The 55,326-nt window shown below is 66.4% G+C and carries 58 protein-coding genes and 1 pseudogene (2 of these 59 running past the window's edge); 30 read left to right on the forward strand and 29 right to left on the reverse strand.

Annotated elements, in window-relative coordinates:
* Together ACFQO4_RS09120 and ACFQO4_RS09125 are read left to right on the forward strand one after the other, a co-directional pair.
* Nucleotides 1-970, forward strand: partial view of a CARDB domain-containing protein gene (locus tag ACFQO4_RS09120; RefSeq protein ID WP_500260622.1) — the final stretch only. 1,889 nt of this gene lie to the left of the window's left edge; only the last 970 of its 2,859 coding nucleotides appear in the window; the start codon falls outside the window, past its left edge; its stop codon occupies nt 968-970.
* A 110-nt stretch (nt 971-1,080) separates the two neighbouring features.
* Nucleotides 1,081-1,467: a hypothetical protein gene (locus tag ACFQO4_RS09125; RefSeq protein ID WP_500260623.1), complete on the forward strand. Its 387-nt coding sequence runs from the start codon at nt 1,081-1,083 to the stop codon at nt 1,465-1,467.
* Nucleotides 1,468-1,524: 57 nt separating this feature from the next.
* Here the strand turns inward: ACFQO4_RS09125 and citZ are convergent, their stop codons facing one another.
* The 6 genes from citZ to ACFQO4_RS09155 all read right to left on the reverse strand — a co-directional run bounded on the left by citZ (nt 1,525) and on the right by ACFQO4_RS09155 (nt 5,508).
* On the reverse strand, nt 1,525-2,673 hold the full coding sequence (gene citZ, locus ACFQO4_RS09130) for a citrate synthase (protein WP_500260624.1): 1,149 nt from the start codon (nt 2,671-2,673) through the stop codon (nt 1,525-1,527).
* A 159-nt stretch (nt 2,674-2,832) separates the two neighbouring features.
* Nucleotides 2,833-3,111, reverse strand: coding sequence for a DUF7536 family protein (locus tag ACFQO4_RS09135; RefSeq protein WP_500260625.1), 279 nt, complete (start codon nt 3,109-3,111; stop codon nt 2,833-2,835).
* A 49-nt stretch (nt 3,112-3,160) separates the two neighbouring features.
* Nucleotides 3,161-3,745: a magnesium transporter gene (locus tag ACFQO4_RS09140; RefSeq protein WP_500260626.1), complete on the reverse strand. Its 585-nt coding sequence runs from the start codon at nt 3,743-3,745 to the stop codon at nt 3,161-3,163.
* Complete coding sequence (locus ACFQO4_RS09145) at nt 3,745-4,314, reverse strand: magnesium transporter (RefSeq protein ID WP_500260627.1); 570 nt, start codon at nt 4,312-4,314, stop codon at nt 3,745-3,747. Before ACFQO4_RS09145 ends, ACFQO4_RS09140 begins: the two co-directional genes overlap by 1 nt.
* Before the next feature lie 406 nt (nt 4,315-4,720).
* Complete coding sequence (gene crcB, locus ACFQO4_RS09150; RefSeq protein ID WP_500260628.1) at nt 4,721-5,125, reverse strand: fluoride efflux transporter CrcB; 405 nt, start codon at nt 5,123-5,125, stop codon at nt 4,721-4,723.
* Nucleotides 5,122-5,508 (reverse strand): fluoride efflux transporter FluC, encoded by a 387-nt coding sequence (locus tag ACFQO4_RS09155; RefSeq protein WP_500260629.1) that lies wholly within the window; start codon nt 5,506-5,508, stop codon nt 5,122-5,124. The genes crcB and ACFQO4_RS09155 overlap by 4 nt, the downstream gene beginning before the upstream one ends.
* Nucleotides 5,509-5,707: 199 nt before the next feature.
* Here ACFQO4_RS09155 and ACFQO4_RS09160 point away from each other — a divergent pair, with 199 nt between their 5' ends.
* The 3 genes from ACFQO4_RS09160 (at nt 5,708) to ACFQO4_RS09170 (ending at nt 8,712) form a co-directional block, all read left to right on the forward strand.
* Nucleotides 5,708-6,613, forward strand: coding sequence for a cation diffusion facilitator family transporter (locus tag ACFQO4_RS09160; RefSeq protein WP_500260630.1), 906 nt, complete (start codon nt 5,708-5,710; stop codon nt 6,611-6,613).
* A gap of 176 nt (nt 6,614-6,789) precedes the next feature.
* Complete coding sequence (locus ACFQO4_RS09165; protein WP_500260631.1) at nt 6,790-8,058, forward strand: M24 family metallopeptidase; 1,269 nt, start codon at nt 6,790-6,792, stop codon at nt 8,056-8,058.
* Nucleotides 8,059-8,205: 147 nt separating this feature from the next.
* Nucleotides 8,206-8,712, forward strand: coding sequence for a macro domain-containing protein (locus ACFQO4_RS09170; RefSeq protein WP_500260632.1), 507 nt, complete (start codon nt 8,206-8,208; stop codon nt 8,710-8,712).
* A 52-nt stretch (nt 8,713-8,764) separates the two neighbouring features.
* Here the strand turns inward: ACFQO4_RS09170 and ACFQO4_RS09175 are convergent, their stop codons facing one another.
* From ACFQO4_RS09175 to purL, 3 genes are all read right to left on the reverse strand, one after another.
* On the reverse strand, nt 8,765-9,217 hold the full coding sequence (locus tag ACFQO4_RS09175; RefSeq protein ID WP_500260633.1) for a chemotaxis protein CheW: 453 nt from the start codon (nt 9,215-9,217) through the stop codon (nt 8,765-8,767).
* Between the two features lie 75 nt (nt 9,218-9,292).
* Nucleotides 9,293-9,877, reverse strand: a complete 585-nt coding sequence (locus ACFQO4_RS09180) for a response regulator transcription factor (protein ID WP_500260634.1) — start codon at nt 9,875-9,877, stop codon at nt 9,293-9,295.
* 134 nt (nt 9,878-10,011) lie between these two features.
* Nucleotides 10,012-12,186, reverse strand: coding sequence for a phosphoribosylformylglycinamidine synthase subunit PurL (gene purL / locus ACFQO4_RS09185; protein ID WP_500260635.1), 2,175 nt, complete (start codon nt 12,184-12,186; stop codon nt 10,012-10,014).
* Nucleotides 12,187-12,326: 140 nt separating this feature from the next.
* Here purL and ACFQO4_RS09190 point away from each other — a divergent pair, with 140 nt between their 5' ends.
* The 3 genes from ACFQO4_RS09190 to ACFQO4_RS09200 all read left to right on the forward strand — a co-directional run bounded on the left by ACFQO4_RS09190 (nt 12,327) and on the right by ACFQO4_RS09200 (nt 15,005).
* Nucleotides 12,327-12,539, forward strand: a complete 213-nt coding sequence (locus tag ACFQO4_RS09190; protein ID WP_500260636.1) for a hypothetical protein — start codon at nt 12,327-12,329, stop codon at nt 12,537-12,539.
* 48 nt (nt 12,540-12,587) lie between these two features.
* Nucleotides 12,588-13,814: an HD domain-containing protein gene (locus ACFQO4_RS09195; protein WP_500260637.1), complete on the forward strand. Its 1,227-nt coding sequence runs from the start codon at nt 12,588-12,590 to the stop codon at nt 13,812-13,814.
* A gap of 168 nt (nt 13,815-13,982) precedes the next feature.
* The gene (locus ACFQO4_RS09200) at nt 13,983-15,005 is read left to right on the forward strand and encodes an amidohydrolase family protein (RefSeq protein ID WP_500260638.1); all 1,023 of its coding nucleotides are present in this window, start codon (nt 13,983-13,985) and stop codon (nt 15,003-15,005) included.
* Nucleotides 15,006-15,146: 141 nt separating this feature from the next.
* On the opposite strand, the gene ACFQO4_RS09205 is transcribed toward ACFQO4_RS09200, so the two are convergent.
* Entirely contained in the window at nt 15,147-15,290 is a 144-nt protein-coding gene (locus ACFQO4_RS09205) for a rubrerythrin-like domain-containing protein (RefSeq protein WP_253430349.1), read from the reverse strand.
* Between the two features lie 106 nt (nt 15,291-15,396).
* Nucleotides 15,397-18,330 carry a bacterio-opsin activator domain-containing protein gene (locus ACFQO4_RS09210; protein WP_500260639.1) on the reverse strand — a complete coding sequence of 978 codons (2,934 nt, stop codon included), beginning with the start codon at nt 18,328-18,330 and terminating at the stop codon, nt 15,397-15,399.
* Nucleotides 18,331-18,432: 102 nt separating this feature from the next.
* Here ACFQO4_RS09210 and ACFQO4_RS09215 point away from each other — a divergent pair, with 102 nt between their 5' ends.
* Nucleotides 18,433-19,389, forward strand: coding sequence for an MBL fold metallo-hydrolase (locus ACFQO4_RS09215; protein WP_500260640.1), 957 nt, complete (start codon nt 18,433-18,435; stop codon nt 19,387-19,389).
* A gap of 446 nt (nt 19,390-19,835) precedes the next feature.
* Here ACFQO4_RS09215 and minD read toward each other — a convergent pair whose 3' ends face one another.
* On the reverse strand, nt 19,836-20,729 hold the full coding sequence (minD, locus tag ACFQO4_RS09220; RefSeq protein WP_500260641.1) for a cell division ATPase MinD: 894 nt from the start codon (nt 20,727-20,729) through the stop codon (nt 19,836-19,838).
* Nucleotides 20,730-20,915: 186 nt separating this feature from the next.
* Complete coding sequence (locus tag ACFQO4_RS09225) at nt 20,916-22,241, reverse strand: helix-turn-helix transcriptional regulator (protein WP_500260642.1); 1,326 nt, start codon at nt 22,239-22,241, stop codon at nt 20,916-20,918.
* A 182-nt stretch (nt 22,242-22,423) separates the two neighbouring features.
* Between ACFQO4_RS09225 and ACFQO4_RS09230 the strand changes: the two genes are divergently transcribed.
* From ACFQO4_RS09230 to ACFQO4_RS09255, 6 genes are all read left to right on the forward strand, one after another.
* On the forward strand, nt 22,424-23,650 hold the full coding sequence (locus ACFQO4_RS09230) for a DUF7096 domain-containing protein (RefSeq protein WP_500260643.1): 1,227 nt from the start codon (nt 22,424-22,426) through the stop codon (nt 23,648-23,650).
* 216 nt (nt 23,651-23,866) lie between these two features.
* Entirely contained in the window at nt 23,867-24,394 is a 528-nt protein-coding gene (locus ACFQO4_RS09235; RefSeq protein WP_500260644.1) for an archaellin/type IV pilin N-terminal domain-containing protein, read from the forward strand.
* A 158-nt stretch (nt 24,395-24,552) separates the two neighbouring features.
* The gene (gene hisI, locus ACFQO4_RS09240) at nt 24,553-24,978 is read left to right on the forward strand and encodes a phosphoribosyl-AMP cyclohydrolase (RefSeq protein WP_500261169.1); all 426 of its coding nucleotides are present in this window, start codon (nt 24,553-24,555) and stop codon (nt 24,976-24,978) included.
* A 6-nt stretch (nt 24,979-24,984) separates the two neighbouring features.
* A complete protein-coding gene (locus ACFQO4_RS09245) occupies nt 24,985-26,154 on the forward strand; it encodes a DUF7118 family protein (protein WP_500260645.1) in 1,170 nt (389 codons plus the stop codon).
* A 116-nt stretch (nt 26,155-26,270) separates the two neighbouring features.
* Nucleotides 26,271-26,675: a universal stress protein gene (locus ACFQO4_RS09250; RefSeq protein ID WP_500260646.1), complete on the forward strand. Its 405-nt coding sequence runs from the start codon at nt 26,271-26,273 to the stop codon at nt 26,673-26,675.
* A gap of 155 nt (nt 26,676-26,830) precedes the next feature.
* Nucleotides 26,831-27,307, forward strand: a complete 477-nt coding sequence (locus ACFQO4_RS09255; protein ID WP_500260647.1) for an HPP family protein — start codon at nt 26,831-26,833, stop codon at nt 27,305-27,307.
* Nucleotides 27,308-27,339: 32 nt separating this feature from the next.
* On the opposite strand, the gene ACFQO4_RS09260 is transcribed toward ACFQO4_RS09255, so the two are convergent.
* Nucleotides 27,340-27,987, reverse strand: a complete 648-nt coding sequence (locus ACFQO4_RS09260; protein WP_500260648.1) for a helix-turn-helix domain-containing protein — start codon at nt 27,985-27,987, stop codon at nt 27,340-27,342.
* A gap of 84 nt (nt 27,988-28,071) precedes the next feature.
* Between ACFQO4_RS09260 and ACFQO4_RS09265 the strand changes: the two genes are divergently transcribed.
* The gene (locus ACFQO4_RS09265; protein WP_500260649.1) at nt 28,072-29,370 is read left to right on the forward strand and encodes a cytochrome P450; all 1,299 of its coding nucleotides are present in this window, start codon (nt 28,072-28,074) and stop codon (nt 29,368-29,370) included.
* 31 nt (nt 29,371-29,401) lie between these two features.
* On the opposite strand, the gene ACFQO4_RS09270 is transcribed toward ACFQO4_RS09265, so the two are convergent.
* Complete coding sequence (locus tag ACFQO4_RS09270; RefSeq protein WP_500260650.1) at nt 29,402-30,334, reverse strand: metallophosphoesterase family protein; 933 nt, start codon at nt 30,332-30,334, stop codon at nt 29,402-29,404.
* A 145-nt stretch (nt 30,335-30,479) separates the two neighbouring features.
* Between ACFQO4_RS09270 and ACFQO4_RS09275 the strand changes: the two genes are divergently transcribed.
* Nucleotides 30,480-31,586 carry an outer membrane protein assembly factor BamB family protein gene (locus ACFQO4_RS09275; protein ID WP_500260651.1) on the forward strand — a complete coding sequence of 369 codons (1,107 nt, stop codon included), beginning with the start codon at nt 30,480-30,482 and terminating at the stop codon, nt 31,584-31,586.
* A gap of 151 nt (nt 31,587-31,737) precedes the next feature.
* The gene (gene radA / locus ACFQO4_RS09280) at nt 31,738-32,769 is read left to right on the forward strand and encodes a DNA repair and recombination protein RadA (protein ID WP_500194814.1); all 1,032 of its coding nucleotides are present in this window, start codon (nt 31,738-31,740) and stop codon (nt 32,767-32,769) included.
* 330 nt (nt 32,770-33,099) lie between these two features.
* On the opposite strand, the gene ACFQO4_RS09285 is transcribed toward radA, so the two are convergent.
* The 7 genes and pseudogenes from ACFQO4_RS09285 to ACFQO4_RS09315 all read right to left on the reverse strand — a co-directional run bounded on the left by ACFQO4_RS09285 (nt 33,100) and on the right by ACFQO4_RS09315 (nt 39,357).
* Entirely contained in the window at nt 33,100-33,519 is a 420-nt protein-coding gene (locus ACFQO4_RS09285) for an iron-sulfur cluster assembly scaffold protein (protein ID WP_500260652.1), read from the reverse strand.
* A 149-nt stretch (nt 33,520-33,668) separates the two neighbouring features.
* Nucleotides 33,669-33,896 (reverse strand): annotated as a pseudogene (locus ACFQO4_RS09290) (DUF8015 family protein); the annotation flags it as partial.
* 164 nt (nt 33,897-34,060) lie between these two features.
* Nucleotides 34,061-35,317: a cysteine desulfurase gene (locus ACFQO4_RS09295; RefSeq protein WP_500260653.1), complete on the reverse strand. Its 1,257-nt coding sequence runs from the start codon at nt 35,315-35,317 to the stop codon at nt 34,061-34,063.
* A 100-nt stretch (nt 35,318-35,417) separates the two neighbouring features.
* On the reverse strand, nt 35,418-36,281 hold the full coding sequence (locus tag ACFQO4_RS09300) for a DUF8054 domain-containing protein (protein WP_500260654.1): 864 nt from the start codon (nt 36,279-36,281) through the stop codon (nt 35,418-35,420).
* A gap of 91 nt (nt 36,282-36,372) precedes the next feature.
* Entirely contained in the window at nt 36,373-36,993 is a 621-nt protein-coding gene (locus ACFQO4_RS09305) for a DUF309 domain-containing protein (protein WP_500260655.1), read from the reverse strand.
* A 414-nt stretch (nt 36,994-37,407) separates the two neighbouring features.
* The gene (locus tag ACFQO4_RS09310) at nt 37,408-38,499 is read right to left on the reverse strand and encodes an aminopeptidase (RefSeq protein ID WP_500260656.1); all 1,092 of its coding nucleotides are present in this window, start codon (nt 38,497-38,499) and stop codon (nt 37,408-37,410) included.
* 138 nt (nt 38,500-38,637) lie between these two features.
* Nucleotides 38,638-39,357 carry a queuosine precursor transporter gene (locus ACFQO4_RS09315; protein ID WP_500260657.1) on the reverse strand — a complete coding sequence of 240 codons (720 nt, stop codon included), beginning with the start codon at nt 39,355-39,357 and terminating at the stop codon, nt 38,638-38,640.
* 270 nt (nt 39,358-39,627) lie between these two features.
* On the opposite strand from ACFQO4_RS09315, the gene ACFQO4_RS09320 reads away from it, so the two are divergent.
* The 4 genes from ACFQO4_RS09320 (at nt 39,628) to engB (ending at nt 42,212) form a co-directional block, all read left to right on the forward strand.
* Nucleotides 39,628-39,822, forward strand: a complete 195-nt coding sequence (locus tag ACFQO4_RS09320; protein WP_006087767.1) for a cold-shock protein — start codon at nt 39,628-39,630, stop codon at nt 39,820-39,822.
* A 277-nt stretch (nt 39,823-40,099) separates the two neighbouring features.
* Nucleotides 40,100-41,221 carry a PGF-CTERM sorting domain-containing protein gene (locus ACFQO4_RS09325; RefSeq protein WP_500260658.1) on the forward strand — a complete coding sequence of 374 codons (1,122 nt, stop codon included), beginning with the start codon at nt 40,100-40,102 and terminating at the stop codon, nt 41,219-41,221.
* A 129-nt stretch (nt 41,222-41,350) separates the two neighbouring features.
* On the forward strand, nt 41,351-41,521 hold the full coding sequence (locus tag ACFQO4_RS09330; RefSeq protein WP_312909906.1) for a DUF7576 family protein: 171 nt from the start codon (nt 41,351-41,353) through the stop codon (nt 41,519-41,521).
* 67 nt (nt 41,522-41,588) lie between these two features.
* Nucleotides 41,589-42,212, forward strand: coding sequence for a GTP-binding protein EngB (gene engB / locus ACFQO4_RS09335; RefSeq protein WP_500260659.1), 624 nt, complete (start codon nt 41,589-41,591; stop codon nt 42,210-42,212).
* On the opposite strand, the gene ACFQO4_RS09340 is transcribed toward engB, so the two are convergent.
* The 5 genes from ACFQO4_RS09340 to ACFQO4_RS09360 form a co-directional block, all read right to left on the reverse strand.
* Nucleotides 42,195-42,743 (reverse strand): hypothetical protein, encoded by a 549-nt coding sequence (locus tag ACFQO4_RS09340; RefSeq protein ID WP_500260660.1) that lies wholly within the window; start codon nt 42,741-42,743, stop codon nt 42,195-42,197. The genes engB and ACFQO4_RS09340 overlap by 18 nt on opposite strands.
* 62 nt (nt 42,744-42,805) lie before the next feature.
* Nucleotides 42,806-43,294 (reverse strand): GNAT family N-acetyltransferase, encoded by a 489-nt coding sequence (locus tag ACFQO4_RS09345; RefSeq protein ID WP_500260661.1) that lies wholly within the window; start codon nt 43,292-43,294, stop codon nt 42,806-42,808.
* Between the two features lie 174 nt (nt 43,295-43,468).
* A complete protein-coding gene (gene ddh / locus ACFQO4_RS09350) occupies nt 43,469-44,425 on the reverse strand; it encodes a D-2-hydroxyacid dehydrogenase (RefSeq protein ID WP_500260662.1) in 957 nt (318 codons plus the stop codon).
* 151 nt (nt 44,426-44,576) lie between these two features.
* The gene (locus ACFQO4_RS09355) at nt 44,577-45,989 is read right to left on the reverse strand and encodes an eIF2B alpha/beta/delta subunit family protein (protein WP_500260663.1); all 1,413 of its coding nucleotides are present in this window, start codon (nt 45,987-45,989) and stop codon (nt 44,577-44,579) included.
* A gap of 69 nt (nt 45,990-46,058) precedes the next feature.
* Complete coding sequence (locus ACFQO4_RS09360; protein ID WP_500260664.1) at nt 46,059-46,625, reverse strand: DUF6789 family protein; 567 nt, start codon at nt 46,623-46,625, stop codon at nt 46,059-46,061.
* Nucleotides 46,626-46,792: 167 nt separating this feature from the next.
* Between ACFQO4_RS09360 and ACFQO4_RS09365 the strand changes: the two genes are divergently transcribed.
* Nucleotides 46,793-47,563 carry a coenzyme F420-0:L-glutamate ligase gene (locus ACFQO4_RS09365; protein ID WP_500260665.1) on the forward strand — a complete coding sequence of 257 codons (771 nt, stop codon included), beginning with the start codon at nt 46,793-46,795 and terminating at the stop codon, nt 47,561-47,563.
* Nucleotides 47,563-48,642 (forward strand): 5,10-methylenetetrahydromethanopterin reductase, encoded by a 1,080-nt coding sequence (locus ACFQO4_RS09370; RefSeq protein ID WP_500260666.1) that lies wholly within the window; start codon nt 47,563-47,565, stop codon nt 48,640-48,642. The genes ACFQO4_RS09365 and ACFQO4_RS09370 overlap by 1 nt, the downstream gene beginning before the upstream one ends.
* A 42-nt stretch (nt 48,643-48,684) precedes the next feature.
* Here ACFQO4_RS09370 and ACFQO4_RS09375 read toward each other — a convergent pair whose 3' ends face one another.
* Nucleotides 48,685-48,879, reverse strand: coding sequence for a DUF8024 family protein (locus ACFQO4_RS09375; RefSeq protein WP_500260667.1), 195 nt, complete (start codon nt 48,877-48,879; stop codon nt 48,685-48,687).
* Nucleotides 48,880-49,140: 261 nt separating this feature from the next.
* Between ACFQO4_RS09375 and ACFQO4_RS09380 the strand changes: the two genes are divergently transcribed.
* The 5 genes from ACFQO4_RS09380 to ACFQO4_RS09400 all read left to right on the forward strand — a co-directional run bounded on the left by ACFQO4_RS09380 (nt 49,141) and on the right by ACFQO4_RS09400 (nt 54,546).
* Nucleotides 49,141-49,488, forward strand: a complete 348-nt coding sequence (locus ACFQO4_RS09380; RefSeq protein WP_500260668.1) for a DUF7573 domain-containing protein — start codon at nt 49,141-49,143, stop codon at nt 49,486-49,488.
* 122 nt (nt 49,489-49,610) lie between these two features.
* Nucleotides 49,611-49,805 carry a cold-shock protein gene (locus tag ACFQO4_RS09385; protein ID WP_117362766.1) on the forward strand — a complete coding sequence of 65 codons (195 nt, stop codon included), beginning with the start codon at nt 49,611-49,613 and terminating at the stop codon, nt 49,803-49,805.
* Nucleotides 49,806-50,090: 285 nt separating this feature from the next.
* Nucleotides 50,091-51,080 (forward strand): AAA family ATPase, encoded by a 990-nt coding sequence (locus ACFQO4_RS09390; protein WP_500260669.1) that lies wholly within the window; start codon nt 50,091-50,093, stop codon nt 51,078-51,080.
* Nucleotides 51,077-52,237, forward strand: coding sequence for a DUF58 domain-containing protein (locus ACFQO4_RS09395; protein ID WP_500260670.1), 1,161 nt, complete (start codon nt 51,077-51,079; stop codon nt 52,235-52,237). Before ACFQO4_RS09390 ends, ACFQO4_RS09395 begins: the two co-directional genes overlap by 4 nt.
* A complete protein-coding gene (locus tag ACFQO4_RS09400) occupies nt 52,234-54,546 on the forward strand; it encodes a transglutaminase TgpA family protein (protein ID WP_500260671.1) in 2,313 nt (770 codons plus the stop codon). The genes ACFQO4_RS09395 and ACFQO4_RS09400 overlap by 4 nt, the downstream gene beginning before the upstream one ends.
* A gap of 109 nt (nt 54,547-54,655) precedes the next feature.
* Here the strand turns inward: ACFQO4_RS09400 and ACFQO4_RS09405 are convergent, their stop codons facing one another.
* A complete protein-coding gene (locus ACFQO4_RS09405) occupies nt 54,656-54,814 on the reverse strand; it encodes an HVO_A0556 family zinc finger protein (protein ID WP_500260672.1) in 159 nt (52 codons plus the stop codon).
* A gap of 110 nt (nt 54,815-54,924) precedes the next feature.
* Here ACFQO4_RS09405 and ACFQO4_RS09410 point away from each other — a divergent pair, with 110 nt between their 5' ends.
* On the forward strand, nt 54,925-55,326 hold the start of the coding sequence (locus ACFQO4_RS09410) for an MBL fold metallo-hydrolase (RefSeq protein WP_500260673.1). 642 nt of this gene lie beyond the right edge of the window; the window shows 402 of its 1,044 coding nt (coding positions 1-402); it begins with the start codon at nt 54,925-54,927; its stop codon lies beyond the right edge, outside the window.

Consider the following 55,326-nt stretch of genomic DNA (forward strand, 5'->3'; position numbering starts at 1 on the left):
CGGGGACGGAGACGAGAGTGACGGCGACGACGATGAAGAGGAAGACGGCGACGGCGAAGACGACGAAATCGGGGACCTCGAGGTCACTTTCGTCGACTGCTCGCACGTCGAGGTCACCGGCACCTTCGAGGACGGCGACACGATCATGGTCCACACCGCCTTCAACACCGACCACGGAATCGGAACGACCTCTGGCGAGGACTTCGTCACCATCGGCGAGCACGTCCCCGCCCCCTTCTCGGGCACCGTCGTCTTCGAAATCGGCGACGAGCGCGGCGTCTCCGGCGACGACTCGAGCGCTACCGTCACCGTCCAGGACTACGGCGTCCTGGGGACGGCGATCACCGGAATCGGCGGCCCGAGCGCGATCGGCCCCGAGACGACCCACTCGAATCCCCACGATTGCAGCGGATCGATCGCCCCGGCTCCGCCGGAACTCGAGGTCGCGTCCGTCTCACCTGCGGGGGACGGCTACGACGTGACCTTCGGCTATACGAACGACAACGAGGTCTCGATAATCGTCGAGAGTTCGTTCACCGTGGGGACTGCGAGCAGTCAGCCTCCGAACGAACTCGCGGCCGGCGGCGGGTCGTTCACCACCCGGTGGACGCCCCAGAGCGGGGACGAGCGCCTCGAGTGGACGGTCGACCTCTCGGCGTTCGGGGATCAGGAACCAGTTCGAGTGGCGACGCAGGCGGCGAGTGCGTACGGTGACGGCGAGGAGTCCAGTAGTGACGACGGCGCGGAAACTGACGATGGTGGTGAGACAGCCGACAGAGCGAACACAGACGGCGATGGCGAGACCGATAGCGAAGGTAGTGAAAACGGCGACGCAACCGACGATACAAACGAGACGAGCGACACAGGAGGTGGCCAAACGGATGGCACAGACGCCGAAGGGAGTGGCGACGGCGAGAGTACCGACGATGGAACCGAGGACACAGACGACAACGCCTCGAGCGACAGATAATCCCGACCTCGAGGGAGGCCACCGTGCACTCGAGTACACCGACTCCTCCGAACCGTCCTCGAGGCCACGCCCTCGAAAACGTCAAATAGTCTGAAATGAAACACGATCGCATGGTCTCCCGCGACACTCGCGTCCACCTCGTTGCCATCGCTCTCGCGATTGCCATCTTCGCCGTCGTCTCGAGGTTCGACTTCGCGACCGACGGTCCCGAATACCTCGTCGCCTTTCTCGTGAGCTACGGCATCATCTTCGGCGGCGCGCACCTCTACCTGGCCGCTCGCGGCGACGACGGCATGGTCCCGGCCGAATCCCGCTGGCGGTACGTGGCCGTCGTCGCCATCTTCCTCCTGGTCGGCGGGCTCCTATGGGTCGCTGGCGACGCCGCGCTCGGCCCCGTGACCGTCCGACAGGTCGGCCTCGCGGTGCTCGCGTTCACGGCGCTGGTGTACCTCGCCGTCGAATCCGTATCGGGGTATCGGGCGACGCAACTCGAGTAGCGAGCAACGCAACTCGAGTGAACTCGAGGCAACCGCAGAGAAAGAACCTGACCGGATCTACCGCTCCTCGAGCGGCACGAACGTCTGGTCCTCGGGACCCGTGTAGCGCGCACGCGGGCGGATGAGTCGATTGTCGCGCTGGTACTCGAGCACGTGGGCGATCCAGCCGCCGGCACGGCTCATCGCGAAGATGGGCGTGTACGTGTCGATTGGGATGCCAAGCTGGTAGTAAACCGACCCGGAGTAGAAGTCGACGTTGGGGGCGATTCCCTTCTCGACGAGGCCCTTCTCCTCGGTGAGGTAGTCCTCGATGGTCGTGGTGATCTCGTACCAGGTGTCGTCGCCGGTCTCGGCGAGTTCCTCGCTTCGTCGCTGCAGAATCTTCGCGCGGGGGTCCTTGACGTTGTAGACGCGGTGGCCGAAGCCGGGAATTCGTCGACCCTCGTCGGTCGCCTGCTCGACCCAGTCGCGGGGATCGAGGTGGCTCTCCTCGATCTCGAAGAGGACCTCCATGACGTCCTGGTTGGCGCCGCCGTGAAGCGGCCCCGAGAGCGCCCCGATACCGCCGGTCAGCGAACTGTAGACGTCGGCCATCGTCGAACCGATGACCATCGCGGTGAACGTCGAGGCGTTCAGGCCGTGGTCCGCGTGGAGGATGAGCGCCTGGTCGAACGTCTCGGCGGCGACGTCGTCGGGTTCCTCGCCCGTGAACATGTAGAGGAAGTTCGCCGCGTGTCCGAGTTCCGGGTCGGGGTCGACCGGCTCCTCTCCTTGACGAAAGCGCTCGAAGGCGGCCAGGACGGTCGGGATCTTGGCGGTGATCCGGCGTCCCTTTCGTAGCGAGGCCTCGAAATCCTCGGCACCGGCGTCGCTCTCGGATTCCATCGCCGAGAGCATCGACGTCGCGGTCCGAAGTGCGGCCATCGGCGTTTCGTCGGCCTCGGCCAGGCTGCGAACGGCCTCGAGGATGGCGTCGTCGACGGCCCGCTCGGCAACCATCGCGTCAGTGAACGACTCGAGTTCGCCCGCGTCGGGGAGCTCGCCGTGCCAGAGCAAGTAGAGTACCTCCTCGTAGCTGGCCCCCTCCGCGAGGTCCTCGATCGGGTATCCACGGTAGATCAGTCGACCGGCGTCACCGTCGATCGAGCTGAGCTGGGATTCGGCAACCAACACACCCTCGAGCCCTTTCTTCAGATCGTCAGCCATAGCAGGAACTTTCGTGCGGGATTGGAAAAGTATTGCCGTTTGCCCGTTGGCACCACGCCACTCGTCCCGGCGCCTGCATCGGCATATCCATCGGATCAGAATATCGAAGGGTCGGGCTCGGGTCGGCTCTCGCTCGGCCGACGATCGATTCGATATAGACTATTCGCCCGCTGAGAGTTCCCGTGAGAGACCGACGGCGGCGTACACCGTTAACGCGATCCAGACGGTACCGGCGCTGGTCGTCGCGAGGACGAACGCCAGCGCGAGCAGGTACCCCGACTGCTGGCTCGAGCCGGGGATGACGACGAAGAAGGCGAAGACCGCAGCGGTAAACGCGACCCCGACGAACAGCGAGATGACGGCGTTTCGCTTGACGTCGAGGGCTTCGACTAGAGCCGCTGTCGGCGGGCGCTCCGGGCGGTCCGGTGACGATGACACGTTTCGATCTTTCGGCCGGGCGTACAAAGCCGCGTCGGATTCGGCGAGGTCAGAACCCCAGCACGACCCACGAGACCCCGACGAAGATGAGCATGCCGAAGACGTCAACGACATTCGTCACGATCGGGATCGTCAGGTCGTCGGGATCGACGCCGAGCCGATATGAGGCGTACGTCGCGCCGAAACTGCAGACGATGGCGATGACGGCGGTCGAGATGCCGCTGACTAGGGCGATGAACAGCAGCGCCGGGAGCGCGACGGCGATACCGAGCACGAGACCGAGCAGATACGACCCAATAGCGAGCACCGTAAAGACTGTCACCGCCAGCGCGAGGACGGCGGCAATATTCGCCCAGAGACCCGTGTCTCGCACGTCGAACGTCGCGACGCCCAGGTGGAGGCGACTCGAGAGCCGCGAACTCAAGATTGCGCCGAGATTACCGCCGAGTCCGACCATGGTGGGAACCATGATCGCGAGCACGCGATATTCCTCGAGGAGCGCCTCGGCCCGGTCCAGAGTGATCCCGGCCGCGAGGACGATGATCGAGAGCACGATCAACAGGGGGAACATCGTGGTAACGATCGATCGAGCGCTCCAGGAGCCCAGCGAGCGATCCGTAGAGAGAATCGACATCAGGGGATCACCCCGACGAGCGTGACGGCGAAGACGAGAAAGAGCATGCCGAAGATGTCACCCAGCGTCGTCACGATGGGGCCAACGAGGTTGTCGGGGTCGTAGCCCGCCTTGTATCCGCCGAAGAGCACCAGGAGCAGGCCGAAGATCAACACAGTCGAGGTGAGCACGCCCGAAATGAGCATGATGGCGAGAAACTCCCAGAGCGCCGCGGACTCCCAGCCCAGCACCGCGAGCGCGAGTCGCGTGATCACGGCAATGACGACCGAGATGCCGATGCCGTTGACGAAGGAGGCCACGACTGCGTTGACCAGCCGTTCGTCCCACGTGAAGCGCGGCTCGATTAGCCCCTGGTGGAGGCCGCTGGCGAGTCGTCCCCCGAGCGCGCCGTAGACGTTTCCGCGGGTAGCGAGGAAGACGGGTACCATCACGAGTAGCCCGGGAAACCGTTCGACGCTCGCGAGGAGGTTCTCGAGGACGACGCCGGACACGAGCCCGCCACCGAGCGCGATCAACAGAACCGGGAGCGTCTCCCGATAGATCGACACGAACTCCTCGCGAGCGCTCATGAGGCGGCCTCCGTACGGTTGCACGGGGTTGCTCGAGCGTCGCGTACGGTACCGGACTCACTCGTTTCGGCCTCGAACGCCCCACGTCGATCCTCACTGGTCGCAATCTCGAACGCCGCTCGCCCGCTCGGTCCCGGTGATCGCCGTTTAGCGGCCCCCATAGACTTCACCCCGGACGTGCGAGCAGCGATGGCGACGCGGGCCGACGCGTCTCTCGTCGACGGAACCGTCCGCCGGTGCGTGGGGACACACCGGATGCGCAGTTCGGTGTCGGTGTCGATCGACGGGAGTGGCGGCCCACGTGAACATGTACGTTCGTTACCGAGACGAGTCTGATAGGCGTTTTCCTCCGCACAGCCCGTGGTAACACCCGACAGTGTACGCTCGACCGTCGTCAATCCGTTGCTCAGAGCGTGACCAGCCACCACGCCAGCCAGATCCCGCCTATCGAGGCGAGCAGATTCGACCCGGCCGCGATGGCTGCCGGGCGACGGTCGCCGCGCTCGAGCAACTGAACGGTCTCCACCGAGAACGTCGAAAACGTCGTGAACGCGCCGCAGATTCCCGTCCCGACGAACTGGGCGGTCGCGAGTCCCGGATCCGCGAACGCGACCACGCCCAGCAGGAAACTTCCCAGCACGTTGACCGCGAGGGTCGCGATCGGGAACGAGTCCCAGGAGAGGCGCTGGTACACCCAGTGACGAGCAAGTGCTCCTACGGCACCACCGACGCCGACGAGGTGGGCTGGCTCGAGGCCGTCCGCAAGTCGAGCCACCGCACTCGCGAACACGAGCGGGAGGTCGGCGTTCACGAGCGATCACCACCCGTCGCTCGAGCCAGCGACCGTCCGACGAGGACGCCGGCGAAGCCGAGCGCGTAGTTGCCGACGACGACGGCGCCGAATAGCAGCGGCCCGTCGGCGGTCCCCGCTTGCAACGCGAAGCCGCTGTAGGTCGTCAGCGACGAGAGGAAGCCCGTCGTCAGAAAGATCCGGGTCGCCGGATCGATCCGTCCCCGGTACTGGGCCTCGTAGACCAGGAAGCCGAGGACGGCACTCCCGACGACGTTGACGGTGAGGAGGGCGAGTTCTTCGGGAAGCGCGCCGAACGCAACGAATCGAAGGTTCGACCCGACGAAGCCACCGATGGCGATCAGGGCGAGCGTCTCGAGTCGGGTGAGTGTGGTGTCGGACATGGCTGACTGATCCAGGGACCGTCAGCCGACCGCCGTCGAGGTGGCGGTCGGCGGTTGGATCAGGCGGGCCCCATCGCCCAACTACGCCGTGATTTGGATGCGGGTCCTATGAGCGTGTCGAAACACGTGGATTCGAACGTATCGGGGCGTCCCGAACTCGAGTGACAACGTTGAAGGATAGACTCACTCTAAACCGGGTATGAGCGAGGACGTACACCGGCACCGGCGCGGCTTCAGGCGAGCAGCCTGGGTGAACGTCCTCGGTAACGCCGCCAAAATCGGGGTCGAGGGGGCCGCAGGTCTCGCCTTTGGCAGTTTCTCGCTGCTCGCCGACGCCGCCCACTCCCTGGCCGACCTCGTCGCCAGCGTCGTCGTCCTCGTCTGGGGGACGAGCAGTTACGACGAACCCGACGACACCCACCCCCACGGCCACGACCGGATCGAACCCCTGACGGCGCTGTTCGTCGGCGCGGTCATCGCCCTGCTGGGCCTCTCCCTGCTCAACCAGTCGGTTCAGGGCCTCCTCTATAGCACCGACGTCAGCTTCAGTCCCCTCCTGCTCGGCGCGCTGGCGTTCGCGATCGCCGACATGTACCTCGTCTACCGATACACGCAGGCGATCAACCGCGAGATCGGGTCGACCGCACTCGACGCCCTCGCGATCGACTGTCTGAACGACATCTACACCTCCCTCGCGGCAGTGATCGGCGTCCTCGGCGTCGTCTTCGGCGTTCCCGAACTTGACGCCGTCGCGGGCGGCCTCGTGAGCCTGATCGTCGTCTCCCAGGGCGTCTCCATCGCCCGCGAGAACGTCGACTACCTCGTCGGGGCCGCCCCCTCGAGCGAGAAGCGCGAGGCCATCTCCAGGACGCTCCGGGATCATCCGGGCGTACAGGGGATCCACGATCTCACCGTCTACTACGACGGGACGGTCCTCGAGGTGGAGGTCCACGTGGAGGTAGACGGCGAGATGCCCCTGCGGGACGCCCACGACCTCGAGACGGCGCTCGTGACGGCCCTGCGCGAACAGGACGACGTCGGGGACGCCCACGTCCATCTCGATCCCTCGGGGATCGGCGAGTGGAAGGATCACGTCGAGTCCTGACCGGGCTCGCCTCCGGAACCTGGCCCGCAACCGCGAATCTCTTTCGTCTCCTCTCGAGGGAAGCGAGAACGACGAGGACGATTTTCGAACGCATCGCCACACTATAGAAAGTATAGTAATCCCCACGCCGTCCGCGTGTCGATAGGTTTCTTAGGGATCGTTCGTGACCTAGGAGTATGTACCAGCGGGACTTCATGGAGGGAACGCGCGGGACCCAGGCCGTCGACTGGGAGGAGCGCATCGACGTCAAGCGGATGCGCCGCGAGCGAAAGGAGCGCGCCCTCGAGCGTCTCCAGGAGACCGAACTCGGCGCCATGCTCCTCGTTTCGGACCCGAACATCCGTTACGTCACCGGCCTGGCGATGACCGGCGGCAGCGGGGCCGACCATTACACCGTTCTCACCGAGGAAGGCGACGTGATCCACTGGGATACCGCCGACCACGCAAGCAACCAGCGCTTCAACTGTCCGTGGCTGCAGGACATCCGCTACGCCTGCCCCGGACTCGGCAACGTCCCCCGCGCCTCCGGGCGAGACTCCGCGCGGGACTTCCTCAAAGCGAAGATGGCCGACACCGTGGCGACCGCCCTCGAGGAGTACGGCGTCGACGACGAGGTGCTGGGCGTCGACGTCGGGAACGCCGGCCTGGTGAGCGCCTTCGAGGACCGCGGAATCGAGGTCGACACCGAGACCGTCCCGAAGGTAATGGAGGACGCCCGCAAAGTCAAGACCCGCGACGAGATCGAGTGTCTGCGCCAGGTCGCCGCCATCTGCGAGGCCGGGTTCCAGCGGATCACTGAGACCGCCCGTCCTGGAGCGAAAGAGACCGAACTCTGGGGGGCCGCCGCGGAGGAACTCTGGAAGCAGGGGGCGTTCGTCGGCGGCGGTTACGTCACCTCCGGGCCGAACACCTGGCCGAAACACCAGGCGAACACCACCGACCGGATGATCCGGCCCGGCGACCTCGTCTACGCCGACTTCTACAACATCGGCTACCTCGGCTACCGGTCGTGTTACTACCGCACCTTCAGCATGGGCGAGCCAACCCAGGCCCAGCAGGACGCCTACGAGATCGCCCGCGACAACCTCTACGACGTCCTCGAGCGCATCGAACCCGGTGCCACGACCGACGAAATCTGCCAGGGGTTCCCGGACATGGAAGGCGAGCACGCCGACTTCTACGACGCCGACGAACACTGGCAAATGACGACCAACCACTGGGGCCATGGCCTCGGACTGCAACTGTACGAGGTGCCGCTGATCTGGCGCGGCCTCTCCCCCGAGCATCCGATCGAGATCGAGGAGGGGATGACGATGGCCGTCGAGACCCAGGAACCCGCGGAGAACCAGGGCGTACGCGTCGAGGAGATGGTCGTCGTCCGCGAGAACGGCGTCGAGATCCTGAGCCAGTGGCCCGTCGAGGAGATTACGCGGATCGACTACTGAGCGCTCGGTTCGAGGGCGGGTCTCGAGGCTCAAGTCTCGACTCTCGACTCTCCGATCTCGAGGCCCGAGAGTCGGCGGTCGTGCAGGCAGAGCGAGCGAGAATCGGTCACTCCGACGATTTTTGTCGATCCCGACCGTACCGCGAGTATGGACTTCGACGTCATCCAGGGCGACATCGCGAACCAGTCCGCAGACGCCCTCGTCAACGCCGCCGGAACGAGCCTCCGGATGGGGTCGGGCGTCGCCGGCGCGCTTCGGCGCGGGGCCGGCCCGGAGATCAACGAGGAGGCGATGGCGAACGGACCGGTCGACCTCGGGGAAGTCGCCGTCACGGACGCCTACGACCTCGAGGCCGAGTACGTCGTCCACGCGGCGGCGATGCCCCACTACGGCGACGGGGAGGCCACCGTGAAGAGCATTCGCGACGCCACCCGGAATAGCCTCGAGCGCGCCGACGGCCTGGGCTGTCAGTCGCTCGTGATCCCCGCCCTCGGCTGTGGCGTCGCCGGCTTCGACCTCGCCGAGGGTGCCGAGATCATCGCTCGAGAGATTCAGGCCTACGAACCGACCACGCTCGAGGAGGTGCGATTCATCGCCTACGACGAGGGGGAGTTCGAGACGATTCGACGAGCCGTACGAAGACGTCAAGATTGAACTGGAGCCAGCGACTTCGTGACTGGTCCGGAGCCATCGACGACGATCTCAACTAGTCGTGAATCGCTCGTTCGTCGAGCCAGCGGTACGTCTCTTCCTCCAGTGAAAGGTGACCCGCAACGAACGCGCCGCCCCGCGGATTGGGATCGATGCGGTCCCGATCCACTCGTCGGGTGATGCCGACGTCGTCGACCAGCCACCCGTAGTAGGCGCCGGCGTCGTCGGTGACGCCGAACACGAGGAGCATGGGATCGGTCGAGCGATCGACCGACGCCGTCGGCGCAGCGAACACGCGAGCGAGGTCGACGACCCGGATTCGCTCGCCGCCGACGGCGATTTCGCCCGCGTTCCAGGGATCCTCGGCGTCGTCGACGACGCCGATGTCACCGACACCCAGCACCGACGAGACTCGGTCGGATTCGACGCAGTAGCCGTCCGTCTGCAGTTCGAACGGCAGTATCGAAACGCGGTCGGTCGGCTCGCTCGAGCCGCCAGTCTCCGTCATTCAGTTCAGAGTGAGATGCCACCAGAAAATAACTGTTCCGACAACCTATCGGGGCACAGTCGCCCGGTTTTTCTACTACTCGGTTGCAATCGGCTGTCTGGAGAGATCTTCACAGAGGCGGCGGTAAACGTCCCGCTCCAATAACTCCATCATAGTATCGTCGACGGTCGCCCGCAACACCGCCAGGCGGTCCTCGAGAACGGCGTACTCCTGGCTGGCCCGTCGTTCAGCAGCGGTTTTCTGCCCGTCCAGGAGCGCCTTTTTCGACGCGAGTGCGAAGAATTGCTGGAGCTGGTCGTCGTAGCTCGAGCGCAACAGCAACTGGTCGATCAACGAGGTGAGTTCGGCCTTCGAGACCGGTTTGACGAGGTAGTCGTCGAATCCCAGTCCGATGATGTCGAAGTCCGGTTCGACCGCCGTCACCATGGCCACGCGACAGTCGAGGCCGCGTTCCCGAATCGTCTCGAGGACGGTGTCGCCCGGGAGACCCGGCATTCGGCGGTCGAGGAGCACGACGTCGATCGTCTCGTCGATGGCGTCGAGGGCGTCCGAACCGTCGTAGGCGGTCTCGACGGTCACTTCGTCCTCGAGCCAGGCGCTGTAGAGCGTCGCCAGGTCGGGTTCGTCTTCGACGATCAGGACGTGGGGTTCAGATGGCATCGGGATAGTCTCCAGTATCGGCTGACAGTTGACAGGCTTCTCACGGAGCCATATGAATATATCGGGCGGATGGATCTGGAAAACGCCGCTGAACTGAATAAACGGTTCGAACGAACCCGAGAACGATCGGGTCGCTACTCGAGTTCCGCCTCGAGCACGGTACGAAGAGCGGCGATGTCGGCCGCCGTTCGCTCGAGGACGGTCGTCTCGTTTCCGCCCTCCGTCGTGACCGTCATCGACAGCGTCCCGTCGGCGGTTGGCGAGCCCAGCTCGACGACGGGCGCGACGCCATCGAACGCCTCGACCACGGCGTCGGGGTCGGTCGTCTGGATCACTGCCCGTCCGGGGAGTTCGTGAAACAGTCCCGCCTCCAGGTCGTCGGTCGGCAGCGCCACCTCGAGGCCGACGTCCGCGGTCACCATCTCCGCGAGCGCCACCGCGAGGCCGCCGTGACTCACGTCGTGGGTGGCGAGCGTCGAGTCGGCGTTCGCGACGGCGGCGAGCGTCTCGAGCCGTTCGGTGGGCGTCTCGGGGAGGACGGGAAACCGGTCGCTCCCCCCGAACTGGGCCAGGAGTTCGGAGCCGCCGAGGGCGAAGGAATCGCGCTCGAGGGCGTCGTCGCCGACCAGGAGGAGCGACGACGCCTCGGAACGCGCCTCGAGGCCCGGCGCGTCGTAGCTCGCCTTCGTGCCGACCATCGCGAGCGTCGGCGTCGGCGGGATGGGGCCGCTCACCGAGTCGTTGTACAGGGAGACGTTACCGCCGACGACCGGCACCGAGAGGTCGGCGCACATTTCGGCCAGGCCGTCGACAATGGCCTTGAACCCGCCGTAGACGTCCGGCTTCTCGGGGTTGCCGCCGTTGAGACAGTCCACGGCCGCGAGGGGGGTCGCCCCCTTGACGGCGAGGTTGGTCGCGTTCTCGAGGGCGACGGCTCGAGCGCCGTCTCTCGGGTTCGCGGCGGTCCAGTTCGGGGCGGCACCGGCGGAGATGGCGAGACCAGTTTCGATGTCCCGGACAGCGAGGATCGCCGCGTCGTCACCCGGCGGAACGCTCGTCCGGACCCCCACCTCGTGGTCGTACTGGCGGTAGACCCACCGCTTGGAGGCGGTATTCGGAGAGCCGACGACGGCGTCGAAGGCGGCCTCGAGATCGGTGTCGGAGAGCTCGGTCTCGGGTTCACTCGGCTCCTCCCACGGCAGGTCGTTCATCGGTGCCCCGTCCCCGAGGAACTCGGCGTCGACGTCGACGACGGTCTCTCCCTGGTAGGTACAGACGTAGTTGCCGTCCGTGACCTTGCCGATGACCGAACAGCCCAGATCGAAGCGTTCGGCGATCTCTCGGACGCGCTCGACGTTTTCGGGATCGACCTCGTAACACATCCGTTCCTGGGACTCGGCGAGCAGGATCTCGAGGGCCGACATGTTCGGTTCGCGCTGGTGGACCGTCTCGAGGGCGATTTCGGCGCCGAGGCCACCCTTGGCGACGAGTTCGCTCGAGGCGCCGCCCAGTCCCGCAGCGCCGAGGTCACGGGCCGACTCGATCAGCCCCTCGTCGATCATGACCTCGTTGGCCTCGATAAGCAGCTTTTCGGCGTAGGGGTCGCCCACCTGCACCGCGGGGCGGTCCTCAGTTTCGGCGTCCTCGGCCAGGTCCTCGCTGGCGAAACTTGCGCCGCCGAGGCCGTCGCGGCCGGTGGCGTTGCCCACGAGCACGAGCTCGTTCCCTGGGTCCTGTGCGACGGCCGTCACGAGTCGGTCCTCGGTGAGGAGGCCGACGCAGGCGACGTTCACCAGCGGGTTCCCCTCGTAGTCGGGGTGGAAGTCGACACTGCCGCCGACGGTGGGGACGCCGATGCAGTTCCCGTAGTGGCTGATTCCTTCGACGACGCCCTCGAGGAGGTATCGGGAGTGTTCGTTCTCGAACGGGCCGAAGTAGAGGCTGTCGGTGAGTGCGATTGGGTAGGCCCCCATCGAGAGGGTGTCCCGGACAATGCCGCCGACACCGGTGGCGGCGCCGTCGAAGGGGTCGACGTAGGAGGGATGGTTGTGGCTTTCGATGCCGAGAGTGATATAGATGTCTTGCTCTCCAGTATTCTCACTAGCAGGCAGCGCCACGACTGCCGCGTCGTCGCCCGGCCCGACGACGACCTGCTCGCCCTCGCTCTCGAACGCCGACAGCAGCGGTCTCGAGGATCGGTAAGCGCAGTGTTCGCTCCAGAGGTTCTCGAACAGCGCCGCCTCCGCTGGTGTGGGTTCCCGGCCCAGTTCGGCGACGATCAGTTCGTGGTCCGAGTCGGCTTCACTCATTCACCTAGGTGGTGAAAGTCGGACAGTAAAGGGGTTTCCATATTCACGTTCATGCATCGTCTCGAGTCGATCGACTTTATATTCGCGTTTGAATGGTTAGAACCAGTATACTTTTGCCGGCCCGTCCTGGAATTCCTCGTATGAGCACCTCCGACACGCAACAGGCGAACCCGTTCGAGAATCCGATGGTCCGCTACGCACTCGGTCTCTCCGGGGCGACGATCATCGCCTTCGTCGCCATCGTCTACCTCGAGGGGCTCGTTCGCTATCTCGCGCTCGGACTCGCCGTCGTCGACGCCGTTCTGATGCCGAAGTTCCTCGAGTACGCGCTCGAGGCGGAGAAGACTGCCTGAGCGACGGGTGTCCGACGGTTTTTGTACGAGACCGCCGAATGCGATGGCATGAAAACCATCAAGGACAGCGTCCACGACCACATCGTGGTCGACGGCGTGGCGCGGGACCTCCTCGACACGCCCGCCGTCCAGCGCCTCCGGAACGTCGCCCAGCTGGGCACCGTCTCGCTCGTCTACCCCTCCGCGAACCACACCCGCTTCGAGCACAGCCTCGGCGTCTACCACCTCGCCTGCGAGGCCCTCGAGCACCTCGGCATCGAGGGTCGCGAGGCCGAGCGCGTCCAGGCCGCCGCGATCCTCCACGACGTCGGCCACGGCCCGTTCAGCCACAACCTCGAGGAGCTGACTCACCGAAAGACGGGTCGGTACCACGACGACGTCCACGACCTGCTGGCCGCGGGCGAGATCGGCGACGTCCTCCGCGAGCACGACCTCGATCCCGACGCCGTCGCGGACCTAGTTGCCGGAAACGGCCGCTTCGGCCAGATTGTCTCCGGAGAACTGGACGTCGACCGGATGGACTACCTCGTGCGCGACGCCCACCACACGGGGGTTCCCTACGGGACAATCGACCACGGACGGCTGGTTCGCGAGCTTCGCTTCGCCGACGGCGAACTCGTCCTCGCGGAGGGGAACGTCCAGACCGCCGAGAGCCTCCTGGTCGCTCGCGCGCTGATGAATCCGACCGTCTACAGCCACAGCGTCGCCCGCATCAGCAAGGCGATGCTCCGTCGCGCGGGCGAACAGTTGCTCGAGGCCGAGGAAACCGACGCCCACACCCTCCAGCGGATGGACGATCACGACCTGATCGTCGCGTTGCGCTCGAGCAGCGCGACCGAAGAATTTTCCCGGCGCCTCGACCACCGTGACCTGTACAAGCGAGCCGTCTGGGCCGAGATCGACGACGTCCCGGGCGGAATCATCGAGGCCGACCACGAGGCTATCCGGGAGTTCGAGCGCGAGATTGCCGACCTCGCGGGCGTCGACCCCGAGACGGTCATCATCGACGTGCCGTCGAGGCCGTCGATGAAGGAGTCCACGACGCGCGTGCTGGTCAATGGCGACGTCCGCCAGCTGGGTCGCCAGTCCCCGCTCGTGGACGCGCTCCGGGCCGCCCAGTACTCCCAGTGGCGACTCGGCGTCTACTCGCCCGACGAGGTGCGCGAGCCCGTCGGTCGGGCCGCCGTCGACGTGCTGGGCCTCGACATCGATGGTCCGCTCGTCACCGAAGTGCGCGACGGGTTGTACGCGACGCTGGATCAGTTCGTAGAGTGAGGTCACCTCGAGCGCCAGCGAATCCGCCGCTCATTTCGAAGCGACCGGGGCCGGACTCGAACGAGCGAGGAGCAGAAACCAGACTCGAGCGAGGGCGGTACAGGAACTGGACTCGAGACCCCCATCGAAACGCGAACTGTTGAAGGGTTCCGGACCGAAACGACCGGTATGGAACTCACCGGAACGATCCTTCGGGGAGCGGACCTCGAGCCAGTCGAGGGCCGACTGATCGTCGGCGACGATGGCCGAATCGAGGCCATCGAGGAGGAAACGGTCGAGAGCGACGACGTCGTGCTCCCGGCGTTTATCAACGCCCACACGCACATCGGCGACTCCATCGCGAAGGAGGCCGGCGGCGGGCTCACCCTCGAGGAATTGGTCGCGCCGCCCGACGGCCTCAAACATCGTCTCCTCCGGGACGCCAGCCGCGAGGAACTCGTCGCGGCCGTCCAAACCTCGCTCGAGTACATGGAACGCGGCGGCACGGCGGCCTGCTTCGACTTTCGAGAGGGCGGCGTCGCGGGGGTCGAGATGCTTCGCGAGGCCGCCTCGGATCGGGCGATCGACGCCTACGCGTTCGCCCGCGAATCGCCCGAGGCGATGGAGGCGGGCGACGGATTCGGAGCCAGTGGGGCCAACGACGACTCCTTCGACCGCGAGCGCGAGGCGACCCAGGAGGCCGGCAAGCCCTTCGCCATCCACGCGGGCGAGGCCGACCCCAGCGACCTCCACCCGGCGATGGACCTCGAGCCGGAGTTCCTGGTCCACGTCGTCCACCCCGAGGACGACCACCTCGAGCGGATCGCACGCGAGGAAATTCCCATCGTGGTCTGTCCGCGCTCGAACCTCGTCACCAGGGTCGGCCTCCCGCCCGTCGAGGAACTGGTCGAGCGAACGACGCTCGCGTTGGGCACCGACAACGTGATGCTCAACTCGCCGTCGATGTTCCGAGAGATGGAGTTTCTCGCCAAACTCTCGGACCTCTCCGCTCGAGAGATCCTGCGGATGGCGACGGTCAACGGGGCCGCGTTGATGGATCTAGAGTACGGCTCGATCGAGGCTGGAAACGTCGCTCGCGTCCTGGTGCTCGACGGCGATTCGCCGAACCTCGCGGGCGTTCGCGACCCCGTCCGGGCGGTGGTCCGGCGAGCAGGGGTCGACGACGTGAAACGAGTCGTCTTCGCCGACTGAGGATCGTCAGAATCGCTCGCGCTCGCACGAACGCACCGCTCGACGGAAACGTCCAGTACGCAGAAAAGAGTCCCGTCTCGAGCGACGAGACGGGGCAGCGGGGACCGTCCCGCACCTACCGTTGCTGTTCGTACCGGCCTCTCACTCGATCGGCATCGCCGTGTTCCGGTAAGCGACCCCGCACGTGGGGCAGGTTCCGGGGTTCGTCGTCGCGGTGACCGTGTCCCCGCACTCGAGGCACTCGTAAGTCGATTCGGCCGCTGGGTCGTATGGAGCGTCCTTCATGGGTAGCCGGCCACGCGACGGTCGGTGGCCACGTGGTGCAATATTTGCCCGACGCCGATGGGCGTGGTGGTTCATTTCTAAACCTCTCGCCGCCATACAGGGTTTACTATTGAACCCTCGTCGCGTACGAGTCCTCGAACAGGATCGAAAAGAGCGTTCGCTCGACCGCCCTGACGTGGTTCGAAAAGGCCGTTGGAGAGATATCTAGCGAGTCAGCGACGGCCGAGCCGGTTCGTGCTCGTGGCGTCGCGAAGTAGCCGGCGTGGTAGGCAGTCCGAACCACCTCGAGCTGGCGGTCGGTGAGCGACTCCAGTACTGCGGACTCAAGGCGGTCGCCGGTCGTCGGGGGGCCGGTTCGTTCCCGGCGGGTCGCGAGCCTCGCGTCGGGGTAGGTCGACCGGACGAGGTCGTCGATCGACGCGGTTTCGACCGGACTCGGCACGTCCACCGAGAGCGTCGTTCCGTCGGGATCAGCGGTGAGCCGGCGGACGACGCCACCGTGTTCGGCCAGTCGAGTCGCGAGCGCCAGCTCGGAGAGCGTGAGTCGGACGAGCCCTCCGTCCGCGCTCGCACTCGCGCTCGCGCTGACGACGTGTGCATCCTCGACACCGGTCAGGGACGAGGCCCGATCGACGACCACCTCGGCCGAGCAGCCGGAGACGGTGACGAACGTCAACACGCCCGATTCCAGGCGCTGGATGCCTCCCTCGAGGTCCAGCCGGCACTCGAGGGTTCGGGCGAGGCGATCGATCGCCGTTCCCGTGTTCTCGACGTCGGTCTCGTAGGTGAGTTCGGCTACGCGCCCGCCTAGCAGGGCGTGAGTTCGTTCGACCGACCCGATCGCTGAGGCGATGGTCTCGCCGAGTTCCCGGAGCACTTCCCGCGCGGTCTCGTCGAAGGCGCCGGGTCTGTCGGCGTAGACCGTCAGCGCTCCGTAGCTGAACTCGTCGTACGCGAGGGGAACGCTGGCGATGGATTGGAATCCCCGGGTCAGCGCCGGCGAGCGCCACTCGCCAGCCCGCAGATCGCTCGCGACGTTCTCGACGACCGTCGGCGACCGGGTCTCGAGGGTGTGCGAGGCTGGCTCCGTTGCCGTCGAATCGGCCGCGAGCGTCTCGAGCGCGTCGAGGTAGCCCTGGCCGTCGCCGGCCCAGGCGCGGGGCGTGACCTCGTCGGTTCGCGGGTCGAGCGACCCGATCCAGGCGAACGTAAATCGGTCGGCGTCGGTGAGGCGATCGCAGACGGCGTCCTCGATGTCGTCGCGGGTGTCGGCCCGGACGAGGTCCCGTCCGATTTCGCGGATGATCTCGTTGATTCGATCGAGCGCGCTCAGGCGCTGGTTCTGCCGCTTGAGTTCCCGATCTCGCGCCCTGAGACGCGAGTTCCGTTCCACCCGGTCGAGGGCGGCCTCGGCCGTCGCCGCCAGCAGGTCCGCGACCTCGACCGTGACGTCGTCGAGCGCGGCGGGATCGGCGGTCCCGGCGAGGAAGACGCCGTGGTCGGCGAGCGGAACGATGACGCCGCTTCGAAGCCCATCGACGGGCGAATCGGACGGGTCGAGCTCCTCGAAGACGTGCGTCTCGTCCTCGACGAACGCGTTCGCGAGCGCGTCGTCGGCTCCCAGCGAGATCGCCTCGAGTCGGCCGCGGTCGCCGGCGCCGCTGTAGGCCGCCACCTCGAGCGCGTTCGCCGCTGTGTCGAAGCGATAGACCGCGGCCGAGGGGAGCGAGAGGACGGCCTCGACGTCGTCGACGACGCGCTGAGAGATCTCGACCTCGGACTCGGCGTACAGGAGCGCGCGAGCCGTCTCGTGGAGCGATGTGAGCGCGCGCTCGCGCTGCTTGCGAGTAGTGACGTCGCGGCAGCTAAACAGCCGGCGGCCGTCCTGAATCGAGACTTCGCGGACGTTCACGAGCAGCGCGTGCTCGTCGCCGTCCCGGTCGGTCGCCGTGCACTCGACGTTCGTGAGGACGCCCTTCTCGGCGAGCGCCGCTTCGTCGTAGAACTCCCCCAGCAGGGCGTCGATCGTTCCCAGTTCGTGGATTTCCGCGGCGGTGTAGCCGAAGATGAAGTGGACGTTCGGGCAGACGTAGGTAAAGCGCCCCTCCTCGTCGGTGAGCAACACGGTATCGGTCATGTGCGCGAGCGTCACCCGGTGGAGTTCCTCCGAGCGCCGGAGTTCGCGGATCGTCTCGACGCGTTCGGTGACGTCGCGGCCGAGGACCACCACCCCCTGTTCGCCCGACTCGATCGGGTGAAACGAGAGCGCGAGCGTTCGTTCCTCGGCGTCCGGAGGTGCTCGTTCCTCGCCGTCCTGACGCGAGAGCGTCACTTCTCGCTCCGCGTACGCGCCCGATCGGGCGGCCTCGAGCCCCGACTCGAGTGGACTGACCGCCTCGACGGCCCAGTAGCGACGGTCCACGAACGAGCGGCCGACCGGATCGGCCCCCGTCTCGAGGCCCTCGCGGACGGCCGGGTTGGTGTCGGCGATCGTGCCGTCGGCCTCGAGCACCCAGAGGTACGTTCCGGCGTCCGACGCGTCGCCGCCATCGCCACTCGGTGGTCCGTCGGCGACGGCGTCGAACTGGCGGGCCCGCTGGCGGGCGACGGACGCCGAACGGCCTCTCCCGGAGTCGTCTCGATCCTCGAGGACCGTGTCGAGCATCTCCTGGAGGAGCGACTCCCGGTCGTCGAACGGCACGTAGCCGCTCGCGCCCGCCGCGAGGTGCCGGCTGGCGAGGCGTTCGTCGCCGTCGACCGGAACGCTCACCAGCGGCCGGGTCGGCCAGCGCGCTCGCACGCGCTCGACGAACGAGCGCCCGTCGTCTGGCGACGCAGTCCCGTCGACGAGGACGACGGCCGGGTCGTCGCCGTCCCACGACGCCAGCGGATCGTTCGAATCGACCGTCGAAACCGTCACAGGCTCGAGGTTCGGGACCGTCGCCTCGAGGGTCGCGCGCACCGCCTCGATCCAATCCGGGGCGCCGATTAGCAGCGCCGTGCTCGGTGCGGGTTCGTCGATGCCGGTACCGCGTTCCATCGGTGGCCCTTCTCGTCGAGTCACTATAGTAGTCCGCCTGACGGCCGTTTCAGGAACCGCCTCGGGGGCAGGTTTTATCGGCCGCGGCCTCGCCGTCTCCGTATGGACACGGACGCGGACACGAATACGGACACGGACGTCGGAACCGTCCGCGAAGTCAACGCCGGCGGCTGCGACGACCTCTACTACGTCGACACCGGCATGTACGGTACGAGCGAGTACGGCGCGGCGTACGTCCTCGACGCCGAGCGTCCGGCCGTCGTCGAGACGGGCATCGGGACCAACCACGAGCGCATCCTCGAGGCCCTCGACGCCATCGGAATCGATCGCGGGGACCTCGAGGCCATCGTCGTCACCCACATCCATCTGGATCACGCCGGCGGGGCTGGCTTCATTGCCGAGGCCTGCCCGAACGTCGACGTCTACGTCCACCACGTCGGCGCCCCCCACCTGATCGATCCCGAGCGCCTCGTCGCCGGAACGAAAGCCGCCGTCGGCGACCAGTGGGAGTTCTACGTCGACCCCGAACCAGTCTCGGAAGAGCGCGTCGTCGCGTTCGAAGACGGCGACGTCATCGACCTCGGGAACTACTCGCTGATCGCCCACGACGCGCCCGGCCACGCGCCCCACCAGGCCGTCTTCGAGGTCCCCGAGATGGACGCCGTCTTCACCGGCGACGCCGCCGGCATCTGGGTCCCCTCACTCGAGACGATTCGTGAAACCTCCCCGCCCGCACAGTTCGACCTCGAGAGCTGCCTGGACGACCTCGAGACGATCCGCGAGATCGATCCGTCGGTCCTCCTCTACACCCACTTCGGCCCGCGCGAGGTCGACGACCTGGGGGCCGCGCTCGAGACCTACGGTGACGTCCTCGAGTCGTGGGTCGGCCGGGTGGAACGAAAGCGAGCGGAACTCGAGGACGACGAGGCCGTGGTCGACGCACTCGCTGCGGAGGCCGACGAGCGATTCGTCGAGGTCTGGGGCGAGCGAAAGACGCGCGCCGAAACCGCGATGAACGCCCGCGGCGTGCTGGGCTATCTCGACTACGTGGGCGACTGACGGATCGATTGCGATTCGGCACTCGGGGCTGTCGAGTGTCGCAAACGTGCTCAAGGCGATCGATCGTCGTAACCGCCCTCGAGCCGACCGTTCAACGACACTCGAGCGAGCCCGTTTCGGCGCGCCAGCGCAGTCACAGCAAGAAGAATGCCGCGATTCCGACGCTTCCGCCTCCAAAGATTAGGTAGACGGCGTCGACCCCGCGCCGAAAGAGGGCGAACGTGATCGTCGCGAGCGCGACGGTGAACGGATCGAGGACGCCGTCGACGACGAACGACTTGCGGGCGAGCGCGACGGTCGCGCCGAGGATCGCCGCCGTAGTCGTCTGCGGGTTCGTCTTTCCGGCGATCGGTCGTCGTCACGACGCACTCTCGAGAAGGTATTTCGCGTCTGACGGTAAAACCCACCTCCGAAACCCGCTCGAACGGGTAAACCGGCGTGAGGCGCTAGCTCGAGTCCGACTCCGCCTCGGTAATCGCGCTCGAGACGTCGTCGTGGGAGGCCGCCTGGCTCGATTCGGCGTCCTCGTCCGACGACCTGTCGGACGAGGCGAGCGGTGAGGACGGATCGGGCGTCGTCGCGTCGGATTCGGCGTCCTCGTCCGAGGAGTCGTTCGGGGCGTCAGGCGATTCGATCCCGGCGAGATCCGCGGCGAGTCGTCGATAGGCGACCGCAGCTGGAGTCTCCGGATCGTGCACGACGAGGGGCGTTCCCGCGTACACGCTCTCGCGAACGAGTGAATCGTCCGGAATCGTACCGAGGAGGGCCACGTCGAGTCGGTCGGCGATCTCATCGTATGAGACGTCGCCCGCCGGGCGCGTCCGGGTGACGATCAGCCCGGCCGTCGAGCCACCCGCCCGTTCGGTCAACTCGATGGTCTTTTTCACGTCGTGAACCGATGCCGGTTCCGGGGTGGAGACGAGAAAGACCGCGTCGGCAAGCCCCAGCGGGAGGACGGTCTCGTGGCTCACGCCTGCGCCGACGTCGAGCAGGACGTACTCGAATTGCTCACGAAGCGTCTCGACGACCTCGCGGAGCCCCTCGGGGCTCGTTTCGGCGTAGTCGTCGAGCCCCGTCCCGCTCGGGATCGCGACGATGTTCTCGGCGAGGTTGTACGTGGCGTCTTCGATCGACGCGTCGGACGCCAGCACGTCGTGGAGCGTCGTCGACTCGGGGGTCAGGCTCACGAACCCGGCCAGGTTCGCCATGCCGAGGTCGACGTCGACGATGGCGACGCGTTTGCCCGCCTGGGCGAGGGCCGTCCCGAGATTCACCGTCGTCGTCGTCTTCCCGACACCGCCTTTTCCACTCGCGATGGCGTATACCGTCTCTTGAGACATACTCGATTACTAGCCGGACAGTGTAGCGGGAGGACCTTAAATCGTGAGCACACCGCTCGAGTCGTGTCAGCGCGACGCAGGTATGAATCTATTCGACAGGTGTCGAGGTCGACGAAGAGTCGAGGCGGGCGAAGTCTCGAGGGCAAAACCAGCAGCCGTGAACCTGAATGGTCGACGGGGAGCGCGTCAATCGAGTTCGGTCGGATCGATCTCGGGCAGCGTAATGAGGTTCTCCCGACCGATACGGAGTTTCTCGATCTCGTCGTCGTCGTCCATCTTCGAGAGCAGCTGGGAGACCTTGGCGTTCGACCAGCCGGTCTCCTTGACGATCGAGGCCTGTTTCATCCGACCGCCGTTGCCCCGCAGGAGTCGAAGCACTCGCTCTTCGTCACTGAGCAGGTCGGGGTCGATCCCGCCCCCGTCGTCGGGTTCCTCGAGGGGATCATCCGGTGGGGCGACGGGCGGAGTCGTGGAGTCTCGCGCGTCCGGTTCGTCGTCCTCGAGTCGGTCGCGAACAAGGGCCGGGAGCCAGGCAGGTGCTGAGGACGATCCCGACCCCGACCCCGAACTCGAACTCGAACTCGAGCGCTGAGTCACGAGATAGCCACCGACGACGGCCACGGTGAGCAACGCGAGGGCGGCTCCGCCGAGGAGGACGCTCGTCGAGGCCCACGATTCCGGATCCTCAGGTGGCGGTGTCTCGCCGCCGGTCCCGTCGGGCCCGTCGGTCCCGTCGCCAGAAGATTCTCCCCGCAGCAACACGAATTCACGTTTGTCGTCGCCGTCCTCGACGAATTCTACTGGGCCGTCCCAGACGAGTGCCCCATCGTCCCGTCTCGAGAAATCGTCGGGAAACGACTGAAACCCGTAGTTAGATGGGATATCTACGACGAGTTGCTGGTCGGCGTTCAGCGCCGGAAACCAGGAGCCGTCACCCTCCGGTGTCTCGAACGCGTCACCGACGTGAATCTCACTCCCTTCGGTCGTCGCGAACGACTCCCACGTGAACGAGTAGGCGACGACTCCGACGCGATCGGTCGACTGCTCGCCCATCGGACTGCTTCGATTGACCTCTTCGATTCTCGGCTCGTCGTACCCGGCGTCGACGAGCGCCATCTCGCGGCCGGTCGCCTCCGAGGCCGCGGCCACGTACCGCTCGTATGTCGACGCGTCGTAGCCGGCGTCACGCTCGCCGTTGGCGACCGAGGCAGCGTACGACTGGAACGCCTCCTCGTCCTCGGCGTCCTCGAGGAGGAAGCGACTCTCGATCGTCCACCGGGCGTCGCCGCTGTCCGTGACGTTGATCTTGATCACTTGCTGCGGGTCAGCCGGCTGGAGCTGGCCGCCATCACCGTCGCTGTCGTCGTCCTGGACGACGAGTGGCGACTGCTCGAGCGACGACGGTCCGTGAGCCGAGTGGTCGGAGGGCGGGGTCGCGGCCACGACGCCGACACTGGCGGCGGCCACGAGGAGGACCGTGAGGGCAACGACACTCGCGCGGGGAAACCGCATACGTCTCAACGGGTATCTCCCAGGGCAAAAAACCCTTTCCATCCCAAATAAAACGTTATTTCCGCTTGTAAACCGTCTCCGACGCTCTCGAGGCGTTTCGTAACGCGGTTTTATCTGTCGCTACGCCAGACCGATTAGGAGACGGGCGGGTTTTTGTACCAGGGGTTCTATAGCAGTGGCTAATGACCAAGGCGTCCCCCGCCCTCCTGGCGTTGTTACTGGTCTGTGCGCTTCCGGCGGTGACGCTGGTCGCTGCCGCCCCCGCTCCCGGGTCGACGACCGGAACCGAGACGCAATCGACGACCCTGACACCGCACGACTCGAGCGGCCCCTTCCTCGAACTCGAGAACACGGCGAATCGACTCACCGTCCCCGAGGAGAGTAAGCGGACGTATACCTCGCCGACGCAAGATTTCGGAACGGCTGTCGCGTCGGCCGACGACGAGGTTCGCGCCGACGCCGGCCACTTCGCGTTCGAGCAAGCGTTCGGCGAGACGACCGATTCGAACGAACGCGCCGACCTGATCGATGCATCGCGCGACAGGTTAGAAGCGCGCGTACAGGCTCTCGACGAGCGCGAACAGCGGGCCGTCCAGGCGTACGCGAACGGCACCATCACCGAACAGGAGTTCACGCAGGTACTGTTGCGTAACTACAACGAGGCGAACGAACTGGAGCGACAGTACCACGACCTCTACGAGTACGTCGTCAACCGGGCTCCCGGATACAGTCGCAATAGCATCCTCCCCATGGCGCGAACCATCGCGACCCACCAGAGCCAGGCGCGCGCCGAAATCGCCGCCGCCTCGACGACTGACCGATCACCGATGGTGACCATCGAAACGAGCGACGTTGGGTACCGACTCTCCCTGATCTCGGGCGGCCAATACTACCAAGAGGTGACTCGCTTCGATCTCCGTGACCGAGACGGCGATTCCCAGTTCGACTCGATCTCCGCGGCCGAGAACCACGCGTCCGAACGGTACCCGTGGGCGCAGGACAACATGAACTCGTACCACTTCTCTTCGACGGCCAGTCCGAACCTCTACCTGACCGAAATCTCCCACGACCACGGCGAACTATACAGCTACATCGACGGGGCGACCGAAGCCGTCGCCCGCGAACACCAGTCGCTCGTCGTCTCGCGACTGCCGATCGAACACCAGAACACTTGGGAGCGAGACACCGTCGCGATCACCCTGAACCGAACCCCCGGAGACGGGCCCGCGGAGATCCGCGTGACCGACCTCGAGACCGGCGAACCGGTCGAGGCGACCATCCGTCTCGATGGCGTCGCCGTCGGACAGACGGGGAGCAACGGACACCGCTGGCTGGCAACGCCGGCGGGCGACTACGAAATCGAAGTAGAGACGGCAGACGAAACGGTGACGATCACGCCGGCCACGTAACACCCCGTCGCGACAGCCGTCGTCGACCCAGCACCTCGAGATACCCGGTTCGTCAGCCCGTCGTCTGCCTTCTCTCTCGAGAAACCCGGCTCACAGCAGGTCAGTACCACCGGGAATGGGCGCGAGCGACGCCACGCAACTCGCCGCCTCGCACACCGATCCCTCGTGGAGCAGTCGTCCGACCATTTATATCCAATGGCGCGGCCAGGATGGCCCGTGTCCACGCCTCGACCCGTACCGGACGCTCGATCGGCTCTTCCGGTCGACCTGGAGAGCAACCGCGATCGAGCCGTCAGCCCACTCGTCGGGACGATCTTACTCGTCGCGATCACGGTCTTGCTGGCAGCAACCGTCGCGACAGCGATGGGGTCGCTCTCGCTCGAGACCGATACATCCACCGCGGCCATCGAGTTCGAGGTCGACGCCGACCGGAACGAACTCGTCTTCGAACACGCAGGCGGCGACGCACTCGACGTCCGGCACCTGACGCTCGAGGTGACCGTCGACGGCGAACCGCTCGCCCACCAGCCCCCGGTGCCGTTCGTCGGGGCGACGGGGTTTCGCGGTTCTCCCTCGGGGCCGTTCAACGCCGCGACCGATCCGACCTGGACCGTCGGCGAACGCGCGACGATTCGTCTCGCCGCGACGAACTCGCCGGCGCTCGCTGAGGGTACCGTCGTGCGGGTTCACCTCTCGGACGACGACGGAACGGTCGCACGGGTCGTGGCCGAGACCTGTCGGTGACTACCGCTCCAGGAGTCAGCGAAAGACCCACACCCCCAGGAGTCAGCAAAAGACCCATAGCCCCAACCGTCATCGAAGCGAGTATGACCGAACCGACTCCGGCCGGAGACGGGAGCGGCGGGACCGGCGGGGCCGACGAGTCCGGCCTCGAGGAGCCGATCGACGTGGACTTCGGCGACGACGGACTCGTCCCCACCGTCGCCCAGGACGCCGACTCCGGGGAAGTACTGATGCTCGCGTACGTCTCACCGGCGGCGCTCGAGGCGACCCTCGAGACCGGCACGGCCCACTACTACTCGCGGAGCCGCGAGGAGCTGTGGGAGAAGGGGGCGACGAGCGGCCACACCCAATCTGTCGAGGAGGTGCGCGCCGACTGCGACGCCGACGCCCTCCTGTACCTCGTCGACCAGACCGGCGGTGCCTGTCACACCGGCCACCGGTCGTGTTTCTACCGGACGGTCGAGGGCGAACGCGTCGGCGAGCGAGTGTTCGATCCGGATGCGGTTTACGACGGGGACGACAACGAGGGCGACAGCAAAAACGGCAGCGGAAATGGCATCGAGGACACCAGCGAGAACGACTGACGAACGATGCCAGACGCCACTCACGATCCGACGACGGACGACGGGTCGGACCCGAGAGCCGACGCCGACGCGGCGAGAGAGCGACTCGAGCGCGCCAGCGAGCGTCTCGAGGCCGCGAAGACGGCGATCGACGAGGCCGGCGGCCGCGAGACCGTCGAGACGGGGGCCGAGGCCTACCGAACGGCCGCGAGGCTCCTCGACCGGTACGTCGACCTGGCGACCGGCACGGGGCGAGAGACGTTCCAGCACTACATCAACCTCGAGGGCGAGTACTCGACGCTCGTCGAGGGGTTACCCGCGGACCTCCCCCACCGCGAGGCGTTCGAGGCGTCGTTCGAGGCCGTCGACAAGCGTCGGCTGCACGAGTCGGACTTCGAGCGAGCGGAAGCGGCGCTCGAACCGGCCGAGCGCTTCGTCGACCTGCTCAAGGAGGAGGCGGCCGCCGAGGAGGAACTGACGCTCGCGCGAAAGGCGGCGACCGACCAGGTCGACGCGCTCGAGGACGAACGCTCGAATCTGCAGCGACTGCGCTCGCTCGCCGACGCCGACCTCGAGGCCCCGGTGGACCGCCTTCGAGACCCCATCGATGCCTACAACGAGTCGATCCGGGAGGCCTTCGAGTCGTTCCTGTACGACCAATCTGCACGGGCGGTGTTCGACCTGCTCGAGCGCAGCCGACTCCGGCCGTTCGTCGACTTCGAGACGCCGCCGCCGGAACTGCGCGAGTACGTCGAAGAAAACGACGCGGGCACCTACTCGATCCCAGAGCTCCTCGAGTACGCGGGGTACTCCCGGTCGAAACTGGATCACTACGTCGACGACCCAGACGAACTCAAGCGCCGAATAGCCACACGCCAGACGTACCTCGAGCGGATCGACGCGACGCCGCTGACGCTGTCGTGGCCGCCCGCGGACGCGACGACCCTGCGGTACGCGATCCGGGACCGACGACCGCTGGTCGAACGCGTCGGCGGACAGGAACTCGTCGAACCCCTGCTCGCGGTTCGGCAGCGGACGTTCGACGACGACTACGGCCGACTGCAGACCGCCGGGAGCGCGCTCGACCAGCTCTCGGCGGCCGAACGCGAGCGCCTCCAGAATCGGGACATCGACGCGGAGCTCGAGGGAGTTCGAGACGCGCGTGAGGAACTCCAGGAGCTGCTCGCAGACAGGTAGCGCTCGCAAACAGATGGCCCTCGAAGGCGGCGACCATCGTGACTCGAGCGCGGCGCCACCGTGACGAGACGAAAAGCCCACGAGGATTTTTGACCACGACAGTCGACGGTACGGACGTGAGTCGACACCTCCTCGTCGCCATGGACGACTCCGAGCCCGCCAGAACGGCCCTCGAGTACGCACTCTCGACGTTTCCCGAGTCGAGAGTGACGGTGGTCCACGTCGTCGACGACCTCGAGGCGGGCTACGGCGGCGGACCGACCGCCGAGGCGGCCCGCGACCAGGACGAACCCGCGTTCTTCGCTGACGTCCGCCGGCTCGCCGAGGGCCACGAGGGCGACATCGCGCTCGAGGTGCTCGAGGGAACCCCCGTCGACGCCATCCTCGAGTACGTCCGCTCGAGCGACGTCGACGGCGTCGTCGTCGGGAGCGAGGGCCGTTCCGGCGTCTCACGGATGCTGCTGGGGAGCGTCGCCGAGGGGGTCGCCCGGCGTGTCGAGGTTCCGGTGACGATCGTCTGATCCGAGGCCGGGATCGGACTCGTCGCCCACCCTCGAGTCGTTCCGATGGCTCGGGTTTCAGCACGCAGACCAAGATATAGATTTTGTAGTATTGGCGCTCTCGAGCGGCGGGTGAAACCGGCGGCCCTTTTTATCCGGACTCGAAAGGGCGGGTGATGGACGACCGCGTGGGGACGACACTTCACACCGGCCTGTTACTCGCCGTGACCGGCACGCTCGCGTGGCTCTCTGGCCTCCCCCTCCTCTTTCCGAGCCTGGGCCCCTCGGCGTTCGTCCTCGCACTCTTCGAACGCAGCGAGGCGACCCGTCCGCGGCGCGTCGTCGGCGGCCACCTCATCGGCGTCGTCGCCGGATTGCTCGCCTACCACGTCGTCGCCGGCGACTCCGCCATGACCGTCGCGTACGAACCCGGCTCGCTCGAGGGACTGCGCCTGGCGACCAGCGGCGTGCTCGCAACGACGGCCACCGCCGGCGGCATGCTCGCGACAGACACCCGTCACCCACCCGCGTGCGCGACCACCTTGATCGTCTCGCTTGGGCTGCTCTCGACGGTCCTCGAGGGGGCGTTCATCGTGCTCGCGGTGGCGGTGCTGGTCGGGGTCCATCGGTCGATACTGGCTGTCACCAGCTGACGACTTTCGCGTACTCGAACGCGTGCAGTCGCTCACTCGAGTGCGCTCTCGACGAGGCGTCGCTCGGCCTTTCGCAGGTGCTCGCCAACGGTACTCGGCGCACACTCGAGGACGGCCGCGAGGTCCTCGTGGCTCGCTGTTCGCGGCACGTCGTAATAGCCGTGCTCGAACGCGGCGGCCAGAACCTCACGCTGACGAGCGGTCAACGCCCGGCCGCCCACGAGCCGATCGGCGCGATACGGGCCGACCTCGAGAATCGTCGCCTCGAGCGGGTCCGGAAGGTCGGTGAGCGTCGTCGAAAGGTCCGTCTGGGTGCCAACGACTGTCAGCTCGACGCTCCCGTCCGCCTGGAACGTCGCCGGCAGCAGGACGACGAGGCTCTTGCGGGTGAGTCGCTCTCGAAGCGCGCCGACCGCCGGCGGTGCGCAGAATCTGACGTAGGCGAACACCGATCCCGCTTCGGCGCTGGCGACGTCCCACTCGAGGACGTCGGACTCGGCCTCGAGGACGGCACGGACGGCCGTCACGTTGCCGTCAATCGAGAGCGAGTACGTCGGCGTGTCCGTGTCAGCGACGCCGCCCGCGAGCAGGTGAACCGCGTCGACGTGCTCGTGGGCCGCCAGGGCCGTCACGGGCGTCTCCGGACCCGGCGCAGCGATACGAACGCGAGCGTAGTGCATGAGGGGAAGCGTTCGTCCACCACATATAAAACACCGTGTCCAACCGGCACCAGGGCTACGCCCCGAGGCGCACCGAACTCGAGTATGAACGAGTCGATACCCGTACCCGGCGGCCTCCCGCTGCTCGGGAACGCGTTGTCGATCGGTCGAGACCCGTTCGGGTTCGTCGAGGACGCCGTGGCCGACCACGGCCCAGTCATTCGCGTCTCCGTGCCGGGGCTCTCGTTCGTCTGTTACGCAGAGCCCGCGCTCGTCGAACGGGTCCTCGTCACCGAGCGCGACCGCTACGAGAAGGACCCCCGTGAACGGAACCTGCTCGGTCCGCTCCTGGGCGACGGCCTCCTGACTGCGCGAGGTGAAACCTGGGAGCGCGGGCGCGAGCAGGTCCAGCCAGCGTTCTATCCCGGTCGACTTCGAGCGTACGGCGAGGTCATGCTCGAGCGAACCGACGGATTCGTCCGAGACTGGTCCGACGGCCAGCGTGTCGACGCGTACGAGTGGGCACGAGGGCTCACCCTGTCGATCGTCGGAACGGTCGTCTTCGGCGTCGAGGGCATCGAGGAGATGCGGACGATTTCCCGCGCCGCTGACGCCATCACGGGCCGGTTCGAGCCCTCGAGCGTACCGTTCGAGGTCCCGCTCTGGGTGCCGACGACGGCGAATCGTCGCTACCGACGAGCCGTCGGCGACCTGAACGGCGTCGTCGCGGATCTGCTCGACCGTCGGCGCGCGTCGCCGGATTCCGGAGACGATCTCTGTGCGACGCTACTCGCGGCGGCCGACGGCGGCACGATGTCGGACGAACAGGTCCGCGACCACCTCCTCACCATGCTGCTCGCCGGTCACGAGACGACAGCTATCGCGCTCACGTACGCGATGGCGTTGCTGGCGACCCACCCGGACGAACAGGCGCGCGTGCTCGAGGAAGTGCGCGAACCGGAGACCATCGACACCAGTACCGCGTTGCCTCGCACGGACCGAGCTATCCAGGAGACGCTTCGGCTCTATCCGCCGACGTACCTCCTCTTCCGGCAGGCCGTCGTCGATGACGTGGTCGCCGGCTACGAGATTCCGGCGGGTACGAGGATCTGCCTGCCCCAGTGGGGCATCCACCGGGACGAACGCCTGTTCGACGCGCCCCGTTCGTTCCGTCCGGATCGGTGGCTCGACCCCGACACCTACCCCGACTTCGCGTACTTCCCGTTCGGCGGCGGGCCGCGTGCCTGCATCGGGCGTCGATTCGCCCTCCTCGAGTTACGACTCGCGCTGGCGAGGATCCTGCGGACGGTCTCGCTCGAGGCGACGTCCGAAACCGGGTGGTCGCCGACGCCGGCGCTGACGTCTCGCCCGGACGGTCCCGTCCCGGTTCGCGTCCGGCGATAGCCGGAACGTACCGCGCCGCCGCGTTCCCAAGTCACCACTCCTCGAGCAGCGGGTACGCCGCGTGCTGGGCCGCCGAGAGCAGGACCCGATCTTTCTCGTAGCCGTGGGCGATCGACTCGACCATACCGTCGCTATCGGTCAGGGGCACCTGGCGGACGGTCGTGCCCCGTTCGTCGACCTCGAGGACGAGCAGGGCGTGGGGAAACGAGGAGACGGCCGGAACCGTGAGTTCTCTGACGCCGCCGCTCGATTCGATCGCTGGAAAGTGGAGGTGACCGGTGACGACCAGTCCGACGTCGTGGTCGGCGAGCACCTCGAGCAGGGGTTCGGGATTCGAGAAGCCAGGAACGCGTCCCTCGACGGGCAACTCGTCGCGCCAGCGCTCGTAGAGTCGGCCGGTCGCGGGGAGGTTGTGGTGGATGGCGACAATCGTGGCGTCGACGGGCGTCGTCTCGAGGGTCTCGTCGAGCCACATCAGCGTCTCGGCGTCGACGCGTCCGTCCCAGGTCTCGGCGGGCGAGTCGGGTTCGGCGGCGTGGCTGTCGAGGCCGATCACCTCGAGGCCGCCCACGCGAACTCGGAACGGGAGCCCGTCAGGCGTGTACCGGGCTTCGAAGGCCTCGACCGGCAGCGACTCGCGTTCGTCGAAGGTCGTCGGCTCGTCGTGGTTACCCGGAACCGCGGCCGTCGGTGGGTCGAACGCCGCGAGTTCGTCGAAGCGGTCGAACTCCGCCCGCGTCCCGTTTCGCGTCAGGTCGCCTGCGAGGAGGACGCCGTCGACGTCGCGCTCGTTGACCGCCTGAACGGCCGCCCGGAGGTGGCGCTCGGTCCGGTGAAAGACCTTCCACGTGCCCGTGGCGTCGGTAGCCAGGTGTACGTCCGAACCCACCGCCAGAACGGTCGGCTCTGGGGTCCGCGGGCGCTCGAGGCGAGCCAGCAGTTGGCCGGCGTGGAGGCGAGCCATCGTGCTGGCGAACCACGGGAAGCGGGATAACCCTTCGCGCGGGAGCGGTCGTTCGGGCAGCATCGAGGACGGTCGAGACTCGAGACGTCAGCGGCGAGCCTCCGTTCCGTCGGTCTTATCGTCCCCGCCTCACATGCATCGAGCAGTGACCGAGTGGAACCAGTACCGCGGCGACGAGCGCAAGACCGCCCGAATCGGTGCAGATACGGACCTCGAGGGACCCCGACGGAAGCCCGCCGAGCGCTGGACGGCCGACCTCCGAGATCCGGTCGGCTGTCCGCCCGTCGTCGATCGAGACGGTATCTACGTCGGCACGACCGGTGGAGACCTCTACGCGCTCGACTTCCAGGGCCGGCGGCGCTGGGTGTACGAGACGAACGCGTCGACCACGCTGACCCCCGCCGTCGGTGACCACGTCTACTGCAGTCTCGAGGACGCGCTCCTCGCGCTCGAGACCGAGACGGGCGACCCCGCCTGGACGCGCGAGGCGTCGGGGCTCTACACGACGCCGCCGACGCTCACGGGCGGTCTGCTGCTGGTGGGAGACGCCCAGGGCATCACCGCGATTCGCGCGGAGACCGACGAAGAAATCTGGACGGCCGACCTCGAGGCACCCCCGGTCGGCGCGATTGCCGTCGACGACGAGCGAGCGTACGTCGCGGTCCAGGACGAGTCGGTTGCCGCAATGGACCGCGACTCGGGCGAGGAAGTCTGGCGCGCTCCGGCCGACGGAGTCGTCGTCGGCGGTCCGACGCTCGCAGACAACCGCGCCTACGTCGCCGACGAGAGCGGGACGGTCCTCGCGCTCGACGCGGAGACGGGCCAGACCTGGTTCACCTACAAAATCGACGGGGCATTCGCCTCGGCGCCGACCGTCCTCGAGGGAGGGGACACGCTCTTCGTCGCCGCCGACGACGATACTCTCCACGTGACCGACACGACGTTCGGCAATCGCAAACTCCGCGGACTCCTGTTCTCGAAGCCCGGCCTCCCGCTCGACGACGTGCCCGCCACCGATCCGATCGTGATCGGCGACGTCGTCCTCGTCGGCGACCGCGGAGGCGGCCTCTACGGCGTGGACGCCGGCGATCCGGACTTTCGCTGGCACCTCTCGCTCGAGTCCGGAATCGCGAGCACGCCCGCGCCCGCCCTCGAGGCGAACTCGTTCGGCGACGAACCCTCGAGCGTCCGCCTATTCGTTGGGGACGAGGCGGGTCGGCTTCGCTGTCTCGCGTGGGACGCCGATCGGTGAACCGACAGTACTGACTCGTACGCCCCTCGGCGTGCCCCTTCCTATAGAAACTCTCGCCTCCCGCTCGAGAACGCCCCCTTCACGTCCATCACTTTCACTTCCACTCTACTGTTAACGAGGGTTTATACCCCATCCGGCACAACGACCGGGTATGGCAGACGTAGACCTCGAATCCCTTCCCGGCGTTGGACCGGCAACCGCGGACAAACTCACCGAAGCCGGCTACGACTCCTACCAGAGTCTGGCCGTCGCCTCCCCCTCGGAACTATCGAACACCGCCGACGTCGGCGAGTCCACCGCGGGCGACATCGTCCGCGCGGCCCGCGACGCCGCGGACATCGGTGGCTTCGAGACCGGCTCGACCGTCCTCGAGCGCCGAAACCAGATCGGCAAACTCACCTGGAACATCGACGAGGTCGATGACCTCCTCGGCGGCGGCATCGAAACCCAGTCGATCACCGAGGTGTACGGCGAGTTCGGTGCCGGCAAGTCCCAGGTCACCCACCAGATGGCCGTCAACGTCCAGCTTCCCAAAGAGGTCGGCGGCCTCCACGGGAGCGTCATCTTCATCGACTCCGAGGACACCTTCCGCCCCGAGCGAATCGACGACATGGTCCGCGGACTCCCCGATGAAGCCATCGACGCCGCCCTCGAGGATCGCGAGATCGAGGGATCGGCGGGCGACGAGGACGCACTCGACGAACTCGTCGCGGACATGCTCGAGAAGATTCACGTCGCGAAGGCGTTCAACTCCAACCACCAGATGCTGCTGGCCGAGAAGGCCAAGGAGATCGCCGGCGAGCACGAGGACTCGGAGTTCCCCGTTCGCCTGCTCTGTGTCGACTCGCTGACCGCCCACTTCCGCGCGGAGTACGTCGGCCGTGGCAACCTCGCGAACCGCCAGCAGAAGCTCAACAAGCACCTCCACGACATCGACAAGGTCGGCAACCTCTACAACGCCGCAGTCATCGTCACGAACCAGGTCACCTCGAACCCCGACGCGTTCTTCGGCGACCCAACGAAACCCATCGGTGGCAACATCCTCGGCCACAAGTCCACCTTCCGAATGTACCTCCGCAAGTCCAAGGGCGACAAGCGGATCGTCAAGCTGGTCGACGCCCCCAACCTCGCCGATGGCGAGGCCGTCATGCGCGTCCAGGACGGCGGACTGATGCCCGAGTAATCACGGCTACAGCTCTCTTCGATCCAACGCCCAGCATTTTTCCAGTTGGCGGAATTATACCTAATCGAAATTCCCGATGGAAAACACCTGAGGTGCAGGACTGATCCTCGTTGTGGCGGGCAGCCTGATGCTCCTCGCTGGCCCTCTCGCATCCAAAGCTGGCTTCGAGAGCGGAACGTTCTGGCCGCTGTCACTCTTTGGTGCCGTGCTAGCGATTCTGGCGGGGTTGTATCTGTTGTCAGAAGCCTATCGTCGCCGTTCGGTTGATTCGTAACGTCTCAAACGAGTAGCGGGCGCCTACAGGTCGAACTCGAGTAAAAACGTGCGTGCTCAGTCTTCGGTCGTCGTCCTGTCCTTCTCGAGTTCGCCGCGATAGATCTCCGCCCCGTCCTGGGCGACCTTTTCGGCTAACACCGCGCACTTGATCCGCATCGGCGAGATTTCGACGCCGAGCATGTCGACGATGTCGTCGCGGTCCATCTCGAGCAGTTCGTCGATCGTGGTGCCCGGCAGCTCCGTCGAGAGCATACTCGCCGACGCCTGGCTGATCGCACAGCCGTCGCCGGAGAAGGCGACCCGCTCGATCGCCTCGCCGTCGTCGGCGAGGACGACGTCCATACGGATCTCGTCGCCGCACATCGGGTTCTCCCCGACGTGGGTGAACGTGGGGTCCTCGAGTTCCCCGTAGTTGCGGGGGCTCTTGTAGTGATCGAGGATCTGCTGCCGGTACATATCGGAGCCGAGTCCCATTTGCCGAGACGTAGGTCGGTGGCGTGGAAAAGGGTTCCGGGGGCGCTCGGGAGCGAACGGCCCGGAGATGGTTCGTGGACCCGTCGAGTTTCGGACGAGCGGTCGTGATCGCGGTCACCGTCCCGCCCGTCAGTCTCGGGCGGACACACGTAACACGCGTCGGCGATAGCGAGGAGGCCGACAGTCGAGGCCGCCGCTAGCGACTGGAGAACTGACAACGCGGTCGGAATCGTCGCGGCGAGCGCGATCGCGTACGCGGACGGAACGATTCCGAGCGTGAGGTCGTGCCTCGAGGGGATAGAACCGCCATTTTCGGCGGTATCGAGGGCCGCAACGATGCGACTGCCGACCGGTCGCTCGCGAGTCGTCTCTATCATCGTACTCACTTCGACGTCCGACCTACCGTCGCTCGAGGGAAAAGCCGAATCGTTGCATTGTTTCTCGGCGCGTTACTCGTTCCCAGGCAACAGGGCGTCCACACTCGGCCCGAAAGTGACGAAAGCAGTGTCGCTCGCACGGCCGTTCGAGACGAAAACGCGGGTCAGGCGAACAACTCGCGCGCCCCGTCGATCGCCTCGACCAGCGCGTCGACCTCCTCGCGTGTATTGTAGACGTAGAAGGACGCTCGCGCGGAGGCGGCGACGCCGAGTTTGTCGTGCAGCGGCTGGGTGCAGTGGTCGCCCGCGCGGATGGCGACCGCGTGGTCGTTCATGATCGAGGCCAGGTCGTGGGCGTGGACGGACTCGAGGTTGAAACTCACGAGGCCGCCGCGGTCGGGGCCGGGTTCGGGGCCGTACACCTCGATGTCGTCGAACTCGGTCAGCCGGTCGTAGGCGTACCCCGCCAGTTCCTCCTCGTGAGCGCGGACGCGGTCCATACCGATCCCCTCGAGGTAGTCGATCGCCGCCTCGAGGCCGACGGCTTCGGCGATGGGCGGGGTGCCGGGTTCGAACTTCCAGGGAAGGTCGGCCCAGGTCGAGTCCTCGAAGGTGACCTTCTCGATCATGCCGCCGCCGTAGAGGTAGGGCTCGAGGTCCTCGAGCAGGTGTTGTTTCCCGTAGAGGACGCCGATTCCGGTGGGGCCGGCCATCTTGTGCCCCGAGAAGGCGTAGAAGTCGGCGTCGATGGCCTCGACGTCGACGGGCCGGTTCGGGACGGCCTGTGCCCCGTCGATGAAGGCGTAGGCGCCGTGGTCGTGAGCGAGATCCGCCAGTTCCGAGACGGGATTGACGGTCCCGAGGGCGTTCGAGACGTGGACCGCCGAGACGATCGCGGTGTCGTCGGTGACGAGGTCGCGGGCGTGGTCCATGTCGAGGCGCCCATCGTCCGTAATCTGAATGTACTTCACGTCGGACCCGGTGCGCCTGGCGATCTGCTGCCAGGTGACCAGCGAGGCGTGGTGTTCCATCTCCGTGAGGACGACCTCGTCACCGGGGCCGAGCTCGGTCAGTCCCCAGGCGTAGGCGAGCAGGTTCTCACTCTCGGTCGTGTTCTTCGTGAAGACGATCTCCTCGCGACCCGCTGCCCCGATAAACTCGGCGATCCGATCGTGGGCCTCCTCGTAGAGAATGGAGGCCTCCTGGCTGAGGTGGTGGATGCCCCGGTGGACGTTCGCGTTCGACTCGCGGTAGTAGTCGCTCATGGCGTCGACGACCTGGTCCGGGGTCTGCGTCGTCGCCGCGTTGTCGAGGTAGACGAGGCGACTCCCGTCGAACTCGCGATCGAGAATGGGGTAGTCCTCGCGGAGAGAGGCGACGTCGAGGGGGTCGGCGCCTTCGCGCTGGTGCTGGTGGCTCATTACGCGAATACAGGCGCTGGAGACAAAACACTCCTTCGGTCGGTTGTAGGTTCGCCGCGATCTGAGACGGAGACCGGTACGGCTTCGAGCCGGTCCGAGATCAGGCTTCGACCTCGAGCAACCGCGCCTCGCAGTCGTCGCAGGTGATGGCGTAGACCTCGTAGGAGCGACAGCACGACTCGACGGTCTCGGCGTCGATCGAGATGGACCCGCCACACGCCGGACAGGTGTCGATAAACGCGCGCAGCCCGCTCGCGAGCTGGCTCCGCTGGTCGGCGGGCAGGGACTCCCACCCCGGCACGCGCTCGGCGAGGACCTCGAGCCCGGCGAGGTCGGCGACGAGGGCGGCGTCGGACTCCCAGCGGGCGGCGACGTAGCCGTCGACGCGGACGACGACCGGATCGTCCGGGCGCTCGCCGCTGACTTCGATCTCGTCGGGGTCGGCCTCGAGCAGGGGGCCAAGCTGTTGGGTTCGGTCACCGTCCCGGACCACGTCCATGCGCTCGTGCCACTCGCGTCGGACGTCCTCGCGGAGACACAGGTCATCCTCGTCGACGCAGGGTTCGACGACGTTCGCCTCGAGCAGCGTCTCCTCTGGAGTGAGACGCGTTTCGCGCTCGTGGATCGGGTCGGGTCCGTGGCCCGCTGTCGAGTCGAGGTCGGGGTCGGAGTCAGTCTCGAGTCCGTACCCCGCCGGCGCCTTGTCGAACTTCGCCAGGAGCCAGTCGGGGAAGTACCGTTTCGTCAGCGCGGGCGTGCCGGGGACGAGGTAGCCGCGGACGTAGATCGCGAACGCGGACGCGGCGAACACCGCGATGCCCGCGAGCGGGACGACCGCGCCGACAGCGATCGCGAGGACGCCGGCGATGACGACGTTGACGGCGGTGCACGGCGTGCACCGATTCTCGCCCGTGTACTCGGGCTGGCGCAGTCGATCGATCGTTCGAGAGAGGCCTGCAGACATGTTCGTCACGTCGACTGGTGGGATAAAAAATACGTCGGTGGTACAATAGTGCAGATCAGTTCGCGCTCCGCGCCCGTCTGGTCGGTCACGATCACGGATCGAACAACCCCTCGACGTCCCGCCGCTTCGCTCGGCGGCGCTCGACGTGAGCCGAGAGCCGATCGTACACTAGCGCACGGTTGGCCGGCTCGCGGACGAAGTCCTGGACCAGCGCCAGGAAGCGACTGGTCGCCCGTTCGGCCTCGAGGTCCGTTCGGGCGAACGCGACCGCGTCCTGGAGGATCGTCTCGTCGTAGCCGAACTCCTCGGCCAGGACGCCCGCCGCCAGGAACGTCGCCTCGAGGTCGAGATCCGCCAGTTCGAGCGTCGCGCCGGCGTACTCGAGAGTCGGGGGACGACGACGCTCGATCACCTCCGGATCGTTCTCGAGGGTTCGAAGGGAGCGGCGGACGGCGGCCACGTCGACCCCGCGGTAGTCCGTCGGAAGATCCTCGAGGTACTCGCGGGCGCTCGCGGCCAGCCCCGTCGCCCCCGCCCAGTTGCGGTTCCGTGCGTGGTAGATCGCCGCGGTGAACTGGATCAGCCCGTGGAGCAGGCGCTCGTCGTCGGTGCCCGCCTCGAGGTCGAGCCAGTGGGCCTCCCAGGCGTCGTGGGCGGCGTGGTAGTAGCCGTCGTTATAGATGGCGATGCCGGCCCGGAGCGCGTCGCGCATAGCCGTGCATATCGTGTCGAGCGTATAAAAAGCCGGATACGTGCCGCCTCCGGCGGGGCGGGCAGGTCAGCGATGTGGGGACGAGCAACCCACCGTCCGTATCGACTGATCGACTGTTCTGGCCGTCGGTCGCCTCGAGGCGGCTCGAGCGCGCCGACGGCCACCGCCGCCGATCGAGCGGTGAGGAAATCGACGAGGACGCACCACAAGAGTATGCAGTCGTTTGCGGATGGTAGGGGCCGCCCAACCGTGCGTCTGCCGGTCGGCCTCGAGCGTCTCGCTCGCGCCCATCGTCTCACTCTTGCTTCGCGACTCGTTCGGAAACGCTGGATCAAAAAGTACCTTCTCAAGCCTCGAACTCGCGTTCCTCACGGGTCGTTCCTCCCCGTTCGGATTTCCGAGACGTTCGTTCCCTCACGTCTCGCGTTCCCACCTGAACGTCCCGTTTCGCTGCACAACTTCTCCGTCCACTTCAAGGCGAGACTCCTCGCTCATGTCCGTAATCATGTCGGTGTGGACGGCCGACTCGTTGCCCGTCTGGCCCTTCGGCAGACAGGCGTCGTAGGCCCGACCCACCGCCAGGTGGACGGTGTCGCCCATCTTCTCGTCGAAGAGGATGCTGTCGGTAAATCGGTCGATACCGCGATTCATGCCGATTCCGAGTTCACCGAGTCGTCGGGCACCCTCGTCGGTCTCGAGGATGTCCGTCAGAACGTCCTCGCCCTGAGCGGCCTCGTGGTCGACCACCTCGCCGTCCTCGAACTCGAGGCGGACGTCCCGAACGGCCTCGCCGTCGATGGTCATCGGGACGTCGAACGTGACGGTCCCCTCCGTGTCGTAGGGCGCGGTAAACACCTCGCCGCTCGGGAGGTTGTGCGAGTCGTAAGCCACGGACGCGGCGCTGTTGACCGCCGTCCGGCCCTCGATCGACATGGTGAGGTCCGTTCCCTCCTTGACCAATCGAACCTCCGAGCCAGCGTCCAGGACGTCCTTCATCTTCGCCATCTCCTCGGCCAGGGCCTCCCAGTCCCGGAGGATGGCGTCGTAGGCGAAGTCCTGGTACTCCTCGTAGGACATCCCGGCCTGCTGGGCGAGCGAGCGCGTCGGGTGGACCGTCGAGACCCAGCGGGTGTCGTAGCGCGCCTCGCGGACCCCCGATCGGGCCGTGCGGTAGGCCTGTCGAGTCTCGCTCGGCACGTCGGCCATCGCCGCGGTGTTTCGCCCGCCCCCGATGGAGAGCACGACGTCAGCCGCCTCGTAGAGACGGCGTTCGTACTCGGGATCCTCGTCGAAGTCGCCGTCGTGCGCCTGGAGGTACGCTCGACTCACCTCCCCGGAACCGTAGGTCGTGAGCAGGTTCGCCCCTCGCTCGCCGAGTTCGGTGGCGACGGCAACCGCCAGTTCGTGGGCCTCGGGGCCGACGGAGAGTACCACGTCGTCGCCTGCCTCGATCCGAGCACTCCAGTCGACCAGCACCGATGCGTGTTCGCGTACGCGTTCGTCCATACCTCACCTGACTCGAGTCGGGCACTAAATCCAGCGGTTCGCCTCGCGGCGTCGACGACTCGTCTCGACGTCACCGCCGTTCGTTATTGCTATAGAAAGTATAGTTTTGCCGAATCCATCGCGCCTCGAGCGCGCCGCTCAGACGGGTGTCGATTGCGAATGCGAGTCCCGCGAGCGAACGAACCCGACGACGGCGTAGACGACGGGCGTGTCGAGGAGGGCGATCAGGAGTTTGAGGAGGTACTGACCGACGATCAGGGTGGCGATGTCCCCGGGCTGGAGGACGGGACCGACGCCGAGGACCATTGGTGCGAGCGCGAACGCGACTGAGACGAAGATGACGGTGTCGATGGCCTGGCTGCTCGCCGTCGAGGCGATGTTGCGCAGCCAGAGGGCGTCCCCGTCGGTGTACTCGCGGATCTCGTGGAACACCCAGACGTCCCAGTTCTGGCTGACCAGGTACGCGAGCAGGCTCCCGGCGACGATGTTCGTCGACGCGCCGAGGACCGATTCGAAGGTGGCCGGGTCGATGCTCGTCGGCGCGGCAGGGGCCGCGATCGTCGACCAGACGAGCGCCAGCAGGAGGAAGTTCATCGCGAACGCGACGTTGACCACGACCTGGGCGGCCTTCCGTCCGTACAGTTCCGAGTAGCAATCGCTCGCCAGGAAGGTAAGTGCGTACGCGAGTGCAGCCCCCGGCAGGAAAAGTTCGTCGCCCGCTATCGGGAGCGCTACTGGCAGTTCGAACGCGAGCACCTTCGCCGCCGTCACCTGGGCCGTGACCAGCGCCGTGACGAACACGGCGATGAGCGAGACCTGGACGACCGTCGGCCCGGCTCGAGTCTGGGACTGAGTCATACCCACCCTTCACGAGTACGCGGATAAAGTCGTAGCGAAAAGCTTCTCCGAGTGTGATTCAGAGAATATCGATGGTGGGAGTTTGCCCGCCAGGGCGATTATTTCTACGTACGTCTCCAGAACGTTTGTATTTGAGCTCCTGATCGCACCACGTTCCGAATCGGTCACAACGGGTGGAGATTCCGGTGGTATCGAGTTTTTTACATCGGGACCCGAGTGAACGGGGCCCACGCAAGTCTTATCCGTCTATCGGCACTGTGTTCAGAAGCAATGGCGAAAGGCAACGTTGATTTCTTCAACGACACAGGCGGCTACGGTTTCATTTCGACGGACGACGCGGACGATGACGTATTCTTCCACATGGAAGACGTCGGCGGTCCGGACCTCGAAGAAGGCACAGACATCGAATTCGACATCGAACAGGCCCCCAAGGGCCCCCGCGCGACGAACGTCACCCGCCTGTAACACGGCTTTTCGTTCCGACGCCCGGATTTCACATTTTACCATTTTTGACCGGCGAGCGACGCGTCCGTAGGTTCGAAGGGACGCAGTTACGCAGTTGCTGAAAGGACTCGAGCGACCGGTAGCCGCGGCGTACCGTCACGTATCGAGTCCGTACGGTCAGGTACGCGTGATATACCCAAACCGGTGACTGTCGTGGGCTGATCCACGTTCGTCGCCTCGAGGTCCGCTTGCTCGCGCTCGCGGGAGTCTCGAGCGGCGACGAGTCAGAATCACGCTCATGTCGCATACGCTACCCGATCGCTGGAAAGTCGTATCGCTCGCCGGCCTCACCCTCTTGCTTGCCGGCCTCACCGTCGGCGCCCTCGTCGGCGCGGGACCGCTCGCACCCGCTACTGGTCCCGTCGATCCAGGTCCGGAAAACGTCAGCGAACCGGCCGCCGAGGAACCGGTTCCCGAACGCGGGGACCCCTGGTTCGAGGCGGCCGCCGCTGACGGAAGCTGGATCAGTTACATCAATCCGCGCGACGAGTACCGGACCCCGTATCTCGGAGACGGTTCCTCGAAAGTCTGTACGACGCTAGTCAACGAGGCGGGCGACCCGATCACGGGCGAAACGGTTCCGAACACGACCGTCACGGTCCCGATGGGCGACTCCGTCGCGTGGCACTCCCACGCCGACCCGTTCGTCACTCAGTATCCGCTCACCGACCACTACGAACGTCCGCTGGACGCCGACCAGTTCGGTGTCTCCGACCTCCCACAGGGCGACGGCTACCTTGACAGCCACTGCATCGAGATCCACGGCCTCTCAGAGGAAGGCGACAGCGTCGAGTACGGCGAGGCCGTCGTCGAGGGCGAGCACGCCGACCGCATCGAGGTCGTCGGCTACATCCAGCAGGAACCCGCCGGCACCGGCTGGGACTCGAGCGTCGACCCCGTCGCGGACGCGGTCGCTTACGAGGAAGCCGGCGGCGGCTGGACGTTCACGCCCGATTCCTCGCACGGGCAGGTGACGGTCGTCCTGCAACTCGTCGACGACACGGCTGGTGATGACGAAGGCGATGGAGACGGCGGGTACGACGAAGGGTCCGAAAACGGAACGGACAACTCGAGTTCGGATTCGGACGGAGACGACGGGGATGGATCCGACGGCGATGGCGAGGAGACGAAGGGCGACGGCGACGATAACGGCGACGCCGACGATACCGAAACGGACGGCGACGGTACCGGGGCAGACGACCGCTCCAGCGACGGCTCCGTCCTGGAAGACGACCCCGAAGACGACGAGACCGCCGGCGCGAGCGACGACGCTCAGCCGGGCTTCGGTGCAGGTGTAGCCGGGTTCGCGATTATATCGCTGGTGGTCGCAGCTATCGGGCGGCGTCGTACCTCGTCGTGAATCGTCAAGCGCCTCGTCGTAAATCGTGAATCCCGATTCGCACGCACTCGAGCGCGCCCGGCGCTGACGGTGGCCGATACCGCCGCAACAGGTTCGTTCAAGTGTGACACGCCCCTGGGACGAGATAGCATGCGCACGTGTCGAACTGACGGCGGAACGGCCGACGAACGGGACTGTCGGACGTGTGGTGAGTCTCTCGCCGACACACCGGATCAGCGGGTACTCACTGCCGTCGAGGACGAAGCGGTGGTCCACCGGCACTTCTGTAGCGACGAGTGCCTCGAGCGTTGGCTCGAGTAGCACCGGTGGCGAACCAGCCTCGCCCGCTCTCGGCGCGTTTATACCCGCCCCGCCCGATGGCGAGTACGTGAATCCCTTCGAGACGCGACCCGACCGCGACGCCGAGGTAGTCCTCGTCGGCCGGTCGAACGTCGGCAAGTCGACGCTGATGCGAGAGCTTACGGGCCACAAATTCGACACCGGGGGCAAGCCCGGTGTCACCCGGACGCCCAACCACTACGACTGGACGGCCGAGGACTTCGTCATTACGGACCTCCCCGGGTTCGGCTTCATGAGCGGCGTCGAAGCGGATCGCCAGGACCAGATCAAGACGGACATCGTCCGATACCTCGAGGCCCACGCCGATTCGATCCTCGTCGGCATCCTCGTCGTCGACGGCAAGAGCGTCATCGACATCATCGACCGTCACTCCGGCGAGGACGAGATTCCCTACGACGTCGAGATGTTTCACTTCCTCCGAGAACTCGACGTGCCGACAGTGGTCGCCGTCAACAAGATGGACAAGGTCGACGACCGGGACGAGCGACTCGACGAACTGTGCGATCGACTAGGTCTGCTCCCGCCGTGGAAACAGTGGCAGGACACGATCGCCCCGATCACGGCCAAACGGGGGCAGATCGACGCGCTCGAGGAGGCGGTTCGCACGCACCTGCACGAACAAAAACGGGACGATCTATTCCGATTCTTCTGACGACGAGTTCTCGCGCTCGTCGTCGCCGATTGCATCGACGGTGAACGCGAGTTCGGCGTCCTCCTCGAGCGTCAGTTCCTGTTCCTGGGGCTCGAAGTCGTTTTCGCTGTACTCGTCTGCTTCCACGGTGACGACGTACTCGCCTTCCTCGAGGGTCGCTTCGGCTACGCCTTCGGAGATGTCGGAATCGTAGATCTGTTGTTTGCCGAACGAACCGTCTGCCGGTTCGATGGTTACGATGACGCCCTCGGAGACCGTCTGGCCGTCCTCGTTTTCAATGGTGATAGTAACGGCGTACTCTTCACCGTCGTCAGTCTCGTTGGCCGAATTCTCGTCTGATTCGTTTCCACTCCCGTCGGAGTCGGTGTCGTTGCTATTGTTGGTGTCGTCACTGGTGTTGTCGTCGCTAGTATTGTTATTATCGCCGTTTCCCTCCTGATCATCGTCATCGCTCGTACAACCGGCGAGTGGGAGAGCGACTGCGGTCGCGAGACCGATACCGACCGTTCTGCGGGATACCTTTCGTGGCATATCGAATCGAAACGTCAGCATGTGAATAAGTCTTTATATTCATCCAGAATACCGATCCTTCGTCACTCGCTTCTGGACGACTGGCCGACCGACTTTTCCATCCGCAGGCACTCGAGGACGACCCCACCGGTCGACTCGTGGTCGACCCACTCGAGCCCTCGCCAGCCGTGGCGTTCGTAGAACTCGACGGCGTTTTTCGACGCGAGCAGCGTCAGACGCTCGAGTCCGGTCGCGCGGGCCGTTGCTTCGAGGTGGTCGAGGAGCGCTCGCCCCACCCCCGTTCGCGCGTGGTCGGGGTGGACGTAGACGGCCTGGACTTCGTCCACGCCGAACTCGAGGTGACCGAAGCCGACGACCGCGCCGTTTCGCGTGGCGACGACGAAGTGTGCGGTATCCACATCGACGGGGTAGCTATCGGGCGATTTGTCGGCCGCCCAGGCGTCGACCTGCGCTGACTCGTAGGCGGCGGCCCCGAGTTCGCGGACGGCGGCGATGTGGACCGACACGAGGTCAGTGCCGTCGGTCGCTCGAGCGGGGCGGATTTCGACCATACGGACCGGTACGGGACGGGTGCCACTGTGCCTGTCGATCAGGCAGACTCGACTGTCATCGTCGTCGATACTGCCGTCGTCGATACTGCCGTCGTCGTCGATACCGCTGCTGTCGGCACCCCGTCACTGTCGTCGATACCGTTATCATCCTCGGTACTGCCACCGTCGACCTCCTCACACGACCCGGTTCGTGAACGCCTCGCCAGCCTCGAGTCGACGGACGTTCTCCTGGACGAGGCCGGCGATGTCCCGATAGTAATCGACAGTGAACGCCGCGCTGTGGGGCGTGACTATCACGTCGTCCATCGCCCAGAGGGGCGAGTCGGACGGGAGGGGTTCGGTCTCGAACACGTCGAGGGCCGCTCCCGCGACCTCGCCCGCCTCGAGCGCGTCGATCAGGGCCGCCTCGTCGACGACTGGTCCACGGCCGACGTTGACGACGTAGGCGTCATCGTCCATCGCCTCGAAGACGGCGACGTCGAGCAGGCCGTGCGTGTCGTCGGTCAACGGGAGCGTCGAGACGACGAAGTCGGCGCCGGAGACGGCCTCGAGCAGGGCGTCGGTCGTGTAGATGTCGTCGAATCCGGGGACGTCTTCGGCGGTGCGACGGACGCCGCGCATCGAAACGCCCAGGGAACCGGCGACCTCGGCGACGCCCCGGCCGAGGGTGCCGGTGCCGACGACGCAGGCCGTCGCTCCGGGCAGGGTAAACGCCTCGTTCCAGTCAGGTTGGGTCCACTCCCGGCGCTGCTGATTGGCCACGTGACGGTGGAGTCGCCGGGAGAACGCCAACAGGTAGCCCGCTACCGTCTCACCGACCGTTCGGTCGTGGATACCGGTGCTGTTGGTGAGGATCACACCCTCTCGTTCGAAGGTGTCCATCGGGAACCGGTCGATGCCCGCCTGAATCGAGTGGACCCACTCGAGGTCGGCGAACCACGCCCGGTGCTCGAAGGTGACGACGGCTTCGCAGTCGGCGTCGTCGCGATTCTCGTCCTCGACGAGCGAAACCGTCACGGGGAGGTCTTCGAGCGTTTCGATCAGTTCCTCGGGCGGGAACACGGCCGAAACGGACTCGTGGACGCCGAGGTGCTCGAGGTCGATATCGGGCGCGGCATCGAAATCAGCCATGACTGGCGGTACGGACGACTGGTAGTTCAACGTTCCTGCGGCGAGTAGGAGTGGGCGGCTCGGTATTGAATCCCTCGTCACACGGGGCTCGGTGGGGGTAACTCCTCGTCACCGCCGCCCGCTCGTCGGTAGGGCACGAGCGGGTTTCGGTCTATCGTTTCTCCCGCCAGGCTGCGAGTGTGCACGCCTCCTCGACGAGGGCCGCGACGTCGTCGGACTCGAGGATGCCGCGCTCGGAAACGAGTTCGTCGACGCACTCGGCAGGTGTCACGTCGAAGGTCGGGTTGGCGACGTCGATCTCGGCGTCGCCGTCGTAAACGTCGTTCTTCGAGCCGGACTCGAGGGAAATGTCCTCGCGCGTCGAAATCTTGTCACTCGCTGCGACGACTGTCACGGGAACCCCTTCGTGAGCGGCCGCGAGCGCCAGTCCCCTGGTGCCGGTCTTGTTGACGACGGCGCCGTCGGGGCGAATAGTGTCGGCGCCGACGACCACCTGGTCGACCGATTCGCGCGAGAGGAGCGACGCGGCCGCAGCGTCGGTGTGGAGCGTCACGGGGCGCTCGTCGGCCAGCGACTCGGCAACGTCGACGCCCTCGAGTCTGGGGCGGGATTCGGCGACGTAAACGCGACTCGTGTCGCTCGCCCGAATCGCCTCAAGCGCGGTGCCCGACCGCGAGAGCGTCATCACGGTTCCCTCGAGGCGCTGGCCCGCCCGAGTCGCTGCCTCGTCGTCGGCGGTCACGGCGCCCTCGAGGACGGTCGTCGTCGCCTCGAGGACCGCGGCGGCGCCCGGGGCCGGGGTTTCGTCCTCGCTCGCCGCGTCACCCTCGTCGCCTTCTCGACTGGTCTCGAGCGCCGTCCCCATCGCTCGATCGATCCGGTTCCGGAGGACCGCCATCGACGGTCGGGCCTCGAGCAGTCGATCGGCGAGGGCCGCGAGTTCGTCCCACTCATTGTCGGGAGCGGGCGTCTGTCCCTCGTTCTCGGGCGCCTGTCCGTCGTCGAGTTCGCTCCCCTCGAGCGCCTTTTCGTCGTCCTCGCGTTCGCTGACGATCAGCCCCGCTCGATCCCGCAGGACCTCGAGTCCCCGGATCGAGAGCCACGCGGCACCGTGGTCGGCGTCCGCGGCGATCGAGCGGACGGAGGGTGCGACCCGTTCGTAGGCCGCCCAGAGACCGGGAACCGTCTCGTACTCGTCCGTGAGCATCGCCGTCGGGTGGACCCACTCGAGCGCGGCGTGTTCCTCGCTCAGGTCGACCTCGCGGGCGTCGCAGTCGAACAGGTAGGGGTGGACGACCCACTCTCGGCCGGTATCGGCGTCGGCCACCTCGAGCGGCCGACCCGACCGAACGAGTGTGCAGGCGTCCTCGAGGCCGGTCTCCTCGGCGATTTCGCGGCGAACCTGTGCGTCGGGGTCGCCCTCCGCGAAGCCGGAGATGCCGCCCCAGGTTCCAGTGTAGGTGCCGACGGCGTCGCTGCGACGCGCCAGCAGGACCTCGCCGGCGTTGCGGAGAAAGGCGGTGACGACGTGACTCGGTTCGTCGCCGTTCGTCGAATCGGTCATACGAAAAACGAGGCGCGCTCGCGGGGTAGCGTTTTCGGAGATCGATATCTGCGTCTGTCACCCGGCCCCTCAGTTGCCGTCGCCGTACTCGTACTCCTCGGGATCCTCGACACCCTCGGTTCGCGAGCCGACCCAGGCACCCAGCGAGAGGCCGTACACCAGGTGGCCCGCGTGAAACAGCGCGAGTTCGTCGGACTCGAGGCGGATGTCGAGGACCTCCTTCAGCATTACCTGCGAGCCGAACGCCGACAGCGCCATGCCGTACACCGCACCCCAGACGAGGCCACGCTGTTCGGGTTCGATGGCCCGGTCGGCGTCGTACAGCGAGAACAGCGCACCGAAGATTGCGCCCGCCTGGATTCCGTAGACGAAGTGCAAGACGAGGCCGGCGACCGGGTGGTCGCTCGGATCGTCGCCGGTCACGTACCGGGACCAGAAGTTCGCCGACGGCGGCAGTGAGCGCAGGATCGGCAGGCGAAAGGCGGTCATGATCAGCGTCGCGACGAAGCCGGCCTGGACGCCTCGAGCGACGGCGTCGGCAACGTGGTACTCGCGTGGGCGGTCGTCTGCCTCACTCGAGCGGCCCTCGGTCTTGGCGATCGAACGCAGCCGTCGGAGGTGGTCAGCCACAGCCATCGTGGTCACGACGATGACCTACCACGGACGTTGCCTTAATCGCGAGGCGTGCACCTTCCGACACCGGTCGCTCGGCCAGAGCGTACCGGCCCTCGACGGAGCCGTTCCGTACCGGAGACAGCGGCCGGTGACGGTGCGTTTTTCACCCTCCTGACCCACCCTCGAGTATGGAACTCAACGCGGTGCCGGACCTCCCCGAGATCCGCCCGGGCGACGACCTGGCGGGACTCGTCGCCGACCGGATCGACCTCGAGGCCGGCGACGTGCTGACGGTGGCGAGCACGGTCGTCTCGAAGGCCGAGGGTCGAGCGGCGGACCTCGCCGACTTCCCGGCGGGCCCGCGCGCCCGAGAGATCGCGACACGGCTGGAGGGAATCGCCGACGAGGAGAAAGATCCCCGGTTCGCCCAGGCGGTCCTCGAGGAGAGCACGGAGCTCGTGATGGAGGCGCCCTTCCTGCTGACCGAGACGCGCTTCGGCCACGTCTGCGTGAACGCGGGGATCGATCGCTCGAACGTCCCGGATCACGACCTGCTCCTGTTGCCGAAGCGACCGACGGCGAGCGCCGAGCGAATCCGGACCGGACTGCTCGAGCGCGGGATCGAAGACGTCGCCGTGATCGTCACCGACACCTGTGGCCGGCCGTTTCGCCATGGCCAGCGCGGCGTCGCCCTGGGCTGGGACGGCATGCCCGCGAGCCGCGACTGGCGGGGCGAGCACGACCGTGACGGCCGCGAACTGGGCGTCACCGTCCAGTCCGTCGTCGACGAGCTCGCGTCGGCGGCGAACCTGGTGACCGGCGAGGGCGCCGGTGGGACGCCCACCGTCGTCGTCCGCGACTGGGACTTCGGCGATCACGGGGGAAGCGACGCGCTCTTTCGCGACCTCGAGGGGGACTTCGTGCGCCAGGCGTTGCGTGAGTGGAGGTACGAGGGCTGATGACGGCCGAGGACCCTGCCTCGAGCGATGCGACCGACGCGAACGATTCGTGCGACTCGACTGACTCGACCGGCGCGAGCGACGCGAGTGGCTCGAGTCCCACCTGGGGAATCGAGCTCACCCCCGAACATCCGCCGGACCGGATCGCCGACCTCGCGGCCCTCGCCGAAACCGAGGCCTTCGACGTCGCATTCTCGAGCAGCCACTACTTCAACCGGGACCCGTTCGTAACGCTCTCGCGGATGGCCGAGCGGACCGACTCGATCGCCCTCGGCCCCGGCGTCGTCAACCCGTTCCAGGACCATCCGGTGACGCTCGCGGCCCGGATGGCGACGATCGACGAGGTTTCGGGGGGTCGTGGTGTGTACGGCATCGGTGCCGGGGACCGCTCGGCACTGTCGAACCTCGGCTTCGAGCACGACCGCCCCCTCCGGCGCGTCCTCGAGGCGTTCTCGGTGGCACGAGACCTCTGGGCCGGCGAGACCGTCACCCACGACGGGACGTTCACCGCCCGGGACGCCTCGCTCAATCTCGAGGCGACCGAGATCCCGGTCTACGTCGGTGCCCAGGGCCCCCACATGCTCCGCATGAGCGCGAAACACGCCGACGGCGTGCTCGTCAACGCCTCCCACCCGCACGACATCGAGTGGGCCGCCGACCAGCTCGATATCGGCCTCGCGGACCGCCCCGACGACCGCGGCCCGTTCGAGGCGCTCGCCTTCTCGAGTGTGAGCGTCGCCGACGAGGAAACCGCGGCGCGAGAGGCCGCACGTCCGCCGGTCGCGTTCATCGCCGGCGGGGCCGCCCCGCCCGTGATCGAGCGTCACGGGCTCGACGAGGGGGCAGTGGAGACGATCGGTCAGCACCTCGAGGCCGGCGACCTCTCGGCGGCGTTCGACGCCGTCACCCCGGAAATGATCGACGCGTTCGCCGTCGCGGGTACTCCCGAGACGGTGGCCGACCGGTTCGAGGCGATCCTCGAGTTCGTCGACGGGGTCGTCGTCGGGTCGCCGCTGGGGCCGGACCTCGAGGTGGCGGTCGAGCAGGCGGCCCGGGCGCTCGAGCAGGCACAGGAGTGAGACGGGCCGGCCGGAAGGTCGAGGATTGGGTGAGGAAACGCCCTACTCGAGCGAGAAGAGACTGCCCAGTCCGCCGAGGGTGAGCACGCCAAAGACGCCCATGCTAAAGGCGACCAGGATTGCCCCGATCAATAAGAGGAGAGGAGCGAGCCCCTCGCCGGTGGCGACGTTCGAGAACAGGTTGATCATTTCGACCAGGTTGCTGACGATCGGGTCGAGGAACGGAACGGAAACCATGTGCGACGATTGTTAGCGATGGTACTTGGCGATGTCGGTCTGGTCGATGGTCGTCCATACCTGAGCGGTCGGCGTCGCTCGAGGTGCGTCGTTTATTGCCGGCTCTGACCAGGGTTCGGACTCAAACTCGACCTCGAATTCGGACCCGGCTCCAGAGCTGCGCTCGTCGGCCTTCGGGTCACGAGCATCGAAACGATGGCCTGAGAACGGCGATTCGGCTTCGACAAACAGTATAAACCCCGGGCGTTCGTATCGGTACGCGTGACCAAGGACAGCCGACTCACCGACTACGGCCAGAACGAGGAGTCGTCCGCGTCGGCGGCGGACACCGCGGAAGCTGATACCGAGGAGGCAGATGCCGCGAAAGCGGATACTGAGGAAGCGAGTACCGAGGACACAGCCGCCGTCTCGTCGGGCGAAACAGCTGCTTCGAGCGCCCAAAACACAGTCGAGGCGGACGAATCCGACCCGTCGTCGTCGAACGGCCAGGACACATCCCTCTCGACGTATGCCTGGGGAACCTACACCTGCAATCGCTGTGACTCGGGCGTCGACCGGGTCTGGCGAGACGACGGAGGCCTGGTGTGTCCGTCGTGTAAGGAGTGGTGATCGGCGCGGCAATAGTGGCTCTGTGGCCCTCTCGAGGCCGCCTTTGGCCAAAATCGACGTGGAAGCGGTCGACTGTCCCCTCCAGAAGCTTTATGCTTCCGTCGTCACTTAGTACGAATGCAATGGCGAAAGGTACGGTCGCATTCTTCAACGACACTGGCGGATACGGATTCATCGAAACTGACGACGCGGACGACGACGTGTTCTTCCACATGGAAGACGTTGGCGGTCCTGACCTCGAGGAGGGGCAGGAAGTCGAGTTCGACATCGAGCAGGCCGACAAAGGCCCGCGCGCGACGAATCTCGAGCGACTCTGAGTCAGTCGAGCCAGACGGAGGTATCGTTTTCTGATCGTTACGACGTGAGTGCCGACAGCGTCGTCGGTCGGTCACGGGCAGGTACAACTATTTCCCGCTGGCAATCCGAGAGTCTATCACTACCATCCAGACACCCGGGTTCGTCTCGACGCGTCGTCGACCGCCCCTCGACGAACCCACATACCTGAAAGACACAAAACATATGTCGATCAATCGCACAAGGAGCACTATCGACTGTGTATCCAGGGTATGCCCGCTACGCTGGCCTCCAGACACGCAGCCACCATGACCGACGCCAATCCTTCATCCCAGCCGGAGACGACGAATCAGCTCGGAACCATCGATCCACTCCCCGTTTCAGCCGTCGCGGACCTCGTCGAGACGGTTCGAGAGAACGTGACACGTGTGATCATCGGTCACGACGACGAGGTCGACCACGTCATCACCACCATCCTCGCTCGCGGTCACGTGCTCCTCGACGACGTACCCGGCGTCGGCAAGACGATGCTCGCCCGTTCGATCGCGCGCTCGATCGACTGTAGCTTCCGACGGGTTCAGTTCACGCCCGACCTCCTCCCCTCTGACATCACCGGCGTCAACGTATTCAACCAGAAGACCCGCGAGTTCGAGTTCCAGCACGGCCCCGTCTTCGCGAACATGGTGCTCGGCGACGAGATTAACCGCGCCCCGCCGAAGACCCAGTCGGCCCTGCTCGAGGCCATGGAGGAACGCCAGGTGACCGTCGACGGCGACACCCGCCCGCTGCCGAACCCGTTCGTCGTCATCGCCACCCAGAACGCCATCGAGCCCAATCGGACCTACGAACTCCCGTTCGCGGAGGTCGATCGCTTCATGAAGAAACTCTCGCTCGGCTACCCGAACACCGACGAGGAAGCCGAGATGCTCGGTCGCACCGTCGGCCACCACCCCATCGAGGGGCTCGAGCCGGTCACCGACCTCGAGTCGATCGTCCGCGCGCGCGAGACGGTGGCTAACGTCGCCGTCGAACCGCCCGTCCGCGAGTACGCGAGCGAACTGGCCGGCTACACCCGCGAGCACGCCCACATCGGCGCGAGCCCGCGCGGAACCATCGCCCTCCTGCGTGCGGCCCAGGCGCGTGCCGTACTCGACGAACGGGAGTACGTCATCCCGGACGACATCCAGCACGAGGCGCCGTACGTTTTCGCTCACCGGATCAAGACGAACGCGAACGGCCGCGAAACGGACGGTGCGGCCGTCGTCGAGGACGCCCTCGAGCACGTCCGCGTGCCATGAGACTCACGCGACGCGGCTGGGGGACCATCGCCGTCGTCGGCTTCTGTCTCTGGATGGGCGTCAGTTTCGGCTCGCGAGCGCTCGACGCGGTCGTCGCGCCGCTGGCGTTCGTCCTCGTCGCCGGTGTGATCGCGGCCGCGCGGGTCGACCGCCCGCGACTTCGTCGGGTTCCGACCGGAGAGGGGTATCCAGGTGACCGACGAACGGTCGAACTCACCGTCGACGTCGAGTCGCCGCTATCGGCTACCGTCCGCGACGACCTCCCCGCCGGCGTGTCGGCGGTCGACAACGGCAACGTCAGGGAGACGACCCTCGTCGACGGGAACTCGCTCACCTACGAGATCAACCTCGAGGGGCGCGGCGCCCACGAAATCGGCCCGGTCACGGTCGTCGTCAGCGACGTCTTCGGGCTCGTCGAGCAACGGTTCGAGTACGACCAGACCGACGAGGTGCTGGTCTATCCCCGGGTCCACGACCTCCGGGGCGGCGCGAAACACGACTTACAGCTACTTCACGACGCCGTCGGCGCCTACGACCGCGAGGAGTTCGACCACCTCCGCGAGTACACGCGCGGCGATTCGCTTCGAGACATTCACTGGAAGTCCGCTGCCAAACGAGCCGACGACGAACTCGTCGTCAAGGAGTTCGTCGCCGACGGCCGAGTCGGCTCAGTCGACCTCGTCGGTGAGTGCATTCCTGGACGCGACGACGACCTCGCCGCCGCCATCGCCAGCGTGGCCACGTACCTGCTCAGAGAGGATGTCGCCGTCGGCGTCTCGACCGTGGAGGGCACCCTCGAGGCCGACGCGGGCGAACGTCACCACCTCGAGGTGCTGCGACAACTCGCCGTGGTCGGTCCCGGCGAACTCGACGACCGCGTTCGCCGGGAAGCGGACGTCCTGATCCAGGCGGACGCGTCGGGCGTCCTGGTGCTCGTCGACGGACACGAGATTCCGTTCGACCGGCTTCGCGGGCGCTACGGGCGTCGCGACGGCTCCGTCGACGAGTCCTCGGCCGGATCGACGGCGATAGCTGCCGACGGGTCCGGTAGCTCGAGCACCGACAGGTCTGGTGGATTCGGCGCCTCGGGTGACTCCGATGGCTCCGGCGCCTCAAGTGACGACCTCGAGGAGCCCGGCACGGGGGTGTCGGCATGAGTACGCGCACCGTCCCGAACTCGATTGCCACCTCGCTCGAGGGATCGACGACGACGCTCTTTCGGACCCTCGCACTGGCGGGCGTGCTCGTGCTCCTCGCAGCAATCGTATTCACGCTGAGCGAGATCACCCGAACCGTCGGCGGCACGCAGTCGCTGTACCTCCTCGTGCTCACGATGGTGATCGCGGCGACAATTCTCGCCCACGCGATCCGCCCGCGGATAGCCCTCGCGATCGGCCTGGGCGCGACGGCGATTGGCTTCCTGTACTACCTCGAGGCCGCCGGCTACTCGCCGGGAGCCGCAGCCGCCCAGGCCGACAAGTTCCTCTCGGACACGATCACGCTCGCGACCGGAATGCCGCTGATTCAGATGCTCGAGGCGGGCATCTGGACGCTGGGATTTGCGCCCGCCCCGGTCTTTCTCACGTGGTATCTCGCGATGCGCGAGCGGTACGTCCTGAGCGTCGTTCCCGGCGGCGTAGCCCTCCTGTTTCTCGTGTTGACGACGGACGCCGGCATCGGCGTGACCCTAGTGGGCGTCGTCGGCGGCATCGCCGCGGTCGGGTTCGGCGAACTCGACCGGCACGAGGGCTCGATCGCTCAGGCCGACGTCCTGGCGATCATGTTCGCGATCATCGTCTTCCTCTCGATGACCATCACGTTCGTCCCCGGGGGCGCTGCTAGCCCTACGTTCTTGCTCGAGAGCGAACCGGGCACGCTCGACGGTGCCGTCGACGGTGACCCCGATCGGTCGACGATCACCGGCAGCGTCGACCTCTCGCCGGAGGTCCACTTCACCGTCGTGACCGAGGAACCGTCTTACTGGCGAACGGGGGTGTACGACCGCTACACGGGCGATTCGTGGATCAGGAGCGGCCCGGACGCACCCTACGACGACGTCGGCCTCCCCGAACCGGACGGGGAGTACGAGACGGCCAGGCACACGATTACCATCGAGCGCCAGCTCGAGGTGATGCCGGTTCCCACCGGTCCGACCGCACTCGACGGCGACGTGACGGCACACACGCGCGTGTCCGATCACGGTCAGCCGATGCCCGACGGTCCGCTCATCGCCGGCGACACCTACAACGTCGAGAGCGCGGTCCTCGAGGCCGACCCCACCACGCTCAACGAGGCCGGGACGGAGTATCCCGAGCCGATCACGGAGTACTACCTCCAGATGCCCGAGAGCCGATCGGACGAGTTCGCCACCCGAACCGACGAGATCCTCGCCGAATCCGACGCGGAGACTCCCTACGAGAAGGCCGCCGCCATCGAGCGGTACTTCCAGGACGGCTACGACTACTCCCTCGAGGTCGATCGGCCGGGGGGCAATGCCGCCGAGGAATTCCTGCTCGAGATGGACGAGGGCTACTGCGTCTACTTCGCGACGACGATGACCCAGATGCTGCGCTCGGAGGGCATCCCCGCCAGGTACGCCACGGGTTACACCACAGGCCAGCAGGTCGACGACAACGAGTACGTCGTCCGCGGTCTCGATGCCCACGCCTGGGTCGAGGTCTACTTCCCCGACCAGGGCTGGGTCGTCTTCGAGCCGACGCCCTCCTCGTCCCGGGACGCGACCCACCAGGAGCGACTCGAGCAGGCCCGCGAGGACAACGAATCGGGCGTCGATACGGACCAGAGCGAGGACGTTCCCGTCGACGGCCCGGAAGAGAACGAGTCGGTGCCCGACCTCGACGGCGACATCGACGACCTGCTCGAACCGAACGAGACGAACGACGATCCGTCGGGGAACGACACGAACGACACGAACGGGACTCCCACCAATCCGGGCGGCCCCCAGGATCCCCTCCAGCCCGGCAACCCGTCTGGAGACGGTACGGGCGGTACCGGCGTCGATTCAACTGACGGGAATGGGGACGAAGAAGACGACTTGATCCCGCTCGCTCCCGGCGACCTCCTCGTCGGCGTCGCACTCCTGATCGGCCTCGCCGCCGGCGGCCACCGGGCCGGCGTCGGCTCGCTCGTGAGTCGCGAAGTCAGCCGCTACTGGCACGGCTTCCGCGGCGATCCGACCGAGGACACCGTCCGGGCTTACGAGCGCCTCGAGCTCGTCCTCGCGCGTCGCTTCCGGCCCCGCGAACGCGGGGAGTCGCCGCGCCAGTACGTCGATTCGCTCGAGCGGGTCGGCCTGACGGACCCGCGGCCGCGACGCGTACTGGAGTGCTACGAGCGGGCTCGCTACGGCGGTGGCGTCGACGAATCCACGGCCGACGAGGCCGTCTCGCTGGTCAGGGCACTCGCCCGCGAACGGGCGCCGCTCGTCGGTCGGCTGTGGCGCTAGTGGTGGTCGAGCCTGCAGTGATCAGCTGAACCGAGACCTCGTATCCGGTTCGACCCATCGATCCGATCGATCAACGCCTCCAAGAACAGCCGTTCGTCGCGATTACCAGTTACCAGAGCTGAACCCGCGGCGTCCCGCACTCCTCACAACAGACCGCACTGTTGCCCTTGTACTCCGTTCGAACGAGCGATCCGGCTCGACAGGACGGACAGAGTTGCCCCTCGAGGGCGACCAATAACTGCCGTCCGTCGTCGATGCGTGTTGCCATACCGTGGGGGTCGCTTCCGTCGAGAAAACCGATTGGGCTTGCCAGTGCAATGACCTAGCTGCCCGCGACAGATCAAAACAGGGTAACCCCTCGAGTCCAAACCTCGACCGATGACGTTTCACCGGATTGCCCTCGGGAACACCGTCTTCGAGGGAGCCAACAACGCGTATCTGTTCGACGGCGAGGCGACCGTCCTGCTCGATACGGGCGTCGCCGTCCCGGACACCCGGGCCGAACTCGAGGCGGGCCTTCGCGAACTGGAGGTCGAGTTCGCGGACCTCGATGCGGTCGTCCTCACCCACTACCACGCCGACCACGCCGGCCTCGCCGGCGAGATCCAGGCCGAAAGCGGGGCGACCGTCCACGCTCACGTCGCCGACGCACCGCTGATCGCTCACGATGGGGACGCCTGGGACGACCTCGAGGCCCGCCAGCGACGGTTGTTCGCCGACTGGGGTATGCCAAGCGACGCGCGCGAGGAACTCCTCGGGTTTCTCGACGCCGGCGAGGGG

The organism is Saliphagus sp. GCM10025334 (assembly GCF_042663485.1).
Taxonomy (GTDB): domain Archaea; phylum Halobacteriota; class Halobacteria; order Halobacteriales; family Natrialbaceae; genus Natronosalvus.

Coding starts and splice junctions, on each gene's coding strand:
- ACFQO4_RS09125 (WP_500260623.1), top strand. CDS start 1,081: ATGGTCTCCCGCGACACTCGCGTCCACCTCGTTGCCATCGCTCTCGCG.
- citZ (WP_500260624.1), bottom strand. CDS start 2,673: ATGGCTGACGATCTGAAGAAAGGGCTCGAGGGTGTGTTGGTTGCCGAA.
- ACFQO4_RS09140 (WP_500260626.1), bottom strand. CDS start 3,745: ATGTCGATTCTCTCTACGGATCGCTCGCTGGGCTCCTGGAGCGCTCGA.
- ACFQO4_RS09145 (WP_500260627.1), bottom strand. CDS start 4,314: ATGAGCGCTCGCGAGGAGTTCGTGTCGATCTATCGGGAGACGCTCCCG.
- ACFQO4_RS09155 (WP_500260629.1), bottom strand. CDS start 5,508: ATGTCCGACACCACACTCACCCGACTCGAGACGCTCGCCCTGATCGCC.
- ACFQO4_RS09160 (WP_500260630.1), top strand. CDS start 5,708: ATGAGCGAGGACGTACACCGGCACCGGCGCGGCTTCAGGCGAGCAGCC.
- ACFQO4_RS09165 (WP_500260631.1), top strand. CDS start 6,790: ATGTACCAGCGGGACTTCATGGAGGGAACGCGCGGGACCCAGGCCGTC.
- ACFQO4_RS09170 (WP_500260632.1), top strand. CDS start 8,206: ATGGACTTCGACGTCATCCAGGGCGACATCGCGAACCAGTCCGCAGAC.
- ACFQO4_RS09175 (WP_500260633.1), bottom strand. CDS start 9,217: ATGACGGAGACTGGCGGCTCGAGCGAGCCGACCGACCGCGTTTCGATA.
- ACFQO4_RS09180 (WP_500260634.1), bottom strand. CDS start 9,877: ATGCCATCTGAACCCCACGTCCTGATCGTCGAAGACGAACCCGACCTG.
- purL (WP_500260635.1), bottom strand. CDS start 12,186: ATGAGTGAAGCCGACTCGGACCACGAACTGATCGTCGCCGAACTGGGC.
- ACFQO4_RS09190 (WP_500260636.1), top strand. CDS start 12,327: ATGAGCACCTCCGACACGCAACAGGCGAACCCGTTCGAGAATCCGATG.
- ACFQO4_RS09195 (WP_500260637.1), top strand. CDS start 12,588: ATGAAAACCATCAAGGACAGCGTCCACGACCACATCGTGGTCGACGGC.
- ACFQO4_RS09200 (WP_500260638.1), top strand. CDS start 13,983: ATGGAACTCACCGGAACGATCCTTCGGGGAGCGGACCTCGAGCCAGTC.
- ACFQO4_RS09205 (WP_253430349.1), bottom strand. CDS start 15,290: ATGAAGGACGCTCCATACGACCCAGCGGCCGAATCGACTTACGAGTGC.
- ACFQO4_RS09210 (WP_500260639.1), bottom strand. CDS start 18,330: ATGGAACGCGGTACCGGCATCGACGAACCCGCACCGAGCACGGCGCTG.
- ACFQO4_RS09215 (WP_500260640.1), top strand. CDS start 18,433: ATGGACACGGACGCGGACACGAATACGGACACGGACGTCGGAACCGTC.
- minD (WP_500260641.1), bottom strand. CDS start 20,729: ATGTCTCAAGAGACGGTATACGCCATCGCGAGTGGAAAAGGCGGTGTC.
- ACFQO4_RS09225 (WP_500260642.1), bottom strand. CDS start 22,241: ATGCGGTTTCCCCGCGCGAGTGTCGTTGCCCTCACGGTCCTCCTCGTG.
- ACFQO4_RS09230 (WP_500260643.1), top strand. CDS start 22,424: ATGACCAAGGCGTCCCCCGCCCTCCTGGCGTTGTTACTGGTCTGTGCG.
- ACFQO4_RS09245 (WP_500260645.1), top strand. CDS start 24,985: ATGCCAGACGCCACTCACGATCCGACGACGGACGACGGGTCGGACCCG.
- ACFQO4_RS09255 (WP_500260647.1), top strand. CDS start 26,831: ATGGACGACCGCGTGGGGACGACACTTCACACCGGCCTGTTACTCGCC.
- ACFQO4_RS09260 (WP_500260648.1), bottom strand. CDS start 27,987: ATGCACTACGCTCGCGTTCGTATCGCTGCGCCGGGTCCGGAGACGCCC.
- ACFQO4_RS09265 (WP_500260649.1), top strand. CDS start 28,072: ATGAACGAGTCGATACCCGTACCCGGCGGCCTCCCGCTGCTCGGGAAC.
- ACFQO4_RS09270 (WP_500260650.1), bottom strand. CDS start 30,334: ATGGCTCGCCTCCACGCCGGCCAACTGCTGGCTCGCCTCGAGCGCCCG.
- radA (WP_500194814.1), top strand. CDS start 31,738: ATGGCAGACGTAGACCTCGAATCCCTTCCCGGCGTTGGACCGGCAACC.
- ACFQO4_RS09285 (WP_500260652.1), bottom strand. CDS start 33,519: ATGGGACTCGGCTCCGATATGTACCGGCAGCAGATCCTCGATCACTAC.
- ACFQO4_RS09295 (WP_500260653.1), bottom strand. CDS start 35,317: ATGAGCCACCAGCACCAGCGCGAAGGCGCCGACCCCCTCGACGTCGCC.
- ACFQO4_RS09300 (WP_500260654.1), bottom strand. CDS start 36,281: ATGTCTGCAGGCCTCTCTCGAACGATCGATCGACTGCGCCAGCCCGAG.
- ACFQO4_RS09305 (WP_500260655.1), bottom strand. CDS start 36,993: ATGCGCGACGCGCTCCGGGCCGGCATCGCCATCTATAACGACGGCTAC.
- ACFQO4_RS09310 (WP_500260656.1), bottom strand. CDS start 38,499: ATGGACGAACGCGTACGCGAACACGCATCGGTGCTGGTCGACTGGAGT.
- ACFQO4_RS09315 (WP_500260657.1), bottom strand. CDS start 39,357: ATGACTCAGTCCCAGACTCGAGCCGGGCCGACGGTCGTCCAGGTCTCG.
- ACFQO4_RS09320 (WP_006087767.1), top strand. CDS start 39,628: ATGGCGAAAGGCAACGTTGATTTCTTCAACGACACAGGCGGCTACGGT.
- ACFQO4_RS09325 (WP_500260658.1), top strand. CDS start 40,100: ATGTCGCATACGCTACCCGATCGCTGGAAAGTCGTATCGCTCGCCGGC.
- ACFQO4_RS09330 (WP_312909906.1), top strand. CDS start 41,351: ATGCGCACGTGTCGAACTGACGGCGGAACGGCCGACGAACGGGACTGT.
- ACFQO4_RS09340 (WP_500260660.1), bottom strand. CDS start 42,743: ATGCCACGAAAGGTATCCCGCAGAACGGTCGGTATCGGTCTCGCGACC.
- ACFQO4_RS09345 (WP_500260661.1), bottom strand. CDS start 43,294: ATGGTCGAAATCCGCCCCGCTCGAGCGACCGACGGCACTGACCTCGTG.
- ddh (WP_500260662.1), bottom strand. CDS start 44,425: ATGGCTGATTTCGATGCCGCGCCCGATATCGACCTCGAGCACCTCGGC.
- ACFQO4_RS09355 (WP_500260663.1), bottom strand. CDS start 45,989: ATGACCGATTCGACGAACGGCGACGAACCGAGTCACGTCGTCACCGCC.
- ACFQO4_RS09360 (WP_500260664.1), bottom strand. CDS start 46,625: ATGGCTGTGGCTGACCACCTCCGACGGCTGCGTTCGATCGCCAAGACC.
- ACFQO4_RS09365 (WP_500260665.1), top strand. CDS start 46,793: ATGGAACTCAACGCGGTGCCGGACCTCCCCGAGATCCGCCCGGGCGAC.
- ACFQO4_RS09370 (WP_500260666.1), top strand. CDS start 47,563: ATGACGGCCGAGGACCCTGCCTCGAGCGATGCGACCGACGCGAACGAT.
- ACFQO4_RS09375 (WP_500260667.1), bottom strand. CDS start 48,879: ATGGTTTCCGTTCCGTTCCTCGACCCGATCGTCAGCAACCTGGTCGAA.
- ACFQO4_RS09385 (WP_117362766.1), top strand. CDS start 49,611: ATGGCGAAAGGTACGGTCGCATTCTTCAACGACACTGGCGGATACGGA.
- ACFQO4_RS09390 (WP_500260669.1), top strand. CDS start 50,091: ATGACCGACGCCAATCCTTCATCCCAGCCGGAGACGACGAATCAGCTC.
- ACFQO4_RS09395 (WP_500260670.1), top strand. CDS start 51,077: ATGAGACTCACGCGACGCGGCTGGGGGACCATCGCCGTCGTCGGCTTC.
- ACFQO4_RS09400 (WP_500260671.1), top strand. CDS start 52,234: ATGAGTACGCGCACCGTCCCGAACTCGATTGCCACCTCGCTCGAGGGA.
- ACFQO4_RS09405 (WP_500260672.1), bottom strand. CDS start 54,814: ATGGCAACACGCATCGACGACGGACGGCAGTTATTGGTCGCCCTCGAG.